The sequence below is a fragment of the Vibrio sp. SCSIO 43155 genome, assembly GCF_023716605.1.
GTDB classification, from domain to species: domain Bacteria; phylum Pseudomonadota; class Gammaproteobacteria; order Enterobacterales; family Vibrionaceae; genus Vibrio; species Vibrio harveyi.
On sequence record NZ_CP071852.1, the window covers coordinates 1727448 to 1785118 of the forward strand.

Below are 57671 nucleotides of genomic sequence, written 5' to 3' on the forward strand. Positions count from 1 at the left end.
CTTCTCGCCATTCTATACCACTAAACGCGACGGTACTGGGCTAGGGCTTTCTGTTTCGCAAAGTATTCTTAGTCAAACAGGCGGCGAGCTAAAAGCTGAATCGGAATGGGGCAAAGGCAGTACGTTCAGTATCTACCTGCCAAAGAAAGCCGAGCTACTGCTTGAGGTAACGAATATCGCTTAACCGGCGATTCCAATTCGCCAACGCGCAAAGAAAAAGGGTCAGTGTAATCACTGACCCTTTTTGTATCTGTCCTTCTCTAAACGCGAGAGGAATACGCAGAATTAACCCGTATGCACTGCAATCTTCGGTGGATTGATACCGTGCTTCTTGAACTCTTTCATCACACGTAGAGTAATGTCGGTTTCAAACAGCTTCTCGTAGGCGGTATCCACCACATAAGCCTTACACGTTAGCTGAATCGCCAAGTAGTTATCCGTAATGGTCTGCTTGACAAGAACCGTTACCGGCTTAGGTAGGTGAATATAACGACTTGAAGACGCCGCTTCCTGAATCAAGTCACGCGCTAACGTAATGTCTTCATTCATGCCTATATAGAACGGAATCACCACCTGCATATCCAGTGCACCATAGTTACCGCTGACTACAACTTCACTCAAGAACTTGTTGTTTGGAATCGTAATGATGTCATCGGTTAGGGTGCGCATACGCACAGAGCGCAAACCAATCGCAATGATATCGCCGTAGTTACCTTCGAACGTGACGCGGTCACCAACTTGGAACGGGCGATCCACCATAACCGTCATACCCGCGATGAAGGATGCGGCTAGGTCTTTCAATGCGAAACCTACCGAAACCGCTAACGTACCACCGATCAAAGCAAGGATTTGATCGTTAATACGGAAGCTCATCATAAACACGACAGAGCCAGCGGTTAAGTAGATGAAGAACTGCAAGAAAGATTGAAGCTTCTGTAGCACCATGCGGTATTGCACGAACTGGCTACCAATGCTTTCTACCATCGAGTTCATGAACTTAAGCAATAGCCACGTTGAGGCAATCACAATGATGGAGAAGAACACGCCGCTCCAACGAATTAGGCTAGCGATTTGCGAGATATTATCCACACTCGCGATCTCTTCAGTCGCCAATGCAGAGGTGCTTAATAGCGATAACGCTAATACGGTGAGTAGTTTTTTCATCGTTATTTCACCAATAAATGTTGACGGTCGAGAACGTTGGTAATGTGACGGAACCAATGATCCGACACGCGAGCTTTGTCTTCGCTCCACTCAATAAAGCCGCGGCTTTGGAAGTAGCGCAGAGTACCGATAACTTCCGCAATACTCAGTTGAGTACATTCAGACAACTCTTCCGGCGATGCCACTTCAAGCTGAACAATTGAGCGCAGCACTGCCAGCATTGGCTTCGGCATTTTTTCTAGTTCTTGAGACTCTGGTGCATGGAACAATCGAACCACCACTTGTTGCGTCTCTTTGTCTTGACGCAGAGACAAGCGGAAAAAGCGCAAGCCCACTGTCGGGTTACCATCAGAGTAATGCCACAGAATACGGTAGAAACCTTGTTTAGCACGTTCTTCTTCCGTGATGTCTTCTTGGTCCCATTGCTTAGGGACGACAAGACCATCAAACGTTACTGGATTCTCAATTTGTTGGTTAATACGCGTATCAAACAGCGCAGACAGTTGTTTTTCACTCCAGCGCGGCATAAACGCCACCCAGTCAAACAACAAACGTTCGCCACGAGCACGATCTACGAAACGCCAACTTGCTTTCTCAATCGCCATGACAACGCGGTGGTTTTTCTTAGAGCGGCGAAGTAGGTTAGTCAGTTTAATCAAACCGTTTAAACCTCCTACCATTGGCTTAACCAAGCGCTGGGCGTTATCAACCGCGATAAGGTAAGGCGTGTCACTTTTACGTAAATGCGCAAGAACCTGAATCTCAGAGGCGTCTTCTTCCAACCCAAGTTGTAGAGCCAGTTCTTTTAGTAGTTCACTGTAGCCTGCATATGGGCAGTTTAGATAAAGCGGTTTGGCGTTCTTCACTTTGTTCAGGATCGTACGAAGGAAGGTCGTTGTACCAACGCCACGTTCACCAGAAATTACACATACCGCAGGACTATCTGTCAGCAGGTATTTAGACAGTTGCTTGACTTCGTCTGAGGCATACTCGACCAACTCGCTGTCTTCGCTACCAGGAAGAATATACTCGAATGTTTGCTCGCCTTTGATTCTTACTAGGTTGGTATCACCGCCTTTGTTACCTGTTTGTTTGGCAACTTCGATGCGGAACAAGTATGCCAACGCTTGGCTAAACATGGTGTAGTTAGACAGCATTGCGACAATACGGTGTTTGAAGCTATGCAGCGTAATCCACACGGCACATATAGCCGTACCAATGATGCTTAGAAACAAGGTGTCTTTACGACGAATAGACCAGTTTACCCACACAGGACGATCAGAGAGCTTCTCCGCGACTTCAAATACCTTTTTACGCCATAGGCGCAATACCGACAGCGTCACCAATACAAACCAGAAGAACAGCGCGCTGTAGATCCACGAGTAGATGGTGCCTTTACCCAGCGTACGAATCGAGATTTGAAGAATTACGCCAGCAACAATAGCGCTCCAAACGTAACGACGAATGGTCGAAAGGCGTAGGGCAATTACTTCTTGGCTAGTGCTGCGACTGTTGCGATAAGCAAACTCGAGAATAAAGCTAATCGCGATAGAACCACCTAGAACCCACCAAGTGAAGATTTCTAGAATGATCAAATGCTGCAAGCTTGGGATTTCTGATAGCACCCGAAGAGAAAGCGTAATAGCAATCAACCAAGCAATTGCTCTGTGCGCACGACTGATATACCAAATCAAACGAACCCAGATAGGCGGCTTTGTGATGTTATCTAGCTGCGTTTCGCGGAATAGAGTAATGATGCGCTTGCTGTTAGTTAACCACCAGACCAGACCGAAATAGATAAACAACACTTTGATGCCAGCCCAAACAACCGGAATCGGTGAAATCAGAATTTCTTTAATCAGAGATTTGAAAGAACGAATCTGGAAGAATACTAAGTACTCGACGTTAAGCTGAGTTTGACGCCACTCTTGCTTAAACTGCGTGACACCATAAGGACCGAAACCAGTCAGTTTATCGTGCGTGATGGGGTCAGTAAGCTCTAATAAACGCTCTTTACTTTGTCCTAGGCTGTTAACCGTAAGGTAACTGGATTGTGTCTCAAACCACTCTTTGTCTTCACCAGAATTGCGGTATGTCTTTAGGTGTTGATCAAAGATAAGGGTCTGTTTGCGCTGCTCATTCATTACTGCATTGAGCAGTTGGTTGACCTTACGTTTGTCTTGGTCAGACATAAACAAAGGCTCTGGCAGCTTATTGATCTCCTGAGTGATCTCTTGCGCTACAGGCAAGACTTGAGGCTCAGGTTGGAATTCGTACTCCCACTCAGCGTGAGCGGGTAAAGAAAGCACGAGACCGACTAGCATTAAAATGCGCGCCATGAAATGCATAAAATTCTCTTAAAACTTAGAAGGTTAGAGTTAGTGTAGTTGCTTTATCGCGATATGCGAGTTTTACCCAATGACCGTACGTTTAGTTTCGATTCTTTAATAGAGACTGACGCTTAATAAAGGAATAACGTACGGAATTGATAAAAGGGGACGCACTATAAACCCAATTTCATGGGGTATGTCAATGGTTAGTCATGACGGATTTATGTCTCAGTTTTGAGTCGGTTAGAGTGAGAACACTTAAATTTAGCAAGGTTTATGTTAGCCAAATCTCAAAAATCAGTTCGCTAAACAGAGCTTTTTCTCATTAATTAATAAAAACAAAACTTGAAGTGTGTAGCCTTAAGCAGTAACGTTGCGCGGTTTTTCCCAATAAACTTGAATTGCTAAGGTAAAGGTTTTGATTTCCACAGCGAATATTACTCAACAATTTGGCGCTAAGCCGCTATTTGAAAACATCTCAGTTAAGTTCGGCGAAGGTAACCGCTACGGCTTAATTGGGGCTAACGGTTGTGGTAAATCAACCTTTATGAAAATCCTGAGCGGTGAGCTTGAACAAACAAGTGGTAACGTAAGCTACGATCCAAACGAGCGCGTTGCAAAACTGAACCAGGACCAGTTCGCATACGAAGAATTCACTGTAATCGATACAGTAATCATGGGTCATAAAGAGCTATGGGAAGTGAAGCAAGAGCGTGACCGTATCTACTCACTTGCTGAAATGAGCGAAGAAGACGGCATGAAAGTGGCTGACCTAGAAGTTCAGTTCGCGGAAATGGACGGTTACATGGCAGAAGCAAAAGCGGGTGAGCTTCTTCTTGCTGTAGGTATTCCAATGGAGCAACACTTCGGTCTAATGAGTGAAGTTGCACCGGGTTGGAAACTTCGTGTGCTTCTAGCGCAGGTTCTATTCGCAGACCCAGACGTTATGCTTCTTGACGAACCAACCAACAACTTGGATATGGACACTATCCGTTGGTTGGAAGACACGCTAAACGCGCGTAACTGCACAATGATCATCATTTCGCACGACCGTCACTTCCTAAACTCAGTATGTACGCACATGGCTGACTTGGATTACGGTGAGCTACGTGTTTACCCAGGTAACTACGACGAGTACATGACAGCGGCTTCTCAAGCTCGTGAACGTCTACTAAACGACAACGCGAAGAAGAAAGCACAAATCGCTGAGCTACAAACGTTCGTTGCACGTTTCTCTGCAAACGCATCGAAAGCAAAACAAGCAACATCTCGTGCTAAGCAAATCGACAAGATCAAACTGGACGAAGTAAAAGCGTCTAGCCGTCAAAACCCATTCATTCGTTTTGAGCAGTCTAAAGAGCTATTCCGTAATGCTCTGATTGTTGAAAACCTAAGCCAAGGTTTTGAAGACGACCTGTTTGCTAACTTCAATGCGATTTTTGAAGTTGGTGAGCGCGTTGCAATCATCGGTGAGAACGGTGTGGGTAAAACAACCTTACTAAACACACTTGCTGGTGTACTAGAACCACGTACTGGTGAGTTCAAATGGTCTGAAAACGCGAACATCGGTTACTACGCGCAAGACCACGCACACGACTTCGAAGAAGACCTAAACCTAACGGATTGGATGGGTCAATGGCGTCAAGAAGGCGATGACGAGCAAGTGGTTCGTAGTTTCCTAGGTCGTATGCTGTTTGGTCAAGATGACATTAAGAAGTCAGTAAAAGTACTGTCTGGTGGTGAACAAGGTCGTATGCTGCTTGGTAAGCTAATGATGCACAAACCAAACATGCTGCTAATGGACGAACCAACCAACCACATGGATATGGAATCGATCGAATCATTGAACACGGCACTAGAGCAGTACAAAGGCACATTGTTCTTCGTATCGCACGACCGTGTATTCGTAGACTCGCTAGCAACACGCATCATCGAAATCCGCGATGGTAAAATCACAGACTTTAAAGGTACTTACTCTGAGTTCCTAAAATCTCGTGGTATCGAAGGCTAATCCTTCTTCCGAATAAAGAAAAAGACCTCATTGCGAGGTCTTTTTTTATGTCTATTCTGTGTTAGTGCTAATGCTTTGCTAGCGCTATATTGTGGCGTTCAATCCTTAAATTGCCTCATTAGATAAGCATAAATCCCAACGAGCCCGAAGGTAATGATCATCGAAACGATGATGCCGCTTGGGGTGAGTAGATAATTCCACAGCTGATCGTTGTTCATAGTTCACATCCTTTGTGAATCCACATGATTACTTAAGTCTAACTCATTTGGTGAATTAATGATGAGTTATTGATTTCCCTTCACGTCAAAATCAATCTTCTCTGCACCAGTGAAGACTTGGAAACGTAAGCCTTTCGCACGAGCGATAGTAGTGATGCCAAACTTTTTCGCCAGATCCAAACCCATTTGAGTTACGCCCGAGCGAGAAAGTAAAACAGGGATACCCATCTGCGCCACTTTAATCACCATCTCTGATGTAAGGCGCCCCGTTGTGTAGAAAATTTTATCTTCACCCGTTTCTTGATTAAGCCACATTTCACCCGCTAGCGTATCAACTGCGTTGTGACGACCAACATCTTCCACAAAAGACAGCACTTCGTTGCCTTTACACACGGCACAGCCATGCACAGCGCCCGCTTTTTTGTAGGTATCGTTGTAATGCGTTAATGCTTCAAGCGCCGCGTAGATTTCAGATTGCTTCAGCGGCACTTGTGGTACTTGGTAATCTTCAAGCTGCTTCATCACGTTGCCGTACATAGTGCCTTGACCACAACCAGACGTCACCGTCTTCTTCTTCAGCGCGCCTTCTAGATGCTCGGTATTTTCTTTGGTGATAACTGCAGCTGAGTGCGTTTCCCAGTCAATAATGACCGATTCAATCGCTTCAGGATCAGACAAGAAGCTCTGGTTCTTCAAATAACCCAACACAAGCGCTTCAGGGCGAGAGCCAAGCGTCATTAGCGTAACGACTTCCTTCCAGTTCAACATCACCGTAAGAGGGCGCTCACAGGCGATTTGCTTAGTTAGCTTCTCACCGTATTCGTCAAACACTTCTACTTCGATGGTCTGTAGGGGATTTTCACTGGTTTTAATAATGTTTGGTTTTACCACAGTCATGTCCTAATGAATGAGAGAGCCGATACACGCTCTCATTAATGGGTCTATTCGTCTTAACGCTACAACAAAGCAATTCTCATTCCAAAATAGCTGTTATAAGGAAAATTGCGAGGCATTGCTTCGATTCTGGATTAATTCTGCGATATCGCAGCAATGACACAGGTGCTAATTTGAATTTCTACTAGTTTTGAACTTATGAGCTTAGCGAAGGTAAGGCTTAATCTGGCGCGTTTATTGCTTTGTACCGCTAAAATGGTTGAAAGCAAAGTACAAAATGTCCTTTTCTGTCTTAAAGCCAACATAGAACAAACTGGGTGAGTTATGTCGGATAAGAAACAGTTCGAGAAAAATGAAGATTCATGGTCGATAGGCGTGGATCTTGTAGAGCATGAGATCAGTACCGGTATTTGGGTCACGACCCAATGGCAACTGACGGGATTTGAAATTAACCCAACCGAAGACACTCAACACGTGTGCTTGCTGCAATTGCACAAAGACGAGCGCACCGATTACCGCTTTAACCTGAGCTCGCAACAACCAAAGCTTTTTTTGGTTATGGATAATGTCGACTCTGGTGATACACCGACGATTCAATTGCTTACGGCGTCTCAAACTGTCGCTGCGCAATATATGGATGGCGATAACCTAGTATTATCTAATGATATGCCGTTAGCTATTCAAGCTTGGATGGAAGCCTTTATTGGGCGCCACGGTGAATTGTTAGAAGTAAGACGTAAGAAACGCAAAGGAGCGGGCAGAGCAAATGGCAACTAGTTTTAGCCGTTGGTCGAAACGTAAGTTAGAAGAAGCCACTACCGAGCCTACAGACGCTAAGGCAGTGGACTCTGTTGAATCTACTGAACCAGAAACCGCACAAGCTCATGAAGAATTAAGCACTGAAGCGCAAGCATTGGCTACTGAGGCTTCTACTACAGAGACTGAATCTCAACAGGCATCAAGTGAAACTACTGATCCTGAAGAGATGTCCGTAGCGCAGCTATTGGTTTCTGAGGCTTCAGAGAGCGTTAAGAAAGCCGCACTGCGTAAGATGTTCTTGTCAGAAGGAAGAGTTTAACGTTCGCGATGGTTTGGATGATTACGACGATGACTACAGTAACCTCAAGTCGCTTTCTGATGGGGTGGCTGAAACACTTCGTGATTGGGTGAAAGAGAAAACGGAAGAAGAACCAGCAGAAGAAACCGCACAATCAACTGAACCTCATGAAGAAAGTGATATTGAATCGGCTGATGTAGAACTTGCTGAAGGTGCTGAAATTCCCGAAGAACAAAAAGAACTGGATATAAACACAGTATCTGATGAAAGTGATATTCCAGAGACAAAACTAGCCCCTGAAGAGGTGGGACAAAATATACCACACAAAGAATAGGTACATTTTGACTAAACGCTCAATGAACCGGCTGAGACAAAATGTCCCAGTCGGTTTTTTTATCCCTACTATTTCTAAGATAAATAGCTAACCTATTGAAAATTAGCTTATATTTAATTGGCACGACATTTGCTATCTGTTGCTCATTACCATTCTTGTTGAAGTTAGACCATTTGCCTAACAGGCAGTGATAACCCGCGTGGGACTACCTAAAAGGGGTAGTTACTGACGAGTTAATCAGCAGAATCGCCTGCGCTAACTACAATGAAAGATGGAAGAAACTATCCATGCGTATAAATGGAACTGAGCAATGTTGAAACAATTATTAGAACAAGCAACTTCCAATAACGGTAAAGCGCGTCTGTATGCGTTTGAGAATACCGTAGAGTTGACCAACCTTATTCCACCAACGGTGAGCTACGAGAGTGGCGGTAATACACTGATTGTTGGACCGACTGCCATCATTGAGAGTGCAGCCGCGCAACTATCTCAAATGAACAGCCTGACACTTCTTTCTACAGACGGAGAAAAAGGCACAAATCCAGAACTGTACTTTGCAAACTCAGTTCAGGTTTCTGGTTTTCTAGGTACGTTTGAAGTGCTTATCGAAAATAACGGTCTAACAAGCAACCTAGCAAAAGTCGCTATTAATAGTGATTGTTTCGATGTTGTTCTCGATCTTTGTCTAAGCAGCTGTATGTCAGAAGAGGTTCCGGTTCCGGGTTACTACCCAGTAGGACGCGGTTATCCAAAACTGGCGGAAGCGCTAGAAGAAATCCCGACATTAATGGGTACGTTTGATAAGCCAAAGTTCTTCCGTCTGGACACTGATCTATGTGCACACAGTTCTCGTGGCATAAAAGGCTGTGAGCGTTGTGTGGATGCTTGTCCTGCTGGTGCACTATCAAGTGAAGGCAGCGATAAAACAGGTCATCGCATCGAGATTAACCCATACCTATGTCAGGGCGTGGGTACTTGTGCAACGGCTTGTCCGACAGAAGCGATTCACTACGCGCTACCTAACCCTGAAGATACGCAAAAATTCATTGAACGCACGCTAGCGAACTACGAGCAAGCGGGCGGTCTGGATCCTATCGTTCTTATCTGTAGCTCTCGTCACGAGACTTACAACGTGATGGCACTGAAAGCGCTGCCAGATAACGTGATTCCAATCGTGGTTGAAGAGCTTCCTTCTATCGGTATCGATACATGGTTTGCAGCTCTAGTTAATGGCGCGACGCAAGTGCTATTTGCAGCTTCTCGTTTTATGCCTGCAACCATAATTCGTGTTCTGAACAACGAAGTGGGTATCGCGCAAGAGCTATTGGATCAACTTGGCATCGCAAAAGAGACCATCGATATCCTTTACTTGGAATCGCTTCGTGAAGGTCCTCCAACACTATGTACAGATTCATTCGATCTTGCCCTTGGCGACCTTCAAGGTAACAAGCGTCAACGTTTGTTTACTGCGCTTGATGCAATGTCTTCTTCTCGTATTCCGGTTGAGAACATTGTTGAACTGCCTGCGAACGCGCCTTACGGCAATGTTTCTTGTGAGAGCAAAGATTGTACGTTGTGTATGAGCTGTGTGGCGGTTTGTCCGACGCGTGCACTTCATACCGATGGTGAATCTCCATCACTTAAATTCGTTGAACAAGATTGTATTCAATGTGGTTTGTGTGAAAAGGCATGTCCAGAGAAAGTTCTGACTCTAACGCCACGTATGAACTGGGTGAAAGAAGAGCGTCAAAAAGCGGTTGTGATTCACGAAGAGAAAGCCGCGGAATGTATTCGCTGTCATAAGCCATTCGCACCTCAGTCTATGATCGACATGCTACAAAACAAGTTACGCGGTCACTCTCATTTCTCTGATGAAGCGGCGATCAATCGTATCGCGATGTGTGAAGACTGCCGTGTGATCGACATGTTTGAGTCGATGGCAGAAGACCCAATGAAACAACTGAAATACTAGGAGCTCGCAGTGGATACACAACGAGAACAAGAACAAACACTGAGAACAGAGATCTACTTAGTTTTGTCAGCGCTTTTCCGTAGCGCACCAAGTGAGGAGATGATCGAGTTCCTGACTTCTCTAGAAGTTGAACCATCAGAAAGCGCAATGCAAAAAGCGTGGATTGCGCTTCAGCAAGCGGCAAAAGATTCTAATCGCGAAGCGCTCGAAGATGAATACCAAGATCTTTTCATTGGTATCGGTCGTGGTGAAGTGATGCCATTTGGCTCATGGCACATGACGGGTGCAATGATGGAAAAACCACTGGCTGAAATTCGTCACGATTTGGAACTGCTTGGTTTCGAGCGCGATGAAAATGTGAAAGAACCGGAAGATCACATCGCGGCACTTTGTGAAGTGATGTCGATGCTAACGGGTGAAGAAGAAGATCTTCAACAAGCGGTGTTTAACAAACACATCGCACCTTGGTTCAACTCTTTCACTCAGCAACTAGAAAACGCAGAGAGCGCGAACTTTTATAAGCCAGCAGCTCAACTGTGTGAGGCGTTCTTAACACTGGAACAAGTGCGCTTTAGCGTGAACACCAAAAGCAGTAAGCACAAATTAAAAATTGATGTGAAAAACGTCACTGATTACGAGTAATCGAGCAGTACTTGGTCATATCGATAGAGGGGCAATAGCCTCCAAAGATCTACCGTAAGGTAAGGAAGCAATGATGAAAGATAATAAAGAAATAAACACAAGCCGTAGGGATCTCCTGAAAGGCTTAACGACTGCAGCCGTAGCTGGTGCGGTTGTCGCTGGAACAACAAAAGTGGCAAGCGCTTCAGAAACGGTTGAGCCTTCTGAAAAAGACGTGAAGAAGAAAGGGTATCGTGAAACTCAACACATTCGCGATTACTACGACACACTTTAGGAGATAACGGATGAAACTTGTCAAACGCTCCGACAGTGTGAGCAAAGAAACCAATCAGCTTGGCGTTTCTCGCCGTGCATTCATGAAAAACACCTCGCTTGCTGCTGGTGGTGCGGTTGTAGGTGCAAGTCTTTTTGCACCGGGCATGATGAAGAAAGCACAAGCTAAATCGGTGGATCCAGAAGCGAAAACAGAAGTAAAACGTACCATCTGTTCTCACTGTTCTGTAGGTTGTGGTATCTACGCTGAAGTTCAAAACGGCGTATGGACAGGTCAAGAGCCTGCATTCGACCACCCATTCAACGCTGGTGGACACTGTGCAAAAGGTGCAGCACTGCGCGAACACGGTCACGGTGAGCGTCGTCTGAAATACCCAATGAAGCTTGAAAACGGTAAGTGGAAGAAGCTTTCTTGGGATCAAGCGATCGAAGAAATTGGTAACAAGGTGATGGACATCCGTAAAGAGTCGGGTCCAGATTCGGTTTACTGGTTGGGTAGTGCAAAGCACAACAACGAACAAGCGTACATGTTCCGTAAGATGGCGTCGCTTTGGGGTACCAACAACGTTGACCACCAAGCGCGTATCTGTCACTCAACAACCGTAGCAGGTGTAGCAAACACTTGGGGTTACGGTGCGATGACCAACTCTTTCAATGACATGCACAACTGTAAGTCGATGCTGTTCATTGGTTCAAACCCTGCAGAAGCACACCCTGTTGCGATGCAGCACATCCTAATCGCGAAAGAGAAGAACAACTGTAAGATCGTTGTTGCGGATCCTCGTCGTACTCGTACCGCTGCGAAATCGGATCACTACGTATCTCTACGTCCGGGTTCTGACGTTGCGTTTATTTGGGGCGTGCTATGGCATGTCTTCGCGAACAACTGGGAAGACAAAGAGTTCATCCGTCAACGTGTATTCGGTATGGATGAAATCCGTGCAGAAGTAGCGAAATGGACACCAGCAGAAGTTGAGCGCGTAACTGGCGTTCCTGAGTCTGAAGTTTACCAAACAGCGAAACTGCTTTCTGAAAACCGTCCGGGTTGTATCGTTTGGTGTATGGGTGGTACTCAGCATACGACTGGTAACAACAACACACGTGCTTACTGTGTACTTGAGCTTGCGCTAGGTAACATCGGTAAATCGGGCGGCGGTGCAAACATCTTCCGTGGTCACGATAACGTACAGGGCGCAACTGACCTTGGCGTACTATCTGACACGCTACCAGGCTACTACGGTCTATCTGAAGGTTCATGGCGTCACTGGTCAAAAGTGTGGGAAATCGATTACGAGTGGGTGAAAGGTCGTTTCGATGACAACGCTTACGGTGGTCAAAAACCAATGAACAGTGCAGGTATCCCTGTATCTCGTTGGGTGGATGGTGTTCTTGAAAACAAAGACAACATTCGTCAACGTGAAAACATCCGCGCCATGTTCTACTGGGGTCACGCAGTAAACTCTCAGACTCGTGGTCCTGAGATGAAGAAAGCGATGCAAAAGCTGGATATGATGGTTATTGTTGACCCATACCCAACAGTCGCGGCGGTAATGAACGATCGTACTGACGGCGTTTACCTGCTTCCTGCAACGACTCAGTTCGAAACACACGGCAGTGTGACAGCATCTAACCGCTCACTTCAGTGGCGTGATCAGGTTATCGAGCCATTGTTCGAATCTAAACCTGACCACGAAATCATGTACCTGCTAACTAAAAAGCTAGGTTATGAAGATCTGCTGTTCAAAAACATCCGTGTTGAGAACAACCAGCCAATGATCGAAGACATCACGCGCGAATTCAACAAAGGCATGTGGACCATCGGGTACACAGGTCAAAGCCCGGAGCGTCTAAAAGCGCACCAACAAAACTGGCATACATTCCACAAAACGTCTCTAGAGGCAGAAGGTGGTCCTGTGAATGGTGAGACTTACGGTCTACCTTGGCCATGTTGGGGTACGCCAGAGATGAAACACCCAGGCACACACATTCTGTACGATACGTCGAAGACGGTTGCAGAGGGTGGCGGTAACTTCCGTACGCGTTTCGGTGTTGAGTTTGAAGGTCAAAGCCTACTTGCTGAAGACAGCTACTCAAAAGGCTGTGAAATCAAAGACGGTTACCCAGAATTCTCTGACAAGCTAATCAAACAGCTTGGTTGGTGGGACGACCTAACGGCTGAAGAAAAAGCAGCAGCGGAAGGTAAAAACTGGAAAACTGACCTGTCTGGTGGTATCCAACGCGTAGCAATCAAGCACGGTTGTATCCCATTTGGTAACGCTAAAGCGCGTGCGATTGTTTGGACATTCCCGGACCGTGTACCGCTACACCGTGAGCCGCTATACACGCCTCGTCGTGACCTTGTAACGGATTACCCAACTTGGGACGACAAAGAAGCAATCTTCCGTGTACCAACGCTTTACAAGTCTATCCAGAAAGAAGACAAGTCTGGCGAATACCCAATCATCCTGACTTCTGGTCGCTTGGTTGAGTACGAAGGTGGTGGCGAAGAGACACGTTCAAACCCATGGCTTGCTGAACTTCAACAAGAAATGTTCGTTGAAGTGAACCCGAAAGACGCAAACGATCTTGGCTTCAAAGATGGCGATGACGTTTGGGTTGAAGGCGCAGAAAAAGGTCGCATCAAGGTGAAAGCGATGGTCACTCGTCGTGTTAAACCGGGTCTGGCGTTCATTCCGTTCCACTTCGGCGGTAAGTTCGAAGGTGAAGACCTACGTTCTAAGTACCCAGAAGGTACGGACCCTTATGTTGTTGGTGAAGCAGCCAACACGGCAACCACTTACGGTTACGACCCTGTTACTTTGATGCAGGAAACTAAAGTAACCCTATGTAACATTCGTAAAGCGTAAGGAGTCTGACAATGGCACGAATGAAATTCCTATGTGACACCAAACGCTGTATCGAGTGTAACGGCTGTGTTACTGCATGTAAGAACGAAAACGATGATGCGCTTGAGTGGGGTATTCAACGTCGCCGCGTAGTAACACTGAACGACGGTGAACCAGGCGAAAACTCAATCTCTGTTGCTTGTATGCACTGTACAGACGCGCCTTGTATGGCGGTTTGTCCAGCTGACTGTTTCGAGCACACAGAAGATGGCATCGTCCTTCACAACAAAGATCTTTGTATCGGTTGTGGTTACTGTCTGTTCGCTTGTCCATTCGGTGCGCCTCAGTTCCCGAAACAAGCGTCATTCGGTGAACGTGGCAAAATGGACAAATGTACTTTCTGTGCAGGTGGTCCAAACACAGAACCAGGTTCTCTAGAAGAGCGTGAGAAGTACGGTGCGAACCGTATTGCTGAAGGTAAGCTACCTATGTGTGCGTCATTATGTTCAACAAAAGCACTGCTAGCGGGTGATGCAGAGAAAGTTTCTGACATCTTCCGTCAACGTGTGGTTGAGCGCGGTGCGAAAAACGCAGGTTGGACAGACGGTAACGATCTTTCTTACGACGCAACTAAAAGCTAAGTAGGAGAGACACATGTTAAATACTCTTAAACGTGCGTCTCTTGTAATGCTGTCGATGATGACAGCATTACTGCTGACCTTTGCGATGCCAGCGTCTGCGCAAGAAGACACATCTCCAGTGGTACAACAGGAGATGACGCAACTTGCAGGTGCAGACTTTTGGCGTCAGGTCAAAGAGGGGCAAGAAGGCTATACCACGTCGAAATCAGCGGAACACGGTGTGCTGATCAGTACTCCGGGTGAGACTTGGTACATTCTTAAAGAGAAATGGATGTCTCCTGCGGGCGCTGTCGCAATTTTCGGCAGTATCGCAATGGTTATCATGGCTTACGTATTCGTTGGTCCTCTGATGCTAAGCAAGCCACGTACTGGCAAGAAGATGAAACGCTGGTCTCGACTAGACCGCGCACTACACTGGAGCATGGCGTTTACCTTCTTAACGCTAGCATTCAGTGGTTTGATGCTGGTTTACGGTAAGCACTTCTTAAAACCGTACGTACCGACTGAGTTCTGGGGCTTCATCGTCATGTTGGCGAAGCAGTACCATAACTACATGGGTCCGCTGTTCTTCATCTTGCTGATGTTTGTTCTACTGAAATGGTGGCGCAAATCTATCCCTAACATGACAGACATCCGTTGGTTCATGAAAATGGGCGGCATGGTAGGTAAACATAAAGGCACGCACCCATCGGCTGGCTTCTCAAACGGTGGTGAAAAGGCGATCTACTGGTTGCTGATCTTCTTTGGTGCTATCGCAGCAGTGAGTGGCTTAATTCTGGACTTCCCAATTTTCGGTCAGACTCGTCGCCATATGGAGTTGTCTAACCTTGTTCACGCGATTTCGGCACTGATTCTAATCTGTGGTTTCATCTTCCACATTTACATCGGTCTATTCGGTATGGAAGGTGCGCTAGAGGGGATGGTCACTGGTGAAGTTGACGAGACATGGGCGAAAGAGCATCACGATCTTTGGTATGAAGAAGTAAAATCCAAAGAAGCGATGGGCGAAACAGATACGGTACAAACGGAAGCAAAAGGAGCAAAAGCGAATGAACAAACCTCATAACGGGATTTGGGTTGCGTACATCCTGAGCTGTTTGACCCCGTTTACGTTTTTGATCTCAGGCGTTGTCGCAATCATTTACGCTGGGTACCGTTTGGACAAAGGCGAAGACAGCGACGTAGTGAACTCGCATTACTACGGTTTGATTCGTACTTTCTTCCTGTACCTGACATTCTTTGTTGTTCTGATTGTAACGGTAGCAACATCAAATGGTGTGTTGATTGGTGTAAGTGATTACTGGATGCATAGTACGTTGCTAGACTCTGTTGCGTACTTTATTCCTTGGATTGGTATGTTGTTTGCTGCGTTGGCAATTCTTGTGTGGTTCCTACGCATGTACCAGGGTATGAACCAACTGCGCAATAACATGCCGCACAGACCGTCTACAGGTCCAAACCTGTAAATTAAATGGCTTTATTGAAGAGAAAGCCAGAGAAAAACAGTTTGTAAACATGCAAAACCCTCGACACAGTTCGAGGGTTTTTTATCTCGTCTTTATAGGGAATACTGATTTAACAGTTTCCTTTTTTCGCTTGTCCCGGCGGACAGAAATCACCACCATGAACTGGGTGGTCATTATCTTTGTCATTGGTGCTCACTTTGACTTTTACGTCATCGAATTCACCCTCAACATTTGTAAGCTGACACCCTGCTAAAGTCCCCAATAATATAAGGACAAGAGATACACGTCTCATTGCTTTGCCTCTCAATTTATCATTCTAATTAAGACCACTACGACCATGGTCTAATCCATATTACTACTGTTGTTATTCGTTCAGTGTTAAGCTAATGAAAAAGAACAACAAGGATAGGTTATGGACTTCCCTTATAGAAATATTGTAGTACTTACTGGCGCAGGCATCTCGGCTGAGTCTGGTATTCAAACATTTCGAGCTCAAGATGGTCTCTGGGAGAATCACCGCATAGAGGACGTCGCAACACCAGAAGGGTTTGCGCGCGATCCCGATCTTGTTCAATCGTTCTATAATCAACGTCGAAAAAAACTACAGGACGAAGATATCAAGCCTAATGCTGCTCATATCGCGCTAGGGCGCCTAGAAGAGCAGTTGGAAGGTAAAGTGACTATCATTACTCAAAACATTGATAATCTGCATGAGAGAGGCGGTAGCGCCAATATTATTCACATGCACGGTGAGTTGCTTAAAGCGCGTTGTAGTGAATCTAATCAAGTCATCGAGCATTCAGAAGACATTGAAACTGGCGAATTATGTCACTGCTGCCAGATTCCTGCTCAAATGCGTCCACACATTGTTTGGTTTGGTGAAATGCCACTGCGTATGGGTGAGATATACGCGGCATTGGAAGAAGCAGACTTGTTTATTTCTATTGGTACATCTGGCGTGGTATATCCAGCCGCAGGTTTTGTACATGATGCAAAGATGCACGGTGCACATACGATTGAAATTAATTTAGAGCCAAGTGCCGTCGAGAGTGAGTTTGAAGAGAAGCGTTACGGTAAGGCAAGCATCGAAGTACCGAAGCTTGTTGACGAGATTCTTGCTCTGGAAAACGAACCTAGCGCTTAAAAAAGAGTTAACCCCAAAATCTAACAAAGGCATCGAGTGATTCGATGCCTTTTTGTATACCCAAGTGACTTCAAGATGCAGGATTCAGAGCGTTGTCATTGATTCGAGAACAAGGAAAACAACGCAGTGTAATAGCCAGCTCTTTCCAAGTTGTTTGACGCAGCAATCGGGTCAATGACACGCTCCCAAAGGGCGAGCTGCCTTGGCTTGTATACTTTGTTGCCGATTCTTGATTTAGACCCACTAAACCTTTAAATCGCCGCCGCGTCTACAAACCAAGTCAGTCTCGCTGAACCTAGCATCTCGAGGTTACTTGGGTATATCTTGAAACTTTGTATTCTGCCGCTTTGTAATTCGAGCAGTATAGATTGAGATGCAAAGCACGATCTTCAGATACAAGAAAAGCGACCGAAGCCGCTTTTCTAAACTATTTCGACAGACTGATTAGTTGTCTACTTTTAGCTTTTGGAAGTACTCATCGTAAAGCACGCTAGCTTCACCAACTTCGTCTTGCCATGTACCGCTGTCCATCACTTCTTGTGGTGGGAAGATGCTTGGATCGTTAGCAAATTCTTTCGGTAGTAGATCGTGAGCTGTTTTCACTGGAGTAGGGTAACCAATCTCTAGTGCAATCTTAGCTGCGTTCTCAGGGCGTAGTAGGAAGTCGATCATCTTATGAGCTGCATCAACGTTCTTAGCACCCGCTGGAATTGCGAGGCTATCCATCCAGAAAATAGTGCCTTTCTCTGGCCAGATGATATCGATGTTCGCGCCTTCTTGACGAGCCATGTAAGCAGAACCGTTCCAAAGCATACCAAGTGATACTTCACCTGCTAAGTATGGGTTCGCTGGGAAGTCTGAATTGAATACCAATACGTTCGGCATTAGCTTTTTCAGCTCTTCGTAAGCGGCTTTGATCTCGTCTGGGTTAGTGGTGTTTGGTGAGTAACCAAGCTTAGTCAATGCGATGTGGAATACTTCGCGAGAATCATCCATTAGCATTAGTTGACCTTCCCACTTGCTATCCCAGAAGTCATCCCATTTAGTCACAGAAGACTTATCTAGCATATCAGCATTGATACCAATACCGGTCGCACCCCAAATGTATGGGATAGAGTAGTTGTTGTTCGGGTCGAACGGCTTGTTCAGGAAGTTAGTGTCTAGATCAGCAAAGTGAGAAAGTTTCTCTTTGTCGATCTTTTGCAGCATGCCTTCTTTACGCATTTTAGATACGAAATAGGTAGACGGTACTACCAAGTCGTAACCAGAACCTTGAGTTTTCAACTTCGCGTACATGCTTTCGTTAGACTCGTACGTAGAGTAGATAACTTTGATACCAGTTTCTTTTGTAAAGTCTTCAAGAACTTCGTTTGGAATGTATTCCGACCAGTTGTAGAAATACAGTTCTTGATCAGCAGCCATTGCAGGGGTAGCGATTAGCGTCGCCGCACACAGTGCGCTTGCGTAGAATTTACTTTTCATTTGTTTTCCGTTTTGTTCAGCAACAGGACAAATCAATACTAGTAACAAATAACGATTTGAGCCAAATTGCGATAAGCACAATCCTGTTTATCTGAGCCACGAAAACCAGCATTAGGGTCAAAATAGAACGTAATGCTTGAACTCGAGTCAAATAAACCTAGCAACATACAATTATATCAGTCAATTACAAAAATAGGCAGCGTATTGCTGCCTATTTTCATTTAGTAGATGGCTTATTAAGCAAGATCAGATTATTGACCCGCTTTTAGCTTCAGGAAGTAGTCTTCATACTTCACTGTCATGTCGCCAACAGAGTCTTGCCATTCAACACGGTCAAGGTCTTCTTGAGAAGGAAACAGTGGTGCAACATCTTTGAATTTAGCGTTAGATTCTGCAACCGCTGTTAGGTAACCCGTGTCCGCTGAAATTTGCTCTGCGATTTCTGGACGCAGTAGGAAGTCGATCATTTTGTGAGCCGCTTCTACGTTCTTCGCGCCAGAAGAGATTGCGAAGTTATCAACCCAACCGATGCCGCCTTCTTTAGGGAATACTAGTTTCAGGTTCATGCCTTCGTTTTGAGCAGCTGCTGCGCTACCGTTCCAAAGCATACCAACGCCAACTTCGCCAGACATGTATGGTGCGCCTGGGTTGTCAGAGTTAAATACTAGAACGTTTGGCATTAGCTTTTGTAGTTCTGCGTATGCTTCGTCGATTTGTTTTGGATCCGTAGAGTTACCTGAGTAACCCAGTTTGCGTAGTGCAATGTGGAACACTTCACGAGTGTCGTCCATCAGCATTACTTGACCTTCTAGCTCTGGCTTCCATAGGTCAGCCCAGCTTTGGAAGTCGTTTGGATCATACATGTCTGCGTTAACCGCTAGACCTGTAATCGCAACAACGTGTGGAATAGAGTAGTCGTTATTTGGGTCGTAAGGCTTGTCTAGGTAGTTTTTATCTAGGTTGCCGAAGTTTTTCAGCTTAGTCTTATCGATCTTTTGTAGCATGCCTTCGTCACGCATCTTCGCTACGAAGTACGTAGAAGGTACCACTAGGTCATAACCTTGGTTATGAGTTTTTAGCTTTGCATACAAAGTCTCGTTCGACTCGTAAGTCGAGTAGATCACTTTGATGCCAGTTTCTTTGGTAAATTGCTCTAGGATATTACTGTTGATGTAAGGACCCCAGTTCATAAATACCAATTCTTTATCGTTCGCTGCCGCTGTACCAGAGAACAGAGAAAGCGCACATGCACTACCAGCTAATAGAGTAGCCCATTTTTTCATTGACGTTAGCTCCAAACCAAACGTTGTCCAATTAATTTTGGACGATAGATAGAAAAACAGAATGGCATGTAACCATTCTGTTTCGTGATGTTAACGGGTGCGGATTTTACTTCACTTTTTCTCTTGCTAGTAACTGAGAAATTACTACCAGAACCAAAGAAACAATCAGCATGACCGTTGCTAGGGCGTTCACTTCCGGTGAAATGCCCACCTTAACCATTGAGTAAATCTTCAATGGCAAGATTTCGTATGTTGGGCCGGTTACAAACGAGCTGATAATTACGTCGTCCAAAGACAGCGTAAAGCTCAATAGCCAACCTGCAGCAACCGCTGGTTTAGCAAGAGGAAGGATGATCTGTTTCAAGATAACCCATTCGCTTGCACCAAGGTCTTTTGCAGCTTCCAACATTTTCACATCAAAGCCATTTAAGCGGCTGTACACTGTTACCACAACGAACGGTAGACAGAAGGTGATGTGAGCAATTAACAGAGTAAAGAAGCCAAGCTGTGCGCCCAATACAAGGAACAGAGCAAGTAATGAAATCGCCATGACAATATCTGGAGACATCATTACGACAAACAGCATGCCGTTTACCGCACCTTTACCTTTGAACGAGTAACGGAATAGGGCAACAGCCGTCAAGCTACCAATAATGGTTGCTGCTGTCGCTGAGAATACCGCTACGTTCAATGAATGCCATGCAGCCTGCATTAGGCTGTCGTTATTTACTAAGGTTTCGTACCATTTCGTGGTGAAACCGCCCCATTTCATACCAAATTTGTTGGCATTAAATGAGTTAACAATTAAGACGATGATTGGCAGATACAAAAATGCATATACCAGCGCCATAAAGCTAAATCTAACTGTGCGTCCCATTAGTCTAGCTCCACTTTCTTATTCAATAGTTTGCCTGCTCTGTAGTAAGCGTAAAGCATCACAGCCATTGCGAAGGTGAGGGCGATACTGGTCGCGGCACCAAATGGCCAGTCACGAGCGTTCAATACTTGGCTCTTAATTACGTTACCGATCAGTAGGTTCTTCGCGCCGCCTAGAAGGTCAGAGATGTAGAACATACCTAGTGCTGGTAGTAGAACCAACAAACAGCCACCGATAATGCCTGGCATTGTCAGAGGCAAAATCACTCGTGTAATGGTTTGAAACTTGTTCGCACCAAGATCTTTTGCTGCCTCGATGTATGTGTTGTCTAGTTTCTCTATTGCCGAGTAGAGCGGCAAAATCATAAACGGAAGCAAGATGTACACAAGACCAATCATTACTGCTGTTTCTGTATACATTAAACGCATCGGCTTATCGATGATTTCCATTGCCATCAACGACTTGTTCAAAATACCTTGTGTACCGAGAACAATCTTTAAGCCGTAAGTACGGATAAGGGAGTTAGTCCAAAATGGCACAATCACCAAGAACAACATGAACGGACGCCATTTTTCAGGCATTTTCGCTACGATGTAAGCAAATGGGTAACCAATCACCAAGCACAATAAGGTTGCAATGATCGCCATGTAGAAAGAGTGCATCAACACTTTTGCATACAGAGGATCAAGCAGGCGAAGGTAGTTGTCGAAAGTAAACGTTAATTCAATTAGGTTCGCTTCATCACGCGTCAAGAAACTCGTACCGATAATCATTAGGTTTGGAACTAACACAAACAGCGTTAGCCAGCCAACGATTAGGGTAATGATCGCGTTCTGAAGATTAAGCTTCTTGCTTATCATTTAGTACTACCTCCCAGCTCTCAACCCAAGTAATAGCGACTTTCTGGCCGAGTGAGTGGTCCACATCTGGATCATCTTCGTTAAAGAATTCGCTTACCATCACGCGCATGCCTGAATCCAACTGGATAACTGAATCAAGCGTCATACCTTTATAGGTACGTTCTGTTACGTGACCTACGATGCCTTTTTCTTCAGACTCTTTGATCTCTTCGATACGTAAGTCTTCTGGGCGAAGTAGTACTTGTAGTTTCTCACCTGCTTGAGCTGCTTGATCGTAGTAAACAACAGATTCAACGCCTTCAATTTCTGCTCGGATGCGTTTCTCGTCGATACGCTCTAGCATGGTTGCGTTGAATACGTTGATCTCACCGATAAAGCGAGCAACAAATAGGTTCTTAGGCTCTTCGTAAATCTCACGTGGGGAACCATCCTGCTCGATAACACCGTCGCGCATAACAATAATGCGGTCAGACATCGATAGGGCTTCTTCCTGATCGTGTGTAACAAAGATAAAGGTAATACCAAGTTGACGCTGAAGCTGTTTAAGCTCGATTTGCATTTGCTTACGTAGTTTGTAATCAAGTGCAGATAGAGATTCATCTAGCAGCAGTACTTTTGGTTTATTAACAACCGCGCGAGCGATCGCGATACGTTGTTGTTGACCACCAGAAAGTTGGTGAGGCTTACGCTGTGCCATTTTTTCTAGGCGAACCATGCGTAGCGCTTCCATAACTCTTGGTTCAATCTCAGCAGCAGGTGTTTTCTGCATGCGAAGACCGAAAGCAACGTTTTCAAATACGGTCATATGAGGGAAGAGTGCATAACTCTGAAATACCGTGTTGACGTGCCTTTGCTCAGCAGGAACCTGTGTTACATCTTGGTCATCTAGTACGATTTGACCGTTGTCTGCCGTTTCAAAGCCCGCGATCATGCGTAAAACCGTTGTTTTACCACAACCAGAAGGACCAAGAATTGTCAGAAACTCACCATGATTAACATCCAGATTTAAATTACCGATGATTTCCTTACCATCGAAACTTTTGCTAATACCAGATAGACGAACTACTGGCTTTCCTGCTTGCTGTTTAGCGTTCAACGTCTGTATTTCTCCCACGTTCAAATTGGGGTGTATCCAATTGATGTGACATTAGTCATTCACTTTTGAGGCGCGCATCATAATCACCAAAATTGTGAAATCAAAGCATTTTCTTATCTTGAAACAGAAAAAATTTTGCAGGCAAAAGTAAACATTCCTTACCATACTGTTTTTGTAGGGGTATTTACATTTCAGCTATACATAAGAAAGGCATTAATTTCTTGTGCAAATGTTTTCAATTTCATAGATTTGCGAGTGGTTAATTATCGACCAAATAGCAGATATTGCAAGTATTGAGGCCGACTTATGATTTTAGACGTGCAAAGATTTCTTTATAATGACGCCCTTATTAATTAACTGGTTTTCCAGAAAAAATTTTACAAGTTAGCCTTGGATAAAATATGAACAACGATTTTGAGAAAGATTTCAATCTTGGAGGGAGTGTAGAGCGAGCTCTTTCTGGCAAGTATGAACTAAAAGCAGCAGCCGTTTTTAGCGAAGCTTGGCGCACAACCATCCAACAGTTTTTGTCCTTCTCGCCAGCGATTATTCTCCTCCTATTCGTTCAGCTGGGTATTTTCTATATTGCACTTCAACTTCAACTCGGAGATCCAAGTGTTATCTTGGATGCGCTTCAAAACCCTGAATCTTTTACCACAGATATCGTGTCTGCTATTTATGTCGCTAACTTCAGTTATGAAGTGATCAGTGCGCCGATTTATGCTGGTATTAGTTTAATGGCAATGAGCCACGTGGCGGGGTTGAAGACAAAGGTACGTCATGTTGGTAAAGGCCTTCAATTTACGGTTCCTGTGATTTTAGCAACACTATTTAGCCTGATGATGCAGGGTGTTGCTGGAATGATTTTTCCTTTGCTATCGCTATACCTTTCTTTAGCATTTAGTCACTCTATCTTATTGATTTGTGAGAAAAGAGTACCACCAATGCAATCGCTTTTATTGTCTCTTCGTGCCATAAACAAAAAGCTTTTTGTTGTTGCAGGGCTTTACTTAGGCGTGATGTTGATGTTTATTGTTGCTGCAATGTTCTACGGAATTGGCTTGATCTTCGTGTTACCGTTCTTCTTCCATTTGAAGGGAATCCTGTACCGCGAAATGTTTGGTATCAAGTTGAAGATCGTAGCGACGCAACAAAACGATAACGATCACGATGGTAACTCTCAGGTGTTTGATGCCTAAATCTTTAAAATCTATGAGTTTACGAGTGGCGGCTATCATAATAGCCGCCACTTTTGTTTCTATTGGTCCTTATTTGCACTATGACCGTGAGTATCGCAAGGCGATTGATCCGCAAGTTGTGCATGGACCCGTTTCACACCCAGATTTGTCGCATCTTCCTTATATTGGTGACATTCCGGATTTTAACTCGATTAAGGACACGAAAGATAAGAAGACAGCATTCTTTGACTTTCTTCGTCCGAAAATCGCGTTAGAAAATAAGCGCATTGAAAAAGAACGTGCATTCCTAACGTCTTTGACGGTTGGAGAGATTAGTTCAGAGCAAACATCCTATGCCGAGCGTTTGGCTGTACTATATTCTTATCCTTTAAAAGATGGTGCGGTCACACAAGCTTGGCTGGATGAAATGCTTAAGCGTGTCAATGTGTTGCCGGAGGCGCTGGTGTTAACTCAAGCTGCCAATGAATCTGCGTGGGGTACCTCTCGTTTTGCTAAACAAGCAAACAACTTGTTTGGTCAATGGTGTTATAAGAAGGGCTGCGGAATTGTCCCTGCAAAACGTGGCGCTGGTAAAACGCATGAAGTAGAGAAGTTCGATACTGTTCAAGAATCTGTACATGGATACTTTATGAATGTGAACCGTAACCGCGCGTACGCAGATTTACGAGACATTCGTGCGAATTTAGCAGGGAAACACAAGGATTTGTTATCTGTGGCGACAGCATCGGAGTTGACTCATGGCTTGCTTGCGTATTCTGAACGTGGCATTGCCTATGTTAATGACTTACGTGCGATGATTCGCCACAATAACGCTTACTGGACACAATAAAAGAAATAACGGATCGGATGAAGAAGTTAAGCCTAAGTTTACTAGGCAGTGCGGTACTGGTCTTAGCATCGCCTGCAACTCACGCGCAAGAATACATGTTTACGTATTCCAAGCTCTACACACAATTGAAGAACAATGCGAAAGAAGGGCACGATGATGTTAAAGTCGGTGTGTTTTTTGTGGATGCAGATACCAAGCAACTGTGTGAGATAGAAAAAGCATGGATGGAAAAAGAAGAGCATTACGAAGAGTTTGTGATTCCAGCTTCTAAAGAGCTTCCAATTCCGATCGATAAGAACTTAAAGTCTGCGAACCCGCTTGTCTTCGTCCAAACACCAAAAGATACTCGATGTGATTATTCTTTAGTTGTAATGACCAAAGAACCATTACAGGGTAACGTATCTTACGAACAACTCACGCCTTTGATGCCTCAAATGCAAGCATTACTTGAAGATCTAGGCGGTATGTTTGCTGGTTGGTTTACACCTCAAGTACAAGGTGTGACGATGGAGTTTGCTGATGCTCTTAATGATACGATTACCTTCTCTAATGGGACAGAGAAAGCAATCGTGGATGGAAAAGTTCAAGTTGCACTGAGCGAAATTGGTGAAGGTGGGCACATGACACTCCCTCAACCAACAACTCGTGTATTACCTTATCTTCCTAACGCGAAAAAATAAGCGTTAAGAAAAGCAAGAAGGGTCGCAACTGCGGCTCTTTTTTATTTCCAACGTACTCTCACCATTTTTTCACACTATTTATTGACGACTCCATCACACAAACATTTAATCCTGCGCAAAAAGCTCGTATAATCCACGCCCCAAAGAAACCCATGTTAGGAAGCCCTGGTCGATTTATCGGCGATGTGAGAGCCCGCAATGAACCAAGTAGATACAAGAAAAGAAACCCTAGAATTCAACAAGCTTCAGAAACGCCTAAGAAGAAATGTTGGAAATGCCATTACTGATTACAACATGATCGAAGAAGGCGATGTTGTAATGGCATGTATTAGTGGTGGTAAAGATTCATTTGCGATGCTTGATATCCTGCTGAATCTACAAAAGGCAGCACCAATCAAGTTTGAAGTGGTCGCAGTTAACCTTGACCAGAAACAGCCAGGTTTCCCTGAGCACATTCTCCCAGATTACTTTGAAACGCTGAACATTCCTTACTACATCGTAGACAAGGACACTTACTCAGTCGTTAAAGAGAAAGTGCCAGAAGGCAAAACGACGTGTGGTCTATGCTCACGCCTTCGTCGTGGTACGCTTTACTCGTTCGCAGAGAAGATCGGAGCGACTAAATTGGCACTTGGTCACCACATGGATGACATTGTAGAAACAATGTTCCTGAACATGTTCCATGGTTCTCGCCTTAAAGCGATGCCGCCAAAACTTCGTTCAGACGATGGTCGCAACGTTGTGATTCGTCCTCTTACTTACTGTCGTGAGAAAGACCTGATCAAATACGCAGAACACAAAGAGTTCCCAATCATTCCTTGTAACCTCTGTGGCTCTCAAGAGAACCTTCAGCGCCAATCGATTAAAGCAATGTTGATCGATTGGGACAAGAAAACGCCTGGTCGCGTAGAAGCGATCTTCAAGTCAATCCAGAACGTAAGCCCAAGCCAGCTTGCTGACCGCGAACTGTTTGACTTTGAAAACCTTCCACTAGATCGTGAAGGTAACCGTGAAGAATACGAATTCAGCGAAGCGATTGTGTCTTCGACGAACATTGACGAGTCAATGTTTATCGATGTCACCAACATTTGATTCTAGGAGGCTAAGTTAGCCTCCTTTTTATTACGTGTATAACGCAATGATAGACATAAAAAATCCCCCAGTTATTGGGGGATTTTTATTTCTGGATAACGTTACAACTTATTAAGTTGCCGTATTTGGATCAAGTGGACTGATATAACCGTTTGGTTTCAATGCCAGTACGTCACAATTGATCTTATCAATCACATGCTCAGCCGTGTTACCAATAAACACTGCAGAAAGCCCTGTGCGTCCGGTTGTACCAAGAATAACCATTGCCGCATTTAGCTTTTCAGCCGTTGCAGGGATGATGTCTTCTGGTAAGCCTTGCTCAACGATAGTTTGCTCTTCATCCAGTCCGTGTTTTTGGCGAAGCGCTTTCATTGCTGTTAAGTGATGACCACGCACTGCGTCGGTATACGTCGTTGGGTCAAACTCAGGCAATTCGATCGTGATATTCGCCGGTGTAACCGGATAAGCATTAACAAGATACGGGTCTGCATCAAGACGATTAGTGATTTCTTTTAGACGCTCGACCATCGAATCGTTCAAGTCAATGTGCGTAGGGTTTTCAGAACCAACATGGACAGAAGCAAGAATCTTCGCATGCTCTGGCCAATCAGCATTTTTAATCAAAAGTACAGGGATAGGGCACTTACGCAACAAATGCCAATCTGTAGGAGTGAAAATGACGGATTCTAGAACATCGTGTTTACGCGTTCCTTTAATAACGATGTCGTGACCGCCAGCAAAGACTTCAGCAATGATCGCTTCATATGGGCGATTATGCCAAACAACACAAACATCAAAGTCGAAGCTATCGTCTAAATACGGTTGGGCTATCTTACGCATCCATTGTTCACGTTGGTGGATAACACCGCGACGCATAGCATCTCTTTCATCGACCGACAGCATTGAGGTCATGTCATACGAAAAATCGTAGATTGACAGAAAGAAAGTGATTCGGCTTCTGGATACACTTTTTCGAGCGAGTTGAACTGCTCTTGCAAGTGCTGGCTGCTCATCATTATTGATGTCAGCAACAACAAGGATCTTACTGTATATACTCATATCTAAGCCCACTTATTATTGTAAAACCAAATACTGAATATAAGGTAAATCAGTATATTGGAGTACACAAGGTACATTTTTACTGTAGCTCAGTTTGGGGAAGAATTTGAGGACTTTCGAAGGGATTTTGGAAGAAATATGATGTAGCTCATTTTCGAGCTACATCAATTGATAGGGCAAATTAGTCTTTGCTGACGCCAGCAAGTTCCATCAATGCATCGTGATCTAAGATGGTGATGTACTTACCTTTTACGCTCAGAATTTCAGATTTCTGGAAGCGACCAAGTAGGCGGCTGATGGTTTCAACTGTTAGACCGAGGTAGTTACCAATATCACCACGAGTCATGGTTAGACGGAACTCTCGAGGGCTAAAACCACGTTGCGAGAAACGTGTTGATAGGTTGTAAAGGAAAGCCGCAAGACGTTCTTCAGCATTCTTTTTAGAAAGCAGAAGGATCATTTCTTGGTCACCTTTAATTTCGCTACTCATTAGACGCATGATCTGCTGACGAAGCTTAGGCATTTTGCCTGATAGGTCATCAAGGATTTCGTAAGGAATCTCACAAACCATTGAAGTTTCAAGTGCTTGAGCAAAACTTGGGTGTAGATCGCCCGTGATTGCGTCAAAACCTACAAGGTCACCTGCTAAATGAAACGCAGTAATTTGCTCATCGCCTTGTTCTGTAATGGTGTAGCTCTTGATTGTGCCAGAGCGGATAGCGTACAGAGATTTTAGCTCATCACCTGCTTTAAAAAGCTCTTGGCCTTTTTGGATTGGCTTTTTACGCTCGATGATTTGATCCAACTGATCCAGTTCAGACTCGTTTAGAGTGAACGGAATACACAGTTGGCTAATGCTACAATCTTGGCAATGAATCGCGCAACCACCTGATTGGATACGCTTTGTTGCAGGTTTTTCAGAAATCATAACAACCTTTCACTATTTGATATACATCAATATTTTATCACCGCTTACTTCTAAAGGGTAGCAAAAAAATGATGGAAAACGACTTTGATGCTATATGAAACCAAGCATTCGCATCGCGCCGGCGGCAGTATACATGCCATAGCTTATTAGGATTAATGCAGAGATGTTTCTAAATATTAACGATTTTTGCAACTTCTGAAAATGGCTCGCACCATATCCGATGGCAAGCATTGATGGAAGAGTTCCGAGACCAAACGACAGCATGATTAATCCGCCGTTTAAAGCGTCTCCTGAAACTGCAGACCAGGTTAACGCCGAGTATACTAGTCCACACGGTAACCAGCCCCAAATAAAGCCAAATGGAAAGGCATACATTGGGTGCTTCAGTGGCAACAAGCGTTTTCCTGCTGGAGAGATGAACTTCCAGATATGTTGACCAGCTTTCTCAATAACAAGCAGTCCTTGCCACCATTTTGCGATATATAGGGCGACTAAGATCATGAAAAGCGCGGCGACAAATCGAAGCCAAGCGAGAGACTGGGTTAAACCGCTCAACTCTGAAAGACCTGATATAGCACCACCAACAATTGCGCCAATTAACGCGTAGCTTGCGAGTCTGCCAACGTTATAGAAAAGGGGAATAGAGGAAGAAGGTTTATTGTTCGGTGCGCCCATGGAGAGTAGAGAGGCGATACCGCCACACATTCCCATGCAATGACCAGCCCCAACGAGACCGATCATAAATGCACCAATAAAGTCTGGGCTCATAAAATAACGCTATTGTTTTTTATTATTTGGTTTTTCGTCTTCATCAAGAAGAATGTTGTGACCTTGTCGCTCTAGATCTTCAAACTGGTCGCTACGAACAGCCCAAAGAAAAATAGCAACGGCGACACAGACCAACACAATGGCGATAGGGATTAATATGTAAAGACTTTCCATGTTTGATCTCTCACTTACTTCTCTTTAAGCAGTCGCAACGAGTTGGATACAACGATAATAGAACTCGCTGACATACCGACTACGGCGACGTAGGGGGCGACTAAGCCTGCAACAGCAAGCGGCAAAATTAGCAGGTTGTAGCCCAAAGACCAAGCCAAGTTTTCTCGAATTATCTTTCTTGTACGTATTGCAAGCAACCTTGCTTCTAATAGCTTTTCTAAATTATCGCCTAGGAGCGTCATATCTGCAGAAGCTTTAGCGACGTCCGTACCACCACCCATCGCTACAGAAAGGTGCGCACCAGCCAGCGTAGGCGCATCATTGATGCCATCGCCAACCATCATGGTGATATCGTCTTGATCTAGTCCTTTAAGATACGCGAGTTTGTCTTCTGGTTTTGCCGATGCGATCACATGGTCGATACCCATTTCATCTGCAACAGGCTGGGCATTTTGTAATGAATCGCCTGTCAATAAAGTAGTTGTAATACCAGCGTCAGCAAAGCGTTGGATGAATGCTTTACTCTCTTTACGAATGGGATCTCGGTAGTAAAAGGTCGCCACATGTTCTTCGTTTACAGAAAGATACACAGCATTGCTTTCATCTCGGTTTTCACCAACAACAAAATTAGCACTGCCAATTTTTACTGTCTTGTTGTTCCAAACACCTTGAATACCAGAACCAATGACGTTTTGAACCTCATCGACGTAGATATCTTCATGACCAAAACCAGAAAATGCTCGTGCGATAGGGTGATTTGCATGCGCCTCAAGTGCCGCAGCAAGAGCTAATGCCACTGACTTATCTAACTCAGCTAAAGTTTTGGTTTCACTAATCTCGATATCGCCTTTAGTCAAGGTGCCGGTCTTATCCACGACAAGATGATTAATCTTACACAGCGTTTCGAAAACATGCCCTTTACGTAACAAGATACCAAAGTTACCCATACGAGAAGTTGCACACGTTAACGCGGTTGGTGTCGCTAGAGATAGGGCGCATGGACAAGTAGCAACCAGAACAGAGAGCATAATCCAGAATGCATCATCGGGTTTAGTTTGGTGCCAGTAGAACCAAGTTCCTGCAGAAATGATTAAAATTGCGCCAACAAAATAGCGCGCTACTACGTCGGCAATTTCTGCGATTTTTGGTTTGGAATGTTGGGCTTCATCTTGAAGACGAACGATATTAGAAATCATTGAATCTGCTTTAGAATTCGTCACTTCAAGTTCGAACGATTCGTCTCCATTTAATGTTCCCGCGTAAACTGCATCTCCTGCTTTCTTAACCACGTGAACAGATTCGCCGGTCAGCATCGATTCATCGATATGGATACGACCAGAAATCACTTTACCGTCGGCAGGAATATGTTCGCCAGGAAGAACGCGAATGCGATCGCCAACCTTTAGGGTTTTCACCGGAATTTGTTCACCGTCTAGTGTTGTCGCTATTGCAGGGATTAACTTAAGAAGGTTACCGCTAGCCGCAGCTGCTTTGCGACGAGCGCGCATTTCTAAGAATCGACCGACCAACAAGAAGAAGGTAAACATCGAGATAGATTCAAAGAACACTTCGCCTTGCTCAGTCACTGTTGCGACTAAGCTCGCCACATAAGCAAAAATCAGTGCAATGGAAACAGGAACATCCATACCAAGGGTTCGACCTTTGATACTTCGCCATGCATTGAGGTAAAAGGGAAGCGCTGAATAGAGCAGTACAGGTGTTGCGAAGATTAAGCTTACCCATCGAAAGTAGTTTTTAAACTCTGGCTCCAAATCGCCAAAAACTTCCAAATACAATGCTACTGCAAGCATCATTACTTGCATGGTTGCAAGACCTGCAATACCTAAACGATAAAGGTACTGTTTCATCGTATGGTGGTAGGCAGCTTCTTGCTTGTCTGCCTCAAAAGGTGCTGCTTTGTAACCAAGCTTGTGAATCAGTGATAGTAACTCGCTCAGACGTACTTGTGTCTTATCCCATGCAAGTAAAGCTCGGTTAGTGGTGGTATTTACACGAATAGAAACCAATCCTTTAACGCCGGAAACTTGCTTTTCGATCAGCCACGCACAAGCAGCGCAGGACACGCCTTCTAAAGAAAGGGTTACTTCAGAAGTGTTCTCGTGGTTACGAACGAACTCTGACTGAACGTCCTCATTGTCATAATGGATGAGAGCTTGGAGTTGCTCGGGGACTAGATCCGCCTTTTCTGCTGGCGCAGTTCGATATTGGTAATAGGAGACAAGACCACTATCAACAATGGTTTGCGCCACCGTTTCACAACCCGGGCAACACATGTCGCGAATTTCACCTAATATTTCTACTTTGAAATCCGTGTTGGCTGGTACATCTTCACCACAGTGATAACAGGATTTACACATAGGCTTACTTCATTAATGTTGTTGGTTGTGCTGGGAATTCGACGCGACCTTGAATCATCCATTCTTTGTTATGCGGTTCAAGCTCAACGAACCAAGGACCTTGAATAGAATTTTCTGGCGTTAAACGATAGTTACCTTTCGCATCAGCAGTAAGTAGCTTAGTGAAATCGCGGTCTGGCAATGTACGGTGCGTGAATGTCGCTGTTAGTGCAGGGAAGTGCGGTAATTCACCTTTATTGAAAGAGATAACCACTGTGTTGTTATCAGACGAAATAGTAGCGTTAAGACCAAGGTCACGAGCGACATTCATTTTACTGATATCGATATTGATGCCTTTGCCTTTTTTATAGTAATCCTCGGCGACCAAAGAAACAGAGTTATTGGCGAATACGACCACTGTAACGATTGTCCATACCACAACAGTTAGAGGCAGGATGATCAGGAACCACGGCCAAAATTGTTTATACCAAGGCTTTACCATAAAAAAGTTCTCAACAGCTAAATGAAAAAATGTAAGGCTTTAAATTTAAAGGAAAGACAGCCCCTATGAAAGGGGCTGTTATTGAAATGTTACTTATTGTCAGAGTTGCTTAAACTCCAGACGTATGCCGCGACAAGTTGAACTTTGTCTTCGCCTAGGATGTCCTTCCAAGCAGGCATTACACCAGAGCGACCGTTCATAACTGTTTCTGTTACTGCAGCGCGTGAATCGCCGAATAACCAATCTTGGTCAGTTAGGTCTGGTGCACCTACAGCAGGGTTGCCTTTACCATCGGTGCCGTGACAAGCTGCACACACAACGAAACGAGCTTTGCCGGCTTCCGCTTCACGTGCGTTCACTTTACGACCAGAAAGGCTTAACGTGTAGCTTACGACTTCTTGAACACCTTGTTCACCAAGTGCATCTTTCCACGCTGGCATCTGACCGATACGACCTTGCATGATAGTTGTAACGATAGCCGCTGGCTCACCGCCGTATAGCCATGCGTCGTCAGTTAGGTTAGGGAAACCTTTTTGACCACGAGCATCAGAGCCATGACATTGCGAACAGTTCTGTAGGAACAAACGTTGACCAACTTTAATTGCTTCAGGATCTTGCGCAATCTCAGGGATAGGGCGTAGACCATCTGCGTTGTGAGCAAGTGCGCGGAATGCTTCACCGAAGTATGCATCAGCATCATCTAGCTCTTTAGCGTATTGGTTAAGTTGCTTGTTTTCTTGTGCTCGTGCGATGGCTTCTTTCGACTCTTCCAACGTACGTACAGTTTGATCTGAACTCTGCCAGTTTAGGACACCTTTGAAGCTACCTAGACCTGGAAATAGGGTCAGGTATACAGCAGCAAACACAAACGTGCTCACAAACAAGTATGTCCACCATTTTGGTAGAGGGTTATTAAGCTCGCGAATACCATCGTACTCGTGGCCCATGTCTTCCCCTTCCTCGACGCCCATTTTGTCTTTAGCGCACCAAGTCAGGAGGATCGCACAGCCTACTAGCGTACCGACAGTAATCACGATAATCCAGAGACTCCAGAATGTAGTCATTACTTCTTCACTCCTTGGTTATTTGGGGTCGTTTGTTCTTCGTCAGCAAACACCAAGTTAGCATCTTCCTCAAAGCGTGCTTTACGCTTCTTACCAAATGCCCACCATACAATGCCAATAAAACTAGCGAAGAGCACAACGGTATAAATACTATGAATTGTACCGAAATCCATATGACCCCCTTACTTCATTGCATGACCAAGAGACTGAAGGTAAGCGATGATTGCATCCATCTCTGTTTTACCTTCTACTTCTTTAGCCGCATTCGCGATTTCTTCATCCTTATAAGGGACACCGAACTGGTCACGGAAGATTTCTAGTTTCTTCTGTGTCAGCTTGCCGTCTAGTACGTTCTCTTCAAGCCAAGGGAAGCCTGGCATGTTTGATTCTGGTACTAGCTCTCGCGGGTCAATAAGGTGAACACGATGCCATTCGTCAGAGTAACGTCCACCTACGCGTGCCAAATCTGGACCTGTACGCTTAGAACCCCATAGGAATGGGTGTTCCCAAACGCTCTCACCAGCGACAGAGTAGTGACCGTAGCGCTCTGTTTCAGAACGGAAAGGACGAATCATCTGGCTGTGACACACGTTACAACCTTCACGGATGTATATGTCACGACCTTCCATTTCCAGAGGAGTGTAAGCTCGTAGATTTTCTACAGGCTCCGTCGTTTGCTTCTGGAAAATCAGAGGAGTGATTTCAACAAGCGCACCCCAACTGATTGCAAAGACGATGAAAATAGCCAACAAACCGACATTGCGTTCTAGGATTTCGTGGCGATTATTCGAATTATTACTCATTCTTTAATCTCCTTATGCCGGTTGAGGGATAGCTTTTAAGCTTTCTTTAGGCGCAGTTACCGTCTTGTACGTGTTGTATGCCATTAAGAACATACCTGATAGGAAGATGAAACCACCTAAGAAACGTACGAAGTAGAACGGGTAAGATGCTTCTACAGATTCTACAAAGCTGTATGTTAGTGTGCCGTCAGAGTTAACTGCGCGCCACATTAGACCTTGCATTACACCTGAGATCCACATCGCTACGATGTAAAGAACAGTACCGATAGTCGCCAACCAGAAGTGAACATTGATTAGGCTTACAGAGTACATACGCTCTTGACCAAATAGACGAGGGACAAGGTGATATACAGAACCAATTGAAACCATTGCAACCCAACCTAGTGCACCAGAGTGAACGTGACCAATGGTCCAGTCTGTGTAGTGCGATAGCGCGTTTACTGTCTTAATAGACATCATTGGACCTTCGAAAGTAGACATACCGTAGAAAGACAATGAAACGATTAGGAAACGTAGGATAGGGTCGTAGCGAAGCTTATGCCATGCGCCAGACAGCGTCATGATACCGTTGATCATACCACCCCAAGATGGAGCAAATAGAACCAAAGACATCACCATACCAAGAGACTGAGTCCAGTCAGGTAATGCTGTGTAATGCAGATGGTGAGGACCAGCCCAGATGTATAGGGAAATCAGTGCCCAGAAGTGAACGATAGATAAACGGTAAGAGTAAACAGGACGTTCAGCTTGTTTAGGGACAAAGTAGTACATCATACCTAGGAAACCAGCGGTCAGTAGGAAACCTACCGCGTTGTGTCCATACCACCATTGAACCATTGCATCCACTGCACCAGAATAAATCGAGTACGATTTACCAAGTGACACAGGGATAGCCATGCTGTTCACGATGTGAAGTACTGCTACTGTTAGGATAAAGGCACCGAAGAACCAGTTAGCCACGTAGATGTGAGAGGTATTACGCTTGACCAATGTTCCAAAGAACACGACTGCGTAAGATACCCATACTATCGCGATTGCGATATCAATAGGCCATTCTAACTCAGCATATTCCTTACCAGAGGTTAAACCTAAAGGTAGGGTGATTGCTGCGGCTAGGATAATTGCTTGCCAACCCCAAAAGGTGAAGGCAACGAGTGGGCCACCAAAAAGACGTGTTTGACAGGTGCGCTGAACAACATAATAAGATGTTGCGAACAGAGCACTGGTACCAAACGCAAAAATTACCGCATTAGTATGCAATGGACGTAAACGACTGTACGTCAACCACGGCGTATCAAAGTTTAGCTGTGGCCAAACTAACTGAGCGGCAATCAAAACACCAACAGCCATACCAACTATGCCCCATAAAATGGTCACAAGGGTAAATTGGCGAACGACTGTATAGTTGTAGTTTTGTTCAAGCTGCTTTACTTGGCTCATTTGCATGCTTCCAATTTCTAATTAACTACACTTTACTTCCAACACGACTTGCGTCGTAACACCACCCAAGTAAACTCTAGAATTCAAGTGTTATCATCACTTTATTTCTATTGCTGACTTTAATAAAAAGTGGCATTTTCAGCGTGACACTATACTTGAATTAACATTTCAATGACAGAGTAGTAACCTTACAAGACCTCTGGAAATCATTTTTTATTTAAAAAGTTTGAAGTTTGTAACAAGGATATTAGGAATTATGGCCGCACAAAAGTTAACAAAGGCGAGACTTGCACAAATCTTAATCATGCTCAGTCTTTTAATCGGTGCCTTTTTCTGGCGCACCTTTACTTATGAGACGAGCAAAGAGGTGGACTGTTCACAAAAACAACGATGTGATGTAACAATTGGTGTATCAAAAATCACTATAAATAAGACTTCGAAAGGCTTTTCAATCGAAAGCCCAGAAAATCGCAGTATAAAAATTGATCTAAATCAATCTGGTGAATTTATTAATCTCAACGATAAATATCGAGACATCAATTGGAATAGTATTTCGGAAACAAAAGCGATTAATATCAAATTAAATGAAAATATTGTCCAAGTTCATTTATAAATCTGATCTGACGCGAGATAATTGCATCTTGTTTATGCAATTAATGCTTTCTTGCCTAGCAGTAAAAATTTGCAGTGGTATAACAGTAAAGTGATAACCAATAATAAAACCGTATGCAGTGCCAATCATTATTTACTCATATCACCGACGAATATTTAGCGATAGAAGAATTTCGCTCTGAACTCAGTGAGGAGAATCTCTCACATATCATTTGCTACTACACTGAAGAGTACGACTTCAGAGCAATTCAGTACGCATTCTCCGACCTGTTCCCTGACATTCCATTCCATGGTGCTAGCTCATGCCAAGCTATCATGACTAACCATGGTTACCATCAAGGTCCTACCATTGCGATACTCGCGATCTATGACTCAGGTTTACATTCTTACGGGACAGGAATTTCAACTTATAGTACGGATATTGAATCCAGCGTAGACCAAGCGCTGAATATGGCTTTATTTCATGCAGATAGAGTAGGTGAGGTTCCTAACTTAATTCTCTTACATGCGACACCCGGGAATGAAGAATCTGTCATAGAATGCATTGACAGTCGGTTCGGAACATTAGTCCCAATCATTGGTGGTTCTGCTGCTGACAATAACATTGAAGGCAATTGGTCAATTATTACCTCTCAAGGGTACGAACAAAATGGCGTGAGCTTAACGTTGTTTTACTCCTCACAGCCGGTCGATATCGCATTCAGCGCAGGACACTCGCCAACAGGGATAACTGGTATTGCGACGAAAACGAAAGGTCGCATCTTACTCGAGATAGATAATCAACCTGCTCTCGATGTATATCGAGCGTGGACAAATCATCAAGAAACACAAACTGATAGAGAAAGCTTCCTGTTCACTAACTCAAGTGCATATCCGTTAGGGCGCATCGCGGGTCAATTGTATGAGAGACCTTATTACAAACTCTCACACCCGATAAGAGAAACTGAACAAGGTGGCATTGAGCTTTTCACCGATATTGAAGAAGGCGAAATGCTAACGTTGATGCAAGGTAGTCGCCAGCATCTTGTCGCAAGAGCGGCGAGAGTTGTGAACGCTGCATTCAATCAAAAGTTAGAGGAATCTCGAAAAATAGGGGTGATCAATATCTTTTGTGCTGGTCCTATGTTGCACTTAAAACAGGACATCAACAGTGTTTGTGAACAAATTAATCAGGAATTAGAGAACCTGCCTTTTATTTGCCCGTTTACTTTTGGTGAGCAAGGAAGATTTATAGGTGGTGAGAATGGACATGGAAACCTGATGATATCATCAGCGATATTCCATAAACCTTATGAAAGATAAATATTTAGAGATATACCAGCAGGAAGCGTTACAAGAGGCACTTGTCGAACTCAAAGAGGCAAGGCAACGTGAGAAGTTATTGGCTGATGAAAACAAAGCCATTCTGTCAGCAATCTCTGCAATGAGTGAAGCTCGAAACCGTCACGAGATTTTCTCCGGTCTAAACAGTGTTCTAAAGAAGTACATTGATTTTGATGACTTCATCGTCATTACTCGCGACTGTAATAGACAAAACTTCAAGACGTTATTATCAACAAATAGTGTTTTTGATAGAGCAGATTGGTTACCGGGTAACGCGTCGGAAAGGGCTCTTAATGGCGAATGTATTTTGTTGTTCGAGCCTATGCGATTAAAGGAGTTTGAGAGCTTAAACTCCTTTATTAAAAGCCACGTGAATTCAATGCTACTTACGGGCATTCGATCTGAAGTAACCCAGACTATTATCATCCTTGTTGGAGCTCAAAAAGGTCACTTCAGTATTGAAAACAAAGAAACGTTAAGGCGTTTTAGACCCTTAATTGAAAGGGCTGTTATCGATATTGAAACCAAAGAAAAGTTACAACGTATCGTTGAAGTGAGGACGTCTCAATTAGCACGGGCTAGAGAAGAAGCAGAAAGAGCTAACCAATCGAAGTCTGAGTTTTTGGCCATGATGAGTCACGAAATTCGAACGCCTTTGAACTCAGTTCTGGGGATGTTAGACATCTTGAGACAATCAACTTTAACCGATGCCCAGTCAGACGTATTGAACCAAATGGAATGCTCTGCAGATTTGCTATTGGCGATTATCAGCGACATTTTGGATTTATCAAAGATAGAGTCAGGAAGCTTTCATTTAAATGAACAGTGGACAGACTTAAGTGACGCGGTAACACTAATTGTTTCTCAACAAAAACAAGTGGCTACAAGCAAAAGTTTGAGCTTTGACCTACACTGCAATCTAGATAGAAATAAACAGTACTGGATTGATTCTACTCGTATATCGCAGGTGCTTTTTAACTTGATTGGAAACGCGATTAAGTTTACAGACTTTGGAGATGTGCATGTTTCTGTGCTAGAAAGCAATGGTGAAATCATCATATCTGTCGCAGATACTGGGATAGGAATCCCTCAAGCTAAAATTGGTCATTTGTTTACAGCTTTTCATCAAGGCGACAGCTCAATTACTCGTCGATTCGGTGGTACCGGGCTTGGACTTGCCATCACCAAACACCTTGTTGAGATGATGCGAGGTTCAATTTCTGTAAAAAGTGAAGAGAGAGTCGGCTCTCATTTTACAGTCAAAATCCCGGTTCTTACCAGGACTAACCAAGAAAGACCGGTAAAGATAGAATCAAGTCAGCCATCAAAGTCGACCAACATTTTAGTCGTGGAAGATACTGAATCTAACCAGTTAGTGATAAAGCTTATTCTGAATAAACTCGGGCACAATGTATTTATTGCCAGCCACGGCGCGGAAGCCTTATCGTTTTTGGAGCAACAAACACAAGACATCGATATCATTTTAATGGATGTGTCGATGCCCGTTATGGATGGCATTACAGCGACAAGACTTATCAGAAAGAAAGGAATCAAAACACCAATCATCGCATTGACTGCACACGCGCTTGAGAGTGATAAAGCGACATGTATGAAAGCTGGCATGGACGGATTTGTATCAAAGCCAGTTCGCAGACAGGATATCTACGAAGCGATCCATTCATTAGTGGAGATCGCGTAGCGAATTAATATAGATCTTAACAATCGTAAGATTATTAAGATCTATATTAAGTATTTTATGGTAAATCGCGGTTATGTTTAATGACACTAATAAAAAGCCTCATATTTTAAAATCTGAGAGGGATAGGAGCCCAAACGAAGAAAGAATTGGCGTACGTTGATATTCTATTTAACATAATATACATAATGCGCACTGAATTGAGGATTCCACTGGGCTTGAAAATGCTACGGCAAATCCTGCACAAGCCATTGAAATACTTGGTAATCCAAGCCCATTAAATTTTTTTGCTATATTCGTCCACAGCGTTTGAGCTTCGCAAGATTTTGCTTTATCCAGCGCTAATCCAACTAAAGCCTTTTCTTTGTCTTCACCAATTGCTTCTGCAAGCATAAGTATTTGGTTTTCATTGAGATAAGTTCTTCCTTTACGTACCTCAGTAATCATTTGTGGACTTACACCCAAGTCATGGGCGATTTGTTTGTATTGCACATACTTCATCTGCTCTTTGTAAGCATCAATGAGTTGGTTCGTGTACATTTTTGAATTTCCTATCCAAGCATCAATCACTTCATTTTAGTTCTTTAGCACAAGATTTGCTGTATTGACGGTACATAAAACTCTGTATTTAATCAGCACAGAAATTACTGTATTTGACCGCCTTGGTACGGGCGTTTGCCCTTGACGCTTTCGTCTGTCCTTGGTGGTCGCTCTCAACGGTCAAGGTGTTGCTATGAAAAAACTGTCTACTGAAAATGCGATCATTATCGATACGGAAACTACTGGCTTAGGTTTTGATGCAGAAATTGTCGAGTTCACTGCTATCTGTGCTGACTCTGGTAAAGTTATCGTGAACGAGCTGGTTAAACCGACTTGTTCCATTCCTGCTGAAGCGACAGCAATTCATGGTATCACCGATGAAGATGTTAAGGACGCGCTCGACTTTCATCTTGTTTTTTCAAACCGTTTTCTTCCGCTTCTTAACGGTCGTCCAATCATCATCTACAACTCAGATTTTGATACGCGCTTAATCATCCAATCGTTAGACAAGCACTGTAACTCTGCTTACGTCCAATCCGTTGAAGATTTGTTTTTCAAATTCTGTGTTCCTCATTGCGCAATGCTTTGGTACGCCGAGTTCTTCGGTGCTTGGAATGACCAGCATGAAAATTACAAGTGGCAATCTCTGACTAACGCGTGTGCTCAACAACATGTCGATGTGTCTGATTTAACTGCGCACCGAGCGCTGGCTGACTGTGAAATGACTCGTCGATTGATCCACACGGTTAACTCACAGCTTGAAAACCAAACCAATCAAACCTGTGACGGCGTCACTAATGTTTTCTCGGAGTGATAACCATGGAACGTGATCACTCATTTACATGCTTAGTTCTTCTCGCGGGTTTCATCGCTGCGGTGTTCTTGTTTTATCAGAACAATTACATGGACGCTACGGCTGAGTCTTACGCCAAAGTCCAAACGTGGGTTGATGAACATCCATCAGCAAAACCTCTGTTAAACGAGCTGTTGAGCGATGGCAAGTTAACGCCTAACGAGGTCGCTGAAATCCGTATTTTCATCAGAGAAGAGCCAAAACGTCTTCTTATTTCTCAGGCAACTGAGGCGCGTTAACCATGAACGAAGCTCAAATCATCTATTACGACTTGCTGCCTGATTACACGGTTTCCGTGTTGGTCAAAGGCTGTGATGAATGGGATTTGCTTAAGTCGATGTCTCATCTTGAGTCTTGGGCTTCGTCTCAATTTTTATCTTACGAGTTGGTTTCTATCACCAATACAACTTACCAAGAGCGCGTTGATTTAGGGGTGTTTGATGACTACTGCAACTAACATCCTCAAGAAGTTCGATGAGCAATCGGTTCATATTGACTACCTATGTTTTACATTTGCCGTCAAGGACTTACGCCATTGTCATAACGCGCTTCAACGTCTGCATAAGCATGAGGAATACCGAGGATTAGCGCCTAAATCACTGTTACAGCGTAACTGTAAGGCACCTAAGTTCCCTGCTCCACCTCAGTTTAATTCGACCATTGCTAAGACGGCAGATGAGATTAATGCGTACAACGACGCCTTTGAAATCTGTTACCGAAACTACTTAGAAGAATGTCTTCGTATTTTCACCAATCAAGTATTGGGCTTGTCGCTGTCTGCGCCTCGTGGGCTCGGTTTTCAGTTCTACACCGAATCTATGAAACTCACCTCAGCGAATGGCGAAGACTTCTGCGGTTTCGTTGGTATCGGTGGCAACAATGACACGGTGCATTTTCAGATTAACGGTAAAGGCTGCAAGCATGTCTTTGCCCGTCGCGCGCCTTGGTCACTGCATGATTGGCTGACTAACGTGTTGGGTGTGCAAACATTGGCGCGTGTTGACCTCGCTTATGATGATTACGACGGGATTTTTGATTGTGAATACGCGCGCACGGCCTGGAATGACAATGCATTTCGAACGGCTGAACGCGGTCGCAGTCCAGTGCTGCATGTCGACCATACCATTGCTGGCTATCGCGATGGTCGCCCTGATTACACCAAAGAGCAATATTCGATTGGCTCTCGTACCTCTCGCATTTACTGGCGTGTCTACAACAAGGCACTTGAGCAGAAACTCGCGAACACGGGATTGGTTTGGTATCGCTCCGAGGTCGAACTTAAAAAATGGAACATCGACGTTCTGCTCAACCCAGCTGGTGCATTCGCTGCACTGAATGACTTCTCGGCGTCGATTTCTACCGCAAAGAAATTCAATACAAAACCTGTCCCGACCAAACGCGCGGCGTTAGACCTGTTGGCTTCGGCTCACTGGATGCGTCGTCAGTACGGGAAAATTCTCAACTCTTTAATCGAATTCCATGAGGGTGACATTGAAACCGTGGTCGGTTCCCTTGTCCGTGATGGAACGAAATTCACCTTCCCCGATACCTACGGCAAGTTGGTGACTCACATATTGGAGACTTAACAAATGGCTAAATCTGTTTTTGTTCTAGGCATGGACATCACTTGGAACTCAGCACGTGGTGACAGTGCGCAACTGAACGTGTCACGTCCATTACGTGAAATTAACTCGGAGAAATTCAAGCGTCGCACCATTGGCGAATCGGGTGATGTTAACCCGCAATGGGATCAACCTTTGATGATTGATCATACTTACGCCCTGCTCCTTGAACGCACTGGCGCGCTTGTTCCTCGCCGTGAATACGAGCTGCGTTTGGAAATCAATCCAGACGACCCATTGGCCGGTGCGATTGTGACGGAGTTGATCCCCGTCGACCAAGAAATCAAAAAGCACTTTGAAACTTCAATGAAAGCGCAGGGTTAATCCATGCCTATTTGTGTCGATGTTACTCGTCGTGGTTGGCTTCAAGCCACTGGAGAATCTACTCAGCACTGTAGTTCTTACGTGATGATGTCGGTCACTGACTTCAATCAATATCAAGAGCCTGTCGCCTTCAATAGCGACCTGTTCTTATATGTAAGTGGCGTGCTTTTGGTCAACATGATTGTTGGGCATTGGTCAGGCCGTGTTGTTCGCCTTATGAGTAAAAGGTAATTCTTATGAAAAAACTAGAACTTGTTGTAAATAACGTAAAAAGCGCCGTGGTAAACAAGAAAGTCGCGGTGGGTGCTGCGCTTATGGTCGCGTCGGTTTCGCCTGCATTTGCTGACGGCATCACCGATGCCATCACAGCGGCTACAACCAGTGGTCAAGCTAACGTATCGTTGACGGTTGCAGGTCTTATCGGTATGGCGGCACTGGGCTTTGGTGTAACGATGATTGTTGGCTTCCTTCGTAAGTAACGGTTCGTCTCTATGCCTCCGATATCTGGTAATTTACTTGGGGATGTTCTCGCTATCGTTCTAGGTGTTGCTTTTGCGGGGGCATTTCTCCATGGCTTTGTGAGTGGCATCAATACTCACTAATCAGTGAATCAGGGGGCTTCGGCTCCCTTTTTTCTTGGTTGTTCTATGAAAAAACTACTTCACATCCTGCCGTTACTTTTGCTGTCCTTTTACGCAAATGCTAACCAAGTCTTTTATGCCAAGGTAACCAGCTTCGTTAACAGCGCTGAAGAGCCGCTTGCTCGCCAATGTGCGAACATCGGTGTGGGCTCTTATATCGGTTATTCCTCGGGTAATAAAACCATTCCTCTTAGGAAGATTTTGCCTAACGGCATCAACTGTATTTCTATCCAAATCGGTCCTTCTGCTTCGGTTATTTATACTCGTAACTCGGTTCAACATCGGATTTGGTTTAACTGGGAGTTTCAAGATACCTGCCCTGAAAATCAGGAATACAATCCGACTACCCGATTGTGTGAATCTCAATGTGAGTTTGGTGAAAACCCTGACGGCTCTTGTATGGATGCTTGTCAGTTCAAGCAGTCTGTTGATGAACAAAAGCTGCTTCATTGGTCAGCGTATGTTTATGGGCCTGAAGTGACTGGCGCTTGTTATGGTGATTTCGGTGCTACTCGATGTGAGTTGCGTCGTCCTCCGGTTTCAGTGACGGTATGTACTGATGCGGATTCTGGTGAGTTTACGCAAAACACGACTTGCACGTCACAGTTTGTCTTTACTGGAAAACAATGCGATGGCGGCACACTATTTTGGGGAAAGAATGGTCCAGATGAGCCATTTGATCCTGATAACCCTGACGACCCTGAACATAAACCTGATGACCCTACGGGTGACATCGAAGACCCAAGCGTCTTACCCGATGACTCCACCAATACGGTGACGCCTCCTGATGTGAATGACAAGCCAGATGTAGAAGACCCGGACACCGATGGTTCAACAGACACGGCAGTTCTTTCCGCGATTAAAGGGCTTAATGCTGACGTGAACAGTGGCATTCATGACTTAAACGTCGATGTGAATGAATCCCACGCCAAGATTAACAATGCGGTCATTGACCTAAAAGCCTCGGTGGTCGGCAACACGCAAGCCATTCAAAAGCAGCAAATCAACGACAACAAAATTTACAACAACACCAAAGCGCTCATCCAACAAGCGAATGGTGACATCACCACTGCCGTCAATAAGAACACCAACGCAACCGTCAAAGGACTCAAAGAACTTGATGCTTCCGTTGGCGACTTGAACGGCAATTTAGATGACATCAAAGGACTGCTTAAGGGCGGTAACTTTGGCTCTCCCAATGGTGAGGACGTTGCCGAGGTTATCTTCTCTTCAGATGACTTCGTATCGATAAACGAAACCATTCACGACAAGCGTCAATCGATTCAAGATTACGTCGACCAAGTGAAAGGTCTGGTCTCTATCAGCACCAATTTTAATAACGGCTCACTCAGTGATAAGTCATTCACCGTTAAAGGCACTACGGTTGAATCGGGTTTACAACGTTTCGATTCGGTCTCTGGCTATGTTCGCCCAGTGGTGCTGTTTATCTGCGCTTTGATAGCACTTTGGATCTTGTTTGGTCCTAGGAGTAAATAACATGGATTACATCTACGCAGCTTTAGAGTTCATTGCCAATGTTGGTCAAACGCTGCTCGACTTCATTCAAAACATCCCTGACCTTATCATTAATTGTGTCGAGTATGGTGCGCTGTGGTGCATCTCCGTTTGGCTTGATATCAAAATCGCATCGATTCAGATTTCATTGAGGATCGCGCAGACGTTATTGGCAGACTATGGCGTCTATACCTTGATTGAGAGTAACTTTAATTCCCTTCCCTCTGACGTGCGTTACATCCTGACTCAGTACGGGGTGACGTCTGGCTTGCGGGTTATCTTTGACTCGTTCGCCGCTTCGCTTGTCATGCGCTTCTTTAACTGGTGATAACATGGCAACTTCATTTCGATACGGTCATGGCGGCTCTTACAAATCAGCATGCGCAGTATGGTTTGACCTACTTCCGGCACTTCGTGAAGGTCGAGTCTGTATTACCAACATCCATGGTATGCAGCCCTTAGAAGTGATCGAGAAAAGACTCGGTGAGAAGTTTCCTGACAGTGCTCGCCTTATCCGCATTAGCTCTCGAAACCCTGACGGCTTCGAGCTTTGGAAGTACTTTTTCTGCTGGGCGCCTATTGGCTCTTTTATCCTCATCGATGAGTGTCAGCAAATCTATTCCACTAATGCTGGCTTCAAGATGGCGAACATACACAAGCGCCCTTTCACGGACTTTGAGCCTCACTTACCGCAAGGGTTTTCAGAAATTTTCCATTCTCGCTGGCTTACTGTAGATACATCCAGTTTAGACCGTGGTGAAGTCGATGACTGTCAACGTACCCGCTTTGATGAGCAAGGACGCATCATCTATCCCGAGAACTTCAACAACGCGTTTATGGAGCATCGCCACTACAACTGGGACATTGTGTTACTGACGCCCGACTTCGCTCAAATCCCTAAAGAGTTAAAAGGCGTCGCCGAGCTGGCAAAGCAACACAAAGGGAAAGACGGGATCTTCTTTTCTAATCGTAAGCCAAGAATATTGGAGCATGACCCGCTTCGCACCGTCACAGTACCAAGTAAAGATGATGTGGTTTACAACCTGAAAGTCCCTCTCGATGTGCATTTGCTCTATGCCTCTACGGTGACTGGGCAAATCACTAAATCGGGGCTTGGTAAGAACATCTTTCTTAATCCTAAGTTCTTAGCCGCTGTGGCTATCTTCATTCTTTCTATGGGATATTTAACGTATGCGCTTATTGGTATTTTTTCTGGTTCTGAGGAGACATCTTCGCAAGGAACGCCAGCTCATCAAACTTCGCAGCAAGGTGCTGTTTCATCTTCAAACCGTCAAACGCGCCCTAATCAAAACCATGCGGTTCATTCTGTCGTGGGTTCTGGTGGTTCTGATTGTTCGGGCGCTGGTTGCGATGGTCGGTCTTATTATGATGTAGGCTCGGTTCCAGCTTGGTTCCCACTATCGAATTCTGAAAGTATCTATGTCTCAGCGGTTGAGCGCTGGTACAAGAAAAAGGTCGTTTACGTGAATGTTCATTTCGAAATCACCACGCCTAGAGGTGTGTCTTATCTTGATGATGTGTTCCTAAAGAAAGTCGGCATTCAGATGGAATACCTCGACGATTGCTTGGTGAAGCTATCGGACGGCGAATCTAACTTTTTTGTGACGTGTTCACCCTATGAGCAGATTGCGCAAAACCAGAAATCAGACATTGAGCTCAAGCCTGTTGGTGGGCTGTTTGGAGGCGATGAAAGCTAATGAACGAATACGTAACCCATGGGCAACTGCTCGAAATCATCGAACTGTTTGACCATCTCTCCATGCTTAACGCGATCATAGTCATCATCGTTTACGATCTCTTTCGTAGTGGTGTTCGAATGCTGTCTGACTATCTGAATAAGGAAAGCGGACAATGAAGATGACACCGGAACGGTTTAATCGTGCGGTCTATAACTCCCCGCTTGGCGCGTTCGTTTTAGTTGGACCACCGACATTTGAGCAGCTTCAAGAACGTAGGCTATTTGTTTTACGGTTTGAGATAGCGATGAGCAAAGCCGTATATGGTTAGAGCGGATTGGGCATCGCCCCGACCGAAGGGAGTCACCGAGATATAAGGAGTTGCGAAGCGACGACGAAGCACCGAGCCACCCACTACTGTCGATCTTGGGCACTTGCTTAGACTGGCGAGTGTCCCTATCTGCCCAAGCCTAAATAGGTAATACCACCCCTCGCCCTGCCGGAATCTGCCTTGCAGAGACTCACCACATCAAAGGCGTTCGAACCTACTGGAACAAACCGAACCATCAACATCAAAGCTTTGCGAGTGTCGAGCAAGGCTTTTCCTGTATCAGATGAGACCTACCGACCAGAGCGCGTAGCAAGTGAGGACGGGCTAGGACGATTGCGCTACGTGCGCGGGAGGTCAAACCCCCGAATCTGTATTACGGGGGTAAATTCCACCATTCTTCAACAAAGCTTAATATTCCACTTATCAACCAATTATAAATCCATGCTACTTATAGTCTGTAGACTCATAGTGTTCACGACATCAAGATCGTCTTTCAAACAACGGGGGGCTATATGAAAGACGAAGAAGAGCTGCTCAAAAATTTTGGTATGCGCGTAAAAAGCTTCAGGATTGGTCTAGGCATAAGTCAGGAAAGACTTGCAGAGTCTAGTGGTTTGCATAGAACTTACATCGGCTCTTTAGAGCGTGGGCAACGGAATGTCAGTTACTTAAATATTTTAAAAATAGCTGCTGCTTTGGAAATCTCCGCTAGCGTCCTACTTGAAGGACTAGATTAAATGAACAACATTGACCGAGCAGTTGCTCTTTATTTAGAGCACATATATGACAGAAATAAAATTGAGTTATTGCGATCACATGGTTTAAAAATAGCAGGTTCAGTACCTTCAGTGATGTGGGAATTATTTGGTTCTGTATTAACTGGTCGAAACTCTATTGGTGTTACTGGTGCGGATTTACAAGGGTGGGAAGTTAAATCTGTAAAGCAAGGTGGCTCATATGAATATCAATATCATTTGAACACGGGTGCACAAAAGCTGGATGAAGATTGTGAGGTAAATCATCTATTTTGCAGCTATTCTCCTACATATGAAAATGTTGTCGTAAGAGTTATGACGGGCGAAGATTTACGTTCTAAATTCTTTGATATTTGGAGACCTCAATACGCTGCGAATTATAACTCAAGCGTTCCAGCGGCGCAGAGGCGTCAGCGCTTTCGTAAAAACATCCCTTTTGGTTATGTTGAAAATAATGGCATATTGGTATTAGAGATAACAAACGGTACACTTACATACCGAAATGATGAGGTTATACCTAGGTTGAATAGATGAAGACATTTTGTGAGTTTTTTGCCGGTGTTGGACTTTTCCGTGAAGGGCTAGAGTCTTATGGTTGGGATTGTCAATGGGCAAACGACATATCCCCGGATAAGAAACAGGTCTATGTAGATAACTACGGTAGTGATCATTTCTGGCTTGGTGATATATGGGATGTATTATCTACCGAATCTCAATTACCAAAGAGCTCGTTTTTGTACACCGCTTCATTTCCTTGTACAGACTTGTCTGTCGCTGGTAATCGAGCCGGTTTAGCAGGTGAAGAGTCTGGTACGTTAGGTGCGTTGTTTGAGATTCTTAAATACAAACAACACGAGGGCAATCTTCCAAAAGTCGTGTTACTAGAGAACGTAAAAGGTTTTCTTACATCTCATCAAGGTCAAGATGTAATAGATACAGTGGGCTCTCTTTCTGACCTGGGCTATTATGTCGATATTGTTGAGCTCGATGCTATTAACTTTACTCCTCAAAGTCGCCCTAGAGTATTCGTTGTAGCTGTTTGTAAGGAAATTGCATCACAAGTGATGCATTTGAAAGATAATGTGACAGACGATTTTTGGTGGTCTTGCTTCGACAAAACTCCTATGCTCAAGTCCAGCAAGTTAAAAAATATCATCAAATCTAGCTCATCTCTGAATTGGGCTTTGTTTCCATTACGCGAACCGGTCCCAACTAGTGAGCGTCTTCTTGATGTTGTTGAAAAAATACCAAGTAATTCTTATTTGTGGTGGAGCGACGCTCGAAAAAATCATCTTTATAGTCAGATGAGTAGCTTGCATTTAGCTGAATTAGAAAGGATGGTTAATTCCGAACGTTTAAGCTATGGCACAGTCTATCGCCGGATGCGAAAAGGTAAGTCTATGGCGGAATTACGCACAGATGGTTTTGCAGGATGCCTTAGAACTCCAAGAGGTGGTTCAAGTAAGCAAATTGTAATTGAAGCCGGTAACGGGGAATGGAGAGTAAGGTTATTAACACCAAGGGAGTATGCAAGACTTCAAGGGTTAAGAGACACCTTTATACTTCCAGATAATGCCAACAAAGGTTATTTTGCTATGGGAGACGCAGTTTGTGTTCCTGTAATAGAATTCATAGCCAGAGAAATCTTAGAGCCTGTCTTTGAAGCAGTGAAGCAGCAAAGAACAGCAGCTTAGAATTAGCATTTAAGAGGCTCCTTTCGGAGCCTTTTTATTACACTATTTTTTTTAACACTCGCGCATACTTCAAGATTTGGTGTGCTACCTTGATATCATTTGACGCACCGAGTTCTAACAACGCTACTCCAATCAAAACTTGCTGAGCAGTAACCAGTTGCCCAGTTGGAAGCTCTAATCGATCATGTCTCATGATGAAGTTTTCCCACTCTTCGCAGATGCTCAGTTCCCTGCCCTTATTCATCCTCATTAACCGTTTACACTCTGGAGGAATGGATTTTCCCTTATCCCATTCTTTGATTGTTCTCACACTTTTTAAACAAAGTTTGGCAGCTTCTTCGATGGTTAAACCACATTCAAACTCACGAAAAATATAGTTTTTTGTCATTTCGTGATACTTCATTGAATTGTCCCTCAAAAGAGGAACATATTATAAATATTGAATATGCAACTGCATTAAACATAAGCGCCCATAATGCGCACTGGCTTTGTAGGCGCAAAGTTGTAATGTCACTATTTACCAAAGTTAAAATGTCTCTTTAGTTCGTAGTCACTAAGCTTTGCTTACAACCAGCTAAGGATGCGTTTAAGATGCTAGTTACTATGAATGATTCTGATATCAATCGTTTTAAAGTAATCCAAGATGTTTGCGATCGTAGGATCCGACGAGTCGACGCGGCAGAATTCTGATTTTTCTCCAACACTTGCCAGAGAAAAACTAACGGAGTTACATAGTCTTCCAGTATCTAACGAGACCTTACGAAGTTGGATGATTGCAGATGGTTTATGGACACCGCATTCGCAACGCAAGCCTAAAGTTTACCAACCTCGCTACCGACGTCGAGCTCGTTCAAATTGGTGGCTCTCACCACGATTGGTTTGAAGGACGATCTGACAAATGCTGTCTATTAGTGTTTATCGAGGATGCGACTGGACGTTTGATGAACTTACAGTTAAGCATTAGTGACGTCGTAACCTTGTGTTCTTCAACAATACTGAGGTGTCACTTGTTTATTCATTTTCTTATGACATTAAAAAAGCGACTTGTTACAGTCGCTTTGAGTTTTTTTTGTGACACTGTGACTCTTTTACATCATAAGAGTCATCTTTCCTGGAGCACTCATTCTAATTGATGACAATGCTTCCCCTGATATCTGGACGTTAGCAAACCAAAATGGTTTATGCTTTTCTGCAAACACTTCACTTCTCGATAAGTTATCATAGATTGCATACGCCCTAGCCTGCGCTAAAGCTGCTCCATAGACACTGCGCTCTAAGATGGGTTTGCTTTCGATGTCTTCAAGAACAGCAACTTTTATATGTTCTACATTCTTCGACCAGTGAAAGTTTTCTAAAAGTCTTTTAGTCACCAGAGCTTCCATATCGACAATGACTTTAGGCAAGAAAGCGGGATTTGGTCGGACATCGGCACAGGCATAATACTCATCTTTCCTGTTCGTTTTTCTATAGTTCAGCATGACTTCAATGAGTGCGTCTTCAAACGTATCAGTGAAGTGATTAATCAATACGATGCTACCTAAGCTACGAAGCGTTCCGATCAAAACACCACAATCGGAATCTTGAACATCTGCCGATTCCAATCGCATTTTGGTGACGTTGGCAGTCAAAACCAATTGTTGCCAAAACTTGGGAGTCAGGATTTTAGTATTACTATCTGACCATCTCATCATTGGGCGCGCCATTAAAACCGGGAATAGCTTGCGGCAATTTTCAACTCCAAGGCGCCCAATCGCGACTCTTGCATCTGAACTAGTTTTAGCCGCACTCCCTCGCTCACGCAGTCTTGAGTTCTCAATCAGATCTATAATCGTTGAGCTTAGCTGATGGCTATTGTTAGCCAAGTCTGTCAGTTTTGAAAAGCTTAGAGATGGAGAATAGGCAAACGATGCGAATAACTCAAATGCGGGTATATTGCTCGATAATTTATCAATTGGAAGCGTTTCAAGCTTCTTCATTAACATTCGATCGGCGACTTTCGATACATCGCTGATGACTTTTTGCAGTGTTTTCTGCTTGTCTTCCACGATTTGGCGTTTTTCTTTTACTCGCTCTTGTTCGCACATGAGAAGTATTCTTTGGTTGCGCGTGATTCTGTCTTCTTCACTAAAGATCACATCGTCACAATAACGCCCCTGTAAACTGAGGAGCTTATCCACTTGTGACTGATCCACTTGGTGGTTCATACTAGCTAGCCACTTGGCATGTCTAAGTTCGACTTCTTTCGATACTTTGACTGCGATGTCCATTGCTTCTGGTGTGTAATTTTTTTGCGTGAGCAACAAACTGATATTCCTAACGTTGTTTTTATTTTCCTGTCGGCAAGTTTATCTATAAAGACACATGCAGTAAATGAAATGTGATATTAATTCCACTTATAAATACATACAAATTATCGAAATATTATTAGTGAATGCTAATTGCCCGTTGTTATGTGTAGTCGTATGTACTTTTCAGAAAATTTATAACGATAACGTTTGCCAATTTTCACATTTGATTTGGTGAACTGGCATACGCGTTTATCACCACTTCCTTTAACTCTCTTAATCGTTGCACTCTTGCCTTTGTGTTCCATTTCAATCATCAAGTCACAATATCCGTGGTAACCATCAAATGCTCTATCAGTTTTCTTCTGCAGCTCCGCTTTGATTTTTTTCGCTACAGGATTGATTTCTGAGTCGTCAGCTATAGCAATAGAAATTCCAAATAAAAAGCACAAAAACGTGACAGTGTATCGCATGATGTTCCCTTTCGATTCGTAAAAGTGAAACTCTAACTCACTGACTTTGCTGATATAAAAATGGGACACATTAAATGCGTCCCGTTTAACACGAATAAGTAATTGATAGTTTTCTTAAGCTCGCTTTTTACCTTTGGTCGACTTAAAGCCTTGGTGAGGAAAAACGTTTCTAATGCGTTGTTGAACTTTTTTCGGCACGTCTTTGGAAAAGGTTAAGCGCATACCTGTACGTTGGTTATAGACTTTCATTTCGCCATCAAACGGAGAATGCTCAGCGATGTCTTGCAGGTTGTGTTTAAAAGAAGGCGGTATGTGACCTTTCACCTTCGATATTTGCCCTTGTTCAAACTTAACTTTTAGGACAGGTCTATCTACGGCGATAAGCCAAAAAATGACAACAGCAGCAATCAATATTACGTAAAGCATTTGATACTCCTTAGCTAGAAAGCAATTTACTCAAGTCTTCTTTCAGCGACGATACCTTCATACTGGCTTTTTCACTTCGAGATGCCTCTGATAACAAATACTCAATAGCATCGGATAACGTACAGCCTAGCTCGTTCGCTCGATTGGAGAGTTTTTCCCACACTCGATAATCTAGATCGATGGACTTTTTCTTCGTGTGGACTTGTTCTGCATTGAAGTGACGTTTACGCTTAGCACGGATCGCTTGCTTCAGCTTATTATCAAGCTCTTCAGACATGTGGTTTTCAATCCAAGCAAGAACTTGGGTTGGCTCATGCTCAAGTTTACGAAGTTCGGCAATTGCGGCATCGGCTTCGCTCGTATCGATGTATCGGGTAACGGCTTCACCATCCTTCCACTTTTTGATGAGATACTTCCATTTCCAACCACATTCTAAATTTTCAAGCTGTTGATATTTCATCCTTCTGACCCTCAATACACTTATGGTGACAGCGTAACCCAAGTGTGCAGATTCGGCAATTAAAACTCATAAAAGTATCGATGTTGATCACTCATTTGTCGAAGGTTTAATCAACTGAATTTGCAGAATTTTTGGATTGGTCAAATTGTCGCTAGGGAGTTGATCGTCGTTTCGCTATAATGCTTGCAAGACTAAATTATGATGAATTTGAATGAACCAAGTTAACTGGCAAGATGTCACCCCTTCTTTCGAGCAGTACGAAGAGATTTTAAGTAAAGCCACTTCTCTACCGATTAAGCCCTTTATTGACCTTCAGCCTAGGCTTGAGGCGACCATTGACCGATTTACTCGTGTTCGAGGATTAACCCGTATTTTATTAGTGAATTGCACTGATAATGCGCTTTATCGTGGTTTCGTCAGCGAAGTATTGAAGAATAAGTCGTCAGCGCCTGTTGTGACAGTTGAGTCACTCGATGCCAAAGAGTTATTTGATCGCTACAGCGTGAATCAAGATGGTCAAACGACATTTGAGTCTGGCTTACTGTCTAAAGCAGATGGCGGTTATCTTGTTGTTCCTGCCAACTTAGTGCTTGCAAACGCTGCGCGCTGGCCAAACATTAAAGCAGCAGTTCAAGGTGGAAGCTTTGCTCCGATTAACCTTACACCAAATCGAATTGCGTCATCGCCTTTTGCACCACAAGACTACGATGTAAAGCTGATCATTACAGGCGATCGAAACCAGTTAGCGGAAATCGAATATGTCGATGAAGACTTTTCTGCAGGTCTGACGATGTATACTGAGGTTGAAGAAGATATCCACTTATCTCAAGAAAACCTAAGTAAATACGTTGGTTTGGTCAATTGGATTTGCCATGAATACCAACACCCTGCATTGAGTAACGAAGCCTTCCGAAGATTAATTCTTGCCGGCATGCGCTATACAGAAGATCAACACTATCTGCCTCTCGGTGTACTGTGGCACAACCAGCTGTTAGGTCTTGCTGCCCAGTATTCAAACTCATCGAGTATCGAGTTTGACGATATTGATCGTGCTATTGATGATAAATATTACCGTGAATCTTACCTACCACAACGTGCTGTGGACGATATTCTTGATGGACAAGTGATCATTGAGACGACCGGCGAACAGGTTGGGCAAATTAATGGTCTTACAGTGATTGATATGGCCGGACACCCTGTCTCCTATGGGGAACCTGCGCGTATTTCTTGTGTTATTCACTTTGGTGATGGTGATATTTCAGACGTCGAACGCAAAGCAGAACTTGGCGGCAACCTACATGCTAAGGGCATGATGATCATGCAAGCGTTTGTGAGTTCAGCACTGAATCTTGATGAACCACTACCATACTCCGCTTCGATTGTATTCGAGCAATCATACAGCGAAGTCGACGGAGACAGTGCCTCCTTAGCAGAGCTATGTTGTTTGGTGAGTGCCTTGTCAGAATCTCCAGTGAATCAACAGATCGCGGTTACTGGTGCAGTGGATCAATTTGGTCGCGTGCAAGCCGTTGGAGGCTTGAATGAAAAGATTGAGGGCTTCTACCAAGTATGTAAACACCAAGGCTTTACGGGAGAGCAAGGTGTGATTATGCCTAAATCTAACCTAAAACATCTCGCGTTACATAAAGATGTCATAGAAAGCATTAAGAATGGTGAGTTCCATATTTGGTCAGTTTCTACTGTTGATGAAGCGATTCCCATTCTGATGTCTAAACCATTTCGCGGTGAAGACGACAGCATCATTGGTAAAATTGCCGAACGTATTGAAAACTTTGAAAGACATGAGCATCCAGAAGGAATTGTGGAGCGCATCAAAAACTGGTTTGTCTAGTACTGATCGGAGTTGTTTAGCGTACACGTGTTCACTAAGATGCAGCTATCAAAAATTGGAGTAATTGATAATGCAAAACAAACGTGATTCTTACAACCGTGACGATCTTCTCGCTTCTAGCCAAGGTGAGCTATTTGGACCAGGTTACCCTCAGCTTCCTGCGCCAAACATGCTAATGATGGATCGTGTTACTAAAATGTCTGAGGCCGAAGGCGATTTTGGTAAAGGTTTGATCCTCGCAGAATTGGACATTACTCCAGATCTTTGGTTCTTTGACTGTCACTTCCCTGGTGACCCAGTAATGCCTGGTTGTCTTGGTCTTGATGCTATGTGGCAGCTTGTTGGTTTCTTCCTAGGCTGGGTTGGCGGTAAAGGCAAAGGTCGAGCTCTGGGTGTTGGCGAAGTGAAGTTTACGGGTCAAATCCTACCAACAGCGAAAAAAGTAACGTACGAGATCCACATGAAGCGCGTTGTTAACCGAAAATTAGTAATGGGTCTAGCTGATGGTCGTGTATGTGTAGATGGTAAAGAAATCTACGTAGCAAAAGATCTGAAAGTGGGTTTGTTCCAAGACACTTCAAGCTTCTAATCTCCTACTCTGAAGTATTTATCAAGGCTCCTATCAAAGGAGCCTTTTCTTTATCTTATGGCATTTAGTTTAGACACACGCGTAAATTGCTACATTTAAAAACATCCGCTTTAAACGCAGAAAAGGCTCTTAACGAGCCCTTTCAAATCCTTCTGTTTGTATGTGGAGAGTTTATTTGTAGAGACCAGATTGTCTTTCATCTCTGGCATCACGCCAACCACCTAACCAATACGACCGAGCATCAATTTGTTGATATGGGCAAGCCTCTTGAGACCTTCCATTCAACCCAGCTTTATAGCCTTGAGATTGAGCTCGTTCTAGGCGATCACGCTTTTGTCTCTTCATAGTTAATTCCTCATACAGGTCCATTTACAAACGTACTACTGTTATTGTGAAACTTTGATGGAGTTTTTATGACTCCATCTACAAGAATCGATCAAATTGCGCATTTTCTCAAGGCATAAAAAAAGCAGAGGCTCATTTCTGTGAGCCTCTGCTTGATTTAAAAATTACTGACTATTTTCTACGGAACCCGAATAGACCCAGCATGGTCAAAGCCAGCCAACCTAGACCAGCACCTTGGCGTTCCGCAGCTTCCTCTTCAACACTTCGTGGTTGAATATTAGCTTTAGTTGCACCTGGAATCGGCTTAAGCTTAACAGCAACGATTTTCTCTTCACCGTTACTACAGAAAGAGTTGTGAGCTGTTGTGTCATAACCGCCTGCACACTTCATTGCTGTCGCGGAGATCACACCGGCATCGTTGATATCTGAAGCGCTAATGATACGGAACTCGTTGTTGCTGTCAGAAATATCTCTGGCGCTTGCGCTCTGATCGTTTGCACCGTTGGTAAGATCGTCGAGGAACCACGCTTTGCCATCGAAGATTTCTTTAGCACGCTCACTAACTGTTCCACCTTGAGCATATGGATAGATAAATCCACGCTTACGACGAGGTTTACCCTCTTCTTCACGAGTCTTCTCAGCGTCTAATTGACCAACAATCTCATTGTATGAGTTGATGCCACCCATTTGACCGCCAGCACCGCTAAAGAATATACCAGAAGTTGGGTAGAAGGCACTTACTGAGCTCTTAGTCACATCGTCAACAACAAAGAGACGATTTGGTGCTGACCCTGTTGGCATTAAGTAAGCCCCCGAACGTTTGGCTTCACCAATCGCAACAAAATTTGCATTTACGTCAGTTAGACGTGAGTTGGTATGAACCGTATCACCACTGATTCTTTGTTGGGCACCATCAACTTCTTTATTTACCCATGTAGAATCAACGACTGAGCCTTCTTTTGCCAACGTTCCTACGAAGACTGTTGCGTTCATGTAGTTGTTGTCACTGTCATAGGTGTTGTACCCAACACCATAAACAGTTGAATCTTTTACAACAAAATCTCGCATGCTACCTTGCGCCAGGCGTTCATCTTCTTGAGCTTGTCCACTTGGCCAACCTAATTCGACCGCTGAACCTGTAGCATCCCAAATGGCTGCTTTAGATGTCGAGTGGTCGCCATTATCATTGTTGGCAAATCTCGAAACGCTACCTACAGTAAATGTTCCATTTGTTTTCCAAGCCCTGCTTTCTAGAAGCTTTGGAACTGCGTCGCTTGTGTCAAAGTTAGGACTAGTTCCTGGTGCAACAACCGTATTTCTTGTTTCTAAAACAGTTGGATCGGTTGTACTGATAACACTTTGATTGCCTACAGGCTTCCCTTCAGCAGTCAGACTGTTGATGACATTGTTGTACTTATTGGTATACGCTGCAGAATCAATAGTATTAGGCGTCTCACCCTCAACGTAAGCTAGTGCATTTGAAGTAAAGTCTTTACTAAAAGCCTCTTTACTCCAAGGACTCCAATGGACTGATGCCCACGATTCACATGTTGAGTAACGACGTTCATTCTTACAGTATCTTTCAAAGTCATCGAACTCTTGTACGTAAAAGAAACCCAAATCCATCGCAAATGGCACTTCTTCGCGGTAGCTAACGCCGTCGACTTCTTGCCCAGTTGAGATTGGGGTTACACGCGTTTCAAGCGCAAGTTTAAAGTGCTTTGAATCACAATCAGCACCTTTATCAAAACAACCCAGCGCGAAAGGCTTTCCTGTATCAGGATCGTTATCCACGTCACCTTGTTGAATTGCGACACCGTACACTGTTTCCGTAGTGACGTTTTCAGGGGAAACTTCAACTACTTGATACAGTGCTGCATTGGCATTCATTGCCGTACCGACCATCATAGCGATGGCGGTTAATTTGAATTTGTTACTACAATTCATCGAATTCTTAACTATCCTGTTGCATTGCTTCGAGTTCTTCCCATCTCTCGAACGCGATTTCCAACTCCTGCTCTACCGCAGCGAGCTGTTCCAATACCGGTTGAGTCTGTTCTACAGATTTAGTGAAGAACTCTGGGTCGTTCACTTGTTCTTGTAGAGTCTCAATATCCGCCTCTAATTGTTCTAGTTTAGCTGGAAGAGCCTCT

General features: G+C 44.1%; 62 protein-coding genes and 2 pseudogenes (2 of these 64 cut by a window edge). 36 read left to right on the forward strand and 28 right to left on the reverse strand.

Annotated features, from left to right (window positions below; all coding sequences use genetic code 11):
- Positions 1-184: the 3' portion of a sensor histidine kinase gene (locus tag J4N44_RS07755; RefSeq protein ID WP_017190154.1), read on the forward strand. 1859 nt of this gene lie to the left of the window's left edge; the window shows 184 of its 2043 coding nt (coding positions 1860-2043); its start codon lies off the left edge, out of view; the stop codon is at positions 182-184.
- Positions 185-285: 101 nt separating this feature from the next.
- Here J4N44_RS07755 and J4N44_RS07760 read toward each other — a convergent pair whose 3' ends face one another.
- Both J4N44_RS07760 and J4N44_RS07765 read right to left on the reverse strand, forming a co-directional pair.
- Entirely contained in the window at positions 286-1164 is an 879-nt protein-coding gene (locus J4N44_RS07760) for a mechanosensitive ion channel family protein (protein WP_252045054.1), read from the reverse strand.
- A 2-nt stretch (positions 1165-1166) separates the two neighbouring features.
- Positions 1167-3512 (reverse strand): ATP-binding protein, encoded by a 2346-nt coding sequence (locus tag J4N44_RS07765; protein ID WP_252045055.1) that lies wholly within the window; start codon positions 3510-3512, stop codon positions 1167-1169.
- Between the two features lie 400 nt (positions 3513-3912).
- Between J4N44_RS07765 and J4N44_RS07770 the strand changes: the two genes are divergently transcribed.
- On the forward strand, positions 3913-5505 hold the full coding sequence (locus tag J4N44_RS07770; RefSeq protein ID WP_005427581.1) for an ABC-F family ATPase: 1593 nt from the start codon (positions 3913-3915) through the stop codon (positions 5503-5505).
- A gap of 284 nt (positions 5506-5789) precedes the next feature.
- Here the strand turns inward: J4N44_RS07770 and J4N44_RS07775 are convergent, their stop codons facing one another.
- Positions 5790-6614, reverse strand: coding sequence for a formate dehydrogenase accessory sulfurtransferase FdhD (locus J4N44_RS07775; RefSeq protein WP_005427802.1), 825 nt, complete (start codon positions 6612-6614; stop codon positions 5790-5792).
- Positions 6615-6941: 327 nt separating this feature from the next.
- On the opposite strand from J4N44_RS07775, the gene J4N44_RS07780 reads away from it, so the two are divergent.
- The 9 genes and pseudogenes from J4N44_RS07780 (at position 6942) to J4N44_RS07820 (ending at position 15848) form a co-directional block, all read left to right on the forward strand.
- Positions 6942-7394: a DUF3305 domain-containing protein gene (locus J4N44_RS07780; protein ID WP_009697781.1), complete on the forward strand. Its 453-nt coding sequence runs from the start codon at positions 6942-6944 to the stop codon at positions 7392-7394.
- Positions 7384-8008: pseudogene (locus J4N44_RS07785) on the forward strand (DUF3306 domain-containing protein). Before J4N44_RS07780 ends, J4N44_RS07785 begins: the two are co-directional and overlap by 11 nt.
- A gap of 310 nt (positions 8009-8318) precedes the next feature.
- Entirely contained in the window at positions 8319-9980 is a 1662-nt protein-coding gene (locus J4N44_RS07790) for a 4Fe-4S dicluster domain-containing protein (RefSeq protein WP_252045056.1), read from the forward strand.
- Positions 9981-9989: 9 nt separating this feature from the next.
- Entirely contained in the window at positions 9990-10622 is a 633-nt protein-coding gene (locus tag J4N44_RS07795) for a TorD/DmsD family molecular chaperone (protein WP_005441574.1), read from the forward strand.
- A 73-nt stretch (positions 10623-10695) separates the two neighbouring features.
- The gene (locus J4N44_RS07800; protein ID WP_005427585.1) at positions 10696-10896 is read left to right on the forward strand and encodes a twin-arginine translocation signal domain-containing protein; all 201 of its coding nucleotides are present in this window, start codon (positions 10696-10698) and stop codon (positions 10894-10896) included.
- Positions 10897-10906: 10 nt separating this feature from the next.
- Entirely contained in the window at positions 10907-13762 is a 2856-nt protein-coding gene (locus J4N44_RS07805; RefSeq protein WP_017817432.1) for a formate dehydrogenase subunit alpha, read from the forward strand.
- 11 nt (positions 13763-13773) lie between these two features.
- Complete coding sequence (fdh3B, locus tag J4N44_RS07810; protein ID WP_005427693.1) at positions 13774-14382, forward strand: formate dehydrogenase FDH3 subunit beta; 609 nt, start codon at positions 13774-13776, stop codon at positions 14380-14382.
- A gap of 13 nt (positions 14383-14395) precedes the next feature.
- Positions 14396-15448, forward strand: a complete 1053-nt coding sequence (locus J4N44_RS07815; RefSeq protein ID WP_005445799.1) for a formate dehydrogenase subunit gamma — start codon at positions 14396-14398, stop codon at positions 15446-15448.
- On the forward strand, positions 15432-15848 hold the full coding sequence (locus tag J4N44_RS07820) for a membrane protein (RefSeq protein ID WP_005427687.1): 417 nt from the start codon (positions 15432-15434) through the stop codon (positions 15846-15848). The genes J4N44_RS07815 and J4N44_RS07820 overlap by 17 nt, the downstream gene beginning before the upstream one ends.
- A 109-nt stretch (positions 15849-15957) precedes the next feature.
- Here J4N44_RS07820 and J4N44_RS07825 read toward each other — a convergent pair whose 3' ends face one another.
- Positions 15958-16140, reverse strand: coding sequence for a hypothetical protein (locus J4N44_RS07825; protein WP_009706097.1), 183 nt, complete (start codon positions 16138-16140; stop codon positions 15958-15960).
- A gap of 120 nt (positions 16141-16260) precedes the next feature.
- Here J4N44_RS07825 and cobB point away from each other — a divergent pair, with 120 nt between their 5' ends.
- Positions 16261-16992: a Sir2 family NAD+-dependent deacetylase gene (cobB, locus tag J4N44_RS07830; protein ID WP_252045057.1), complete on the forward strand. Its 732-nt coding sequence runs from the start codon at positions 16261-16263 to the stop codon at positions 16990-16992.
- A gap of 444 nt (positions 16993-17436) precedes the next feature.
- On the opposite strand, the gene J4N44_RS07835 is transcribed toward cobB, so the two are convergent.
- From J4N44_RS07835 to potA, 5 genes are all read right to left on the reverse strand, one after another.
- Positions 17437-18474: an extracellular solute-binding protein gene (locus J4N44_RS07835; protein WP_005445793.1), complete on the reverse strand. Its 1038-nt coding sequence runs from the start codon at positions 18472-18474 to the stop codon at positions 17437-17439.
- 251 nt (positions 18475-18725) lie between these two features.
- Positions 18726-19757, reverse strand: coding sequence for an extracellular solute-binding protein (locus J4N44_RS07840; RefSeq protein ID WP_005445792.1), 1032 nt, complete (start codon positions 19755-19757; stop codon positions 18726-18728).
- 106 nt (positions 19758-19863) lie between these two features.
- Positions 19864-20634: a spermidine/putrescine ABC transporter permease PotC gene (potC, locus tag J4N44_RS07845; protein ID WP_005389180.1), complete on the reverse strand. Its 771-nt coding sequence runs from the start codon at positions 20632-20634 to the stop codon at positions 19864-19866.
- A complete protein-coding gene (gene potB / locus J4N44_RS07850; protein ID WP_005441590.1) occupies positions 20634-21494 on the reverse strand; it encodes a spermidine/putrescine ABC transporter permease PotB in 861 nt (286 codons plus the stop codon). The genes potC and potB overlap by 1 nt, the downstream gene beginning before the upstream one ends.
- Positions 21475-22590: a spermidine/putrescine ABC transporter ATP-binding protein PotA gene (potA, locus tag J4N44_RS07855; protein ID WP_009697791.1), complete on the reverse strand. Its 1116-nt coding sequence runs from the start codon at positions 22588-22590 to the stop codon at positions 21475-21477. Before potA ends, potB begins: the two co-directional genes overlap by 20 nt.
- Positions 22591-22991: 401 nt before the next feature.
- On the opposite strand from potA, the gene J4N44_RS07860 reads away from it, so the two are divergent.
- From J4N44_RS07860 to ttcA, 4 genes are all read left to right on the forward strand, one after another.
- Positions 22992-23789, forward strand: coding sequence for a DUF2189 domain-containing protein (locus tag J4N44_RS07860; RefSeq protein WP_009697792.1), 798 nt, complete (start codon positions 22992-22994; stop codon positions 23787-23789).
- The gene (locus J4N44_RS07865) at positions 23782-24618 is read left to right on the forward strand and encodes a glucosaminidase domain-containing protein (protein WP_252045058.1); all 837 of its coding nucleotides are present in this window, start codon (positions 23782-23784) and stop codon (positions 24616-24618) included. Before J4N44_RS07860 ends, J4N44_RS07865 begins: the two co-directional genes overlap by 8 nt.
- A 17-nt stretch (positions 24619-24635) precedes the next feature.
- On the forward strand, positions 24636-25298 hold the full coding sequence (locus tag J4N44_RS07870) for a DUF2987 domain-containing protein (protein WP_005445785.1): 663 nt from the start codon (positions 24636-24638) through the stop codon (positions 25296-25298).
- Positions 25299-25496: 198 nt separating this feature from the next.
- Complete coding sequence (ttcA, locus tag J4N44_RS07875; protein ID WP_009697794.1) at positions 25497-26390, forward strand: tRNA 2-thiocytidine(32) synthetase TtcA; 894 nt, start codon at positions 25497-25499, stop codon at positions 26388-26390.
- A gap of 111 nt (positions 26391-26501) precedes the next feature.
- Here the strand turns inward: ttcA and uspE are convergent, their stop codons facing one another.
- From uspE to ccoN, 10 genes are all read right to left on the reverse strand, one after another.
- A complete protein-coding gene (uspE, locus tag J4N44_RS07880; RefSeq protein WP_005445783.1) occupies positions 26502-27449 on the reverse strand; it encodes a universal stress protein UspE in 948 nt (315 codons plus the stop codon).
- Positions 27450-27630: 181 nt separating this feature from the next.
- The gene (fnr, locus tag J4N44_RS07885; protein WP_005445781.1) at positions 27631-28377 is read right to left on the reverse strand and encodes a fumarate/nitrate reduction transcriptional regulator Fnr; all 747 of its coding nucleotides are present in this window, start codon (positions 28375-28377) and stop codon (positions 27631-27633) included.
- Between the two features lie 90 nt (positions 28378-28467).
- Entirely contained in the window at positions 28468-29145 is a 678-nt protein-coding gene (locus J4N44_RS07890; protein ID WP_005445779.1) for a sulfite exporter TauE/SafE family protein, read from the reverse strand.
- Between the two features lie 9 nt (positions 29146-29154).
- A complete protein-coding gene (gene ccoS, locus J4N44_RS07895) occupies positions 29155-29319 on the reverse strand; it encodes a cbb3-type cytochrome oxidase assembly protein CcoS (protein WP_005429857.1) in 165 nt (54 codons plus the stop codon).
- A 14-nt stretch (positions 29320-29333) separates the two neighbouring features.
- A complete protein-coding gene (locus tag J4N44_RS07900; RefSeq protein WP_252045059.1) occupies positions 29334-31697 on the reverse strand; it encodes a heavy metal translocating P-type ATPase in 2364 nt (787 codons plus the stop codon).
- 4 nt (positions 31698-31701) lie between these two features.
- A complete protein-coding gene (locus J4N44_RS07905; protein WP_069687126.1) occupies positions 31702-32178 on the reverse strand; it encodes a FixH family protein in 477 nt (158 codons plus the stop codon).
- A gap of 89 nt (positions 32179-32267) precedes the next feature.
- Entirely contained in the window at positions 32268-33242 is a 975-nt protein-coding gene (gene ccoP / locus J4N44_RS07910) for a cytochrome-c oxidase, cbb3-type subunit III (protein WP_005429865.1), read from the reverse strand.
- Positions 33242-33415 carry a cbb3-type cytochrome oxidase subunit 3 gene (locus J4N44_RS07915; RefSeq protein ID WP_005429887.1) on the reverse strand — a complete coding sequence of 58 codons (174 nt, stop codon included), beginning with the start codon at positions 33413-33415 and terminating at the stop codon, positions 33242-33244. Before J4N44_RS07915 ends, ccoP begins: the two co-directional genes overlap by 1 nt.
- Positions 33416-33424: 9 nt before the next feature.
- On the reverse strand, positions 33425-34045 hold the full coding sequence (gene ccoO, locus J4N44_RS07920; protein WP_009697800.1) for a cytochrome-c oxidase, cbb3-type subunit II: 621 nt from the start codon (positions 34043-34045) through the stop codon (positions 33425-33427).
- A 12-nt stretch (positions 34046-34057) separates the two neighbouring features.
- Complete coding sequence (ccoN, locus tag J4N44_RS07925; protein ID WP_005445771.1) at positions 34058-35485, reverse strand: cytochrome-c oxidase, cbb3-type subunit I; 1428 nt, start codon at positions 35483-35485, stop codon at positions 34058-34060.
- 256 nt (positions 35486-35741) lie between these two features.
- Between ccoN and J4N44_RS07930 the strand changes: the two genes are divergently transcribed.
- The 3 genes from J4N44_RS07930 to J4N44_RS07940 all read left to right on the forward strand — a co-directional run bounded on the left by J4N44_RS07930 (position 35742) and on the right by J4N44_RS07940 (position 39119).
- Entirely contained in the window at positions 35742-36098 is a 357-nt protein-coding gene (locus J4N44_RS07930; protein WP_005445770.1) for a hypothetical protein, read from the forward strand.
- Positions 36099-36211: 113 nt separating this feature from the next.
- Positions 36212-37399 carry an FIST signal transduction protein gene (locus J4N44_RS07935; RefSeq protein WP_005445769.1) on the forward strand — a complete coding sequence of 396 codons (1188 nt, stop codon included), beginning with the start codon at positions 36212-36214 and terminating at the stop codon, positions 37397-37399.
- Positions 37389-39119 carry a response regulator gene (locus J4N44_RS07940; RefSeq protein ID WP_252045060.1) on the forward strand — a complete coding sequence of 577 codons (1731 nt, stop codon included), beginning with the start codon at positions 37389-37391 and terminating at the stop codon, positions 39117-39119. Before J4N44_RS07935 ends, J4N44_RS07940 begins: the two co-directional genes overlap by 11 nt.
- A 168-nt stretch (positions 39120-39287) precedes the next feature.
- Here J4N44_RS07940 and J4N44_RS07945 read toward each other — a convergent pair whose 3' ends face one another.
- Positions 39288-39656, reverse strand: a complete 369-nt coding sequence (locus J4N44_RS07945; RefSeq protein WP_017190164.1) for a DUF3693 domain-containing protein — start codon at positions 39654-39656, stop codon at positions 39288-39290.
- A gap of 193 nt (positions 39657-39849) precedes the next feature.
- Here J4N44_RS07945 and J4N44_RS07950 point away from each other — a divergent pair, with 193 nt between their 5' ends.
- The 14 genes from J4N44_RS07950 (at position 39850) to J4N44_RS08015 (ending at position 49088) form a co-directional block, all read left to right on the forward strand.
- Entirely contained in the window at positions 39850-40470 is a 621-nt protein-coding gene (locus tag J4N44_RS07950; RefSeq protein ID WP_252045061.1) for a 3'-5' exonuclease, read from the forward strand.
- 5 nt (positions 40471-40475) lie between these two features.
- On the forward strand, positions 40476-40748 hold the full coding sequence (locus J4N44_RS07955; protein ID WP_252045062.1) for a hypothetical protein: 273 nt from the start codon (positions 40476-40478) through the stop codon (positions 40746-40748).
- 2 nt (positions 40749-40750) lie between these two features.
- Positions 40751-40966, forward strand: coding sequence for a hypothetical protein (locus J4N44_RS07960; protein ID WP_009697828.1), 216 nt, complete (start codon positions 40751-40753; stop codon positions 40964-40966).
- Complete coding sequence (locus J4N44_RS07965; RefSeq protein WP_005445761.1) at positions 40950-42095, forward strand: replication initiation factor domain-containing protein; 1146 nt, start codon at positions 40950-40952, stop codon at positions 42093-42095. Before J4N44_RS07960 ends, J4N44_RS07965 begins: the two co-directional genes overlap by 17 nt.
- Positions 42096-42098: 3 nt before the next feature.
- Positions 42099-42455, forward strand: a complete 357-nt coding sequence (locus tag J4N44_RS07970) for a DUF1293 family protein (protein ID WP_017190168.1) — start codon at positions 42099-42101, stop codon at positions 42453-42455.
- 3 nt (positions 42456-42458) lie between these two features.
- Positions 42459-42686, forward strand: a complete 228-nt coding sequence (locus J4N44_RS07975) for a hypothetical protein (RefSeq protein ID WP_045487871.1) — start codon at positions 42459-42461, stop codon at positions 42684-42686.
- Positions 42687-42691: 5 nt separating this feature from the next.
- Positions 42692-42934 carry a hypothetical protein gene (locus J4N44_RS07980; protein ID WP_005445757.1) on the forward strand — a complete coding sequence of 81 codons (243 nt, stop codon included), beginning with the start codon at positions 42692-42694 and terminating at the stop codon, positions 42932-42934.
- Between the two features lie 168 nt (positions 42935-43102).
- Complete coding sequence (locus J4N44_RS07985; RefSeq protein ID WP_252045063.1) at positions 43103-44593, forward strand: hypothetical protein; 1491 nt, start codon at positions 43103-43105, stop codon at positions 44591-44593.
- 1 nt (position 44594) lies between these two features.
- Complete coding sequence (locus J4N44_RS07990) at positions 44595-44939, forward strand: DUF2523 family protein (RefSeq protein ID WP_050904235.1); 345 nt, start codon at positions 44595-44597, stop codon at positions 44937-44939.
- Between the two features lie 4 nt (positions 44940-44943).
- Positions 44944-46329, forward strand: coding sequence for a zonular occludens toxin domain-containing protein (locus tag J4N44_RS07995; RefSeq protein ID WP_252045064.1), 1386 nt, complete (start codon positions 44944-44946; stop codon positions 46327-46329).
- Positions 46329-46487 carry a hypothetical protein gene (locus J4N44_RS08000; protein ID WP_171904771.1) on the forward strand — a complete coding sequence of 53 codons (159 nt, stop codon included), beginning with the start codon at positions 46329-46331 and terminating at the stop codon, positions 46485-46487. The genes J4N44_RS07995 and J4N44_RS08000 overlap by 1 nt, the downstream gene beginning before the upstream one ends.
- Positions 46488-47151: 664 nt before the next feature.
- Positions 47152-47376 carry a helix-turn-helix domain-containing protein gene (locus J4N44_RS08005; protein WP_252045065.1) on the forward strand — a complete coding sequence of 75 codons (225 nt, stop codon included), beginning with the start codon at positions 47152-47154 and terminating at the stop codon, positions 47374-47376.
- Positions 47377-47928, forward strand: a complete 552-nt coding sequence (locus J4N44_RS08010) for a hypothetical protein (protein WP_252045066.1) — start codon at positions 47377-47379, stop codon at positions 47926-47928.
- Positions 47925-49088, forward strand: a complete 1164-nt coding sequence (locus J4N44_RS08015) for a DNA cytosine methyltransferase (protein WP_252045067.1) — start codon at positions 47925-47927, stop codon at positions 49086-49088. The genes J4N44_RS08010 and J4N44_RS08015 overlap by 4 nt, the downstream gene beginning before the upstream one ends.
- Before the next feature lie 37 nt (positions 49089-49125).
- Here the strand turns inward: J4N44_RS08015 and J4N44_RS08020 are convergent, their stop codons facing one another.
- Positions 49126-49491: a regulator gene (locus tag J4N44_RS08020; protein WP_252045068.1), complete on the reverse strand. Its 366-nt coding sequence runs from the start codon at positions 49489-49491 to the stop codon at positions 49126-49128.
- 273 nt (positions 49492-49764) lie between these two features.
- On the opposite strand from J4N44_RS08020, the pseudogene J4N44_RS08025 reads away from it, so the two are divergent.
- Positions 49765-50056, forward strand: a pseudogene (locus J4N44_RS08025) (ISNCY family transposase); the annotation flags it as partial.
- Between the two features lie 120 nt (positions 50057-50176).
- On the opposite strand, the gene J4N44_RS08030 reads toward J4N44_RS08025, so the two are convergent.
- The 4 genes from J4N44_RS08030 to matP form a co-directional block, all read right to left on the reverse strand.
- Complete coding sequence (locus J4N44_RS08030; RefSeq protein WP_252045069.1) at positions 50177-51391, reverse strand: HDOD domain-containing protein; 1215 nt, start codon at positions 51389-51391, stop codon at positions 50177-50179.
- Between the two features lie 131 nt (positions 51392-51522).
- Positions 51523-51846 carry a hypothetical protein gene (locus J4N44_RS08035; protein WP_252045070.1) on the reverse strand — a complete coding sequence of 108 codons (324 nt, stop codon included), beginning with the start codon at positions 51844-51846 and terminating at the stop codon, positions 51523-51525.
- 114 nt (positions 51847-51960) lie between these two features.
- Positions 51961-52272: a DUF3634 family protein gene (locus tag J4N44_RS08040; RefSeq protein WP_005446826.1), complete on the reverse strand. Its 312-nt coding sequence runs from the start codon at positions 52270-52272 to the stop codon at positions 51961-51963.
- A 10-nt stretch (positions 52273-52282) separates the two neighbouring features.
- The gene (matP, locus tag J4N44_RS08045) at positions 52283-52732 is read right to left on the reverse strand and encodes a macrodomain Ter protein MatP (protein ID WP_005429851.1); all 450 of its coding nucleotides are present in this window, start codon (positions 52730-52732) and stop codon (positions 52283-52285) included.
- 211 nt (positions 52733-52943) lie between these two features.
- On the opposite strand from matP, the gene J4N44_RS08050 reads away from it, so the two are divergent.
- The gene (locus J4N44_RS08050) at positions 52944-54584 is read left to right on the forward strand and encodes a S16 family serine protease (RefSeq protein WP_252045071.1); all 1641 of its coding nucleotides are present in this window, start codon (positions 52944-52946) and stop codon (positions 54582-54584) included.
- A 70-nt stretch (positions 54585-54654) separates the two neighbouring features.
- Positions 54655-55173 carry a bifunctional 3-hydroxydecanoyl-ACP dehydratase/trans-2-decenoyl-ACP isomerase gene (gene fabA / locus J4N44_RS08055; RefSeq protein ID WP_029854586.1) on the forward strand — a complete coding sequence of 173 codons (519 nt, stop codon included), beginning with the start codon at positions 54655-54657 and terminating at the stop codon, positions 55171-55173.
- A gap of 171 nt (positions 55174-55344) precedes the next feature.
- Here fabA and rmf read toward each other — a convergent pair whose 3' ends face one another.
- The 3 genes from rmf to J4N44_RS08070 form a co-directional block, all read right to left on the reverse strand.
- A complete protein-coding gene (gene rmf / locus J4N44_RS08060; RefSeq protein ID WP_005446820.1) occupies positions 55345-55518 on the reverse strand; it encodes a ribosome modulation factor in 174 nt (57 codons plus the stop codon).
- Between the two features lie 171 nt (positions 55519-55689).
- Positions 55690-57465: a DUF3466 family protein gene (locus J4N44_RS08065; protein WP_252045073.1), complete on the reverse strand. Its 1776-nt coding sequence runs from the start codon at positions 57463-57465 to the stop codon at positions 55690-55692.
- 7 nt (positions 57466-57472) lie between these two features.
- Positions 57473-57671 carry the 3' end of an ABC transporter ATP-binding protein gene (locus J4N44_RS08070; protein ID WP_252044167.1) on the reverse strand. 1721 nt of this gene lie beyond the right edge of the window, so the window shows 199 of its 1920 coding nt (coding positions 1722-1920); its start codon lies off the right edge, out of view — the gene reads right to left on this strand; its stop codon occupies positions 57473-57475.

Bases quoted from the DNA above. Each gene is read 5' to 3' on its own strand.
- J4N44_RS07820 (WP_005427687.1), top strand. From the start codon at position 15,432: ATGAACAAACCTCATAACGGGATTTGGGTTGCGTACATCCTGAGCTGT.
- J4N44_RS07800 (WP_005427585.1), top strand. From the start codon at position 10,696: ATGAAAGATAATAAAGAAATAAACACAAGCCGTAGGGATCTCCTGAAA.
- J4N44_RS07890 (WP_005445779.1), bottom strand. From the start codon at position 29,145: ATGAGCCCAGACTTTATTGGTGCATTTATGATCGGTCTCGTTGGGGCT.
- J4N44_RS07840 (WP_005445792.1), bottom strand. From the start codon at position 19,757: ATGAAAAAATGGGCTACTCTATTAGCTGGTAGTGCATGTGCGCTTTCT.
- J4N44_RS07945 (WP_017190164.1), bottom strand. From the start codon at position 39,656: ATGTACACGAACCAACTCATTGATGCTTACAAAGAGCAGATGAAGTAT.
- J4N44_RS08035 (WP_252045070.1), bottom strand. From the start codon at position 51,846: ATGCGATACACTGTCACGTTTTTGTGCTTTTTATTTGGAATTTCTATT.
- J4N44_RS07985 (WP_252045063.1), top strand. From the start codon at position 43,103: ATGAAAAAACTACTTCACATCCTGCCGTTACTTTTGCTGTCCTTTTAC.
- J4N44_RS07825 (WP_009706097.1), bottom strand. From the start codon at position 16,140: ATGAGACGTGTATCTCTTGTCCTTATATTATTGGGGACTTTAGCAGGG.
- ttcA (WP_009697794.1), top strand. From the start codon at position 25,497: ATGAACCAAGTAGATACAAGAAAAGAAACCCTAGAATTCAACAAGCTT.
- ccoS (WP_005429857.1), bottom strand. From the start codon at position 29,319: ATGGAAAGTCTTTACATATTAATCCCTATCGCCATTGTGTTGGTCTGT.
- J4N44_RS07980 (WP_005445757.1), top strand. From the start codon at position 42,692: ATGAAAAAACTAGAACTTGTTGTAAATAACGTAAAAAGCGCCGTGGTA.
- J4N44_RS07900 (WP_252045059.1), bottom strand. From the start codon at position 31,697: ATGTGTAAATCCTGTTATCACTGTGGTGAAGATGTACCAGCCAACACG.
- cobB (WP_252045057.1), top strand. From the start codon at position 16,261: ATGGACTTCCCTTATAGAAATATTGTAGTACTTACTGGCGCAGGCATC.
- J4N44_RS08040 (WP_005446826.1), bottom strand. From the start codon at position 52,272: ATGCTTTACGTAATATTGATTGCTGCTGTTGTCATTTTTTGGCTTATC.
- J4N44_RS07865 (WP_252045058.1), top strand. From the start codon at position 23,782: ATGCCTAAATCTTTAAAATCTATGAGTTTACGAGTGGCGGCTATCATA.
- J4N44_RS08005 (WP_252045065.1), top strand. From the start codon at position 47,152: ATGAAAGACGAAGAAGAGCTGCTCAAAAATTTTGGTATGCGCGTAAAA.
- J4N44_RS07930 (WP_005445770.1), top strand. From the start codon at position 35,742: ATGGCCGCACAAAAGTTAACAAAGGCGAGACTTGCACAAATCTTAATC.
- J4N44_RS07790 (WP_252045056.1), top strand. From the start codon at position 8,319: ATGTTGAAACAATTATTAGAACAAGCAACTTCCAATAACGGTAAAGCG.
- J4N44_RS07935 (WP_005445769.1), top strand. From the start codon at position 36,212: ATGCAGTGCCAATCATTATTTACTCATATCACCGACGAATATTTAGCG.
- ccoP (WP_005429865.1), bottom strand. From the start codon at position 33,242: ATGACTACATTCTGGAGTCTCTGGATTATCGTGATTACTGTCGGTACG.
- J4N44_RS08010 (WP_252045066.1), top strand. From the start codon at position 47,377: ATGAACAACATTGACCGAGCAGTTGCTCTTTATTTAGAGCACATATAT.
- ccoN (WP_005445771.1), bottom strand. From the start codon at position 35,485: ATGAGCCAAGTAAAGCAGCTTGAACAAAACTACAACTATACAGTCGTT.
- J4N44_RS08020 (WP_252045068.1), bottom strand. From the start codon at position 49,491: ATGAAGTATCACGAAATGACAAAAAACTATATTTTTCGTGAGTTTGAA.
- J4N44_RS07860 (WP_009697792.1), top strand. From the start codon at position 22,992: ATGAACAACGATTTTGAGAAAGATTTCAATCTTGGAGGGAGTGTAGAG.
- J4N44_RS07970 (WP_017190168.1), top strand. From the start codon at position 42,099: ATGGCTAAATCTGTTTTTGTTCTAGGCATGGACATCACTTGGAACTCA.
- J4N44_RS07870 (WP_005445785.1), top strand. From the start codon at position 24,636: ATGAAGAAGTTAAGCCTAAGTTTACTAGGCAGTGCGGTACTGGTCTTA.
- J4N44_RS07995 (WP_252045064.1), top strand. From the start codon at position 44,944: ATGGCAACTTCATTTCGATACGGTCATGGCGGCTCTTACAAATCAGCA.
- J4N44_RS08015 (WP_252045067.1), top strand. From the start codon at position 47,925: ATGAAGACATTTTGTGAGTTTTTTGCCGGTGTTGGACTTTTCCGTGAA.
- uspE (WP_005445783.1), bottom strand. From the start codon at position 27,449: ATGAGTATATACAGTAAGATCCTTGTTGTTGCTGACATCAATAATGAT.
- J4N44_RS07915 (WP_005429887.1), bottom strand. From the start codon at position 33,415: ATGGATTTCGGTACAATTCATAGTATTTATACCGTTGTGCTCTTCGCT.
- potC (WP_005389180.1), bottom strand. From the start codon at position 20,634: ATGGGACGCACAGTTAGATTTAGCTTTATGGCGCTGGTATATGCATTT.
- rmf (WP_005446820.1), bottom strand. From the start codon at position 55,518: ATGAAGAGACAAAAGCGTGATCGCCTAGAACGAGCTCAATCTCAAGGC.
- ccoO (WP_009697800.1), bottom strand. From the start codon at position 34,045: ATGAGTAATAATTCGAATAATCGCCACGAAATCCTAGAACGCAATGTC.
- J4N44_RS07960 (WP_009697828.1), top strand. From the start codon at position 40,751: ATGAACGAAGCTCAAATCATCTATTACGACTTGCTGCCTGATTACACG.
- fabA (WP_029854586.1), top strand. From the start codon at position 54,655: ATGCAAAACAAACGTGATTCTTACAACCGTGACGATCTTCTCGCTTCT.
- J4N44_RS07955 (WP_252045062.1), top strand. From the start codon at position 40,476: ATGGAACGTGATCACTCATTTACATGCTTAGTTCTTCTCGCGGGTTTC.
- J4N44_RS08000 (WP_171904771.1), top strand. From the start codon at position 46,329: ATGAACGAATACGTAACCCATGGGCAACTGCTCGAAATCATCGAACTG.
- J4N44_RS07835 (WP_005445793.1), bottom strand. From the start codon at position 18,474: ATGAAAAGTAAATTCTACGCAAGCGCACTGTGTGCGGCGACGCTAATC.
- fnr (WP_005445781.1), bottom strand. From the start codon at position 28,377: ATGATTTCTGAAAAACCTGCAACAAAGCGTATCCAATCAGGTGGTTGC.
- J4N44_RS08065 (WP_252045073.1), bottom strand. From the start codon at position 57,465: ATGAATTGTAGTAACAAATTCAAATTAACCGCCATCGCTATGATGGTC.
- J4N44_RS07905 (WP_069687126.1), bottom strand. From the start codon at position 32,178: ATGGTAAAGCCTTGGTATAAACAATTTTGGCCGTGGTTCCTGATCATC.
- J4N44_RS07780 (WP_009697781.1), top strand. From the start codon at position 6,942: ATGTCGGATAAGAAACAGTTCGAGAAAAATGAAGATTCATGGTCGATA.
- J4N44_RS07760 (WP_252045054.1), bottom strand. From the start codon at position 1,164: ATGAAAAAACTACTCACCGTATTAGCGTTATCGCTATTAAGCACCTCT.
- J4N44_RS07975 (WP_045487871.1), top strand. From the start codon at position 42,459: ATGCCTATTTGTGTCGATGTTACTCGTCGTGGTTGGCTTCAAGCCACT.
- J4N44_RS08050 (WP_252045071.1), top strand. From the start codon at position 52,944: ATGAACCAAGTTAACTGGCAAGATGTCACCCCTTCTTTCGAGCAGTAC.
- J4N44_RS07990 (WP_050904235.1), top strand. From the start codon at position 44,595: ATGGATTACATCTACGCAGCTTTAGAGTTCATTGCCAATGTTGGTCAA.
- J4N44_RS07950 (WP_252045061.1), top strand. From the start codon at position 39,850: ATGAAAAAACTGTCTACTGAAAATGCGATCATTATCGATACGGAAACT.
- J4N44_RS07965 (WP_005445761.1), top strand. From the start codon at position 40,950: ATGACTACTGCAACTAACATCCTCAAGAAGTTCGATGAGCAATCGGTT.
- J4N44_RS07765 (WP_252045055.1), bottom strand. From the start codon at position 3,512: ATGCATTTCATGGCGCGCATTTTAATGCTAGTCGGTCTCGTGCTTTCT.
- potB (WP_005441590.1), bottom strand. From the start codon at position 21,494: ATGATAAGCAAGAAGCTTAATCTTCAGAACGCGATCATTACCCTAATC.
- matP (WP_005429851.1), bottom strand. From the start codon at position 52,732: ATGAAATATCAACAGCTTGAAAATTTAGAATGTGGTTGGAAATGGAAG.
- J4N44_RS07805 (WP_017817432.1), top strand. From the start codon at position 10,907: ATGAAACTTGTCAAACGCTCCGACAGTGTGAGCAAAGAAACCAATCAG.
- J4N44_RS07815 (WP_005445799.1), top strand. From the start codon at position 14,396: ATGTTAAATACTCTTAAACGTGCGTCTCTTGTAATGCTGTCGATGATG.
- fdh3B (WP_005427693.1), top strand. From the start codon at position 13,774: ATGGCACGAATGAAATTCCTATGTGACACCAAACGCTGTATCGAGTGT.
- J4N44_RS07940 (WP_252045060.1), top strand. From the start codon at position 37,389: ATGAAAGATAAATATTTAGAGATATACCAGCAGGAAGCGTTACAAGAG.